The sequence below is a fragment of the Shewanella sp. 10B genome (assembly GCF_023475885.1).
Taxonomy (GTDB): domain Bacteria; phylum Pseudomonadota; class Gammaproteobacteria; order Enterobacterales; family Shewanellaceae; genus Shewanella; species Shewanella mangrovisoli.
Genome location: NZ_JAMDJO010000001.1, coordinates 1 through 57,671, shown reverse-complemented (window position 1 = coordinate 57,671; position 57,671 = coordinate 1). Strand labels below are relative to the sequence as shown.

The 57,671-nt window shown below is 45.4% G+C and carries 48 protein-coding genes and 1 rRNA gene; 16 read left to right on the top strand and 33 right to left on the bottom strand.

Annotated elements, in window-relative coordinates; all coding sequences use genetic code 11:
- Positions 1-18: 18 nt before the first annotated feature.
- The 3 genes from M0415_RS00245 to M0415_RS00235 all read right to left on the bottom strand — a co-directional run bounded on the left by M0415_RS00245 (position 19) and on the right by M0415_RS00235 (position 4,992).
- Positions 19-708 (bottom strand): SapC family protein, encoded by a 690-nt coding sequence (locus M0415_RS00245; RefSeq protein WP_249556032.1) that lies wholly within the window; start codon positions 706-708, stop codon positions 19-21.
- A gap of 36 nt (positions 709-744) precedes the next feature.
- The gene (locus M0415_RS00240) at positions 745-2,268 is read right to left on the bottom strand and encodes a tryptophan halogenase family protein (RefSeq protein WP_249556033.1); all 1,524 of its coding nucleotides are present in this window, start codon (positions 2,266-2,268) and stop codon (positions 745-747) included.
- 96 nt (positions 2,269-2,364) lie between these two features.
- On the bottom strand, positions 2,365-4,992 hold the full coding sequence (locus M0415_RS00235) for a TonB-dependent receptor (RefSeq protein WP_220058182.1): 2,628 nt from the start codon (positions 4,990-4,992) through the stop codon (positions 2,365-2,367).
- Positions 4,993-5,418: 426 nt separating this feature from the next.
- Here M0415_RS00235 and M0415_RS00230 point away from each other — a divergent pair, with 426 nt between their 5' ends.
- A complete protein-coding gene (locus M0415_RS00230; protein WP_086903855.1) occupies positions 5,419-6,435 on the top strand; it encodes a LacI family DNA-binding transcriptional regulator in 1,017 nt (338 codons plus the stop codon).
- 69 nt (positions 6,436-6,504) lie between these two features.
- On the opposite strand, the gene M0415_RS00225 is transcribed toward M0415_RS00230, so the two are convergent.
- Together M0415_RS00225 and glnB are read right to left on the bottom strand one after the other, a co-directional pair.
- Complete coding sequence (locus M0415_RS00225; RefSeq protein WP_249556034.1) at positions 6,505-7,794, bottom strand: NAD(P)/FAD-dependent oxidoreductase; 1,290 nt, start codon at positions 7,792-7,794, stop codon at positions 6,505-6,507.
- A gap of 192 nt (positions 7,795-7,986) precedes the next feature.
- The gene (gene glnB / locus M0415_RS00220) at positions 7,987-8,325 is read right to left on the bottom strand and encodes a nitrogen regulatory protein P-II (protein ID WP_011073353.1); all 339 of its coding nucleotides are present in this window, start codon (positions 8,323-8,325) and stop codon (positions 7,987-7,989) included.
- Between the two features lie 237 nt (positions 8,326-8,562).
- Here glnB and M0415_RS00215 point away from each other — a divergent pair, with 237 nt between their 5' ends.
- Positions 8,563-9,075 carry a GspH/FimT family pseudopilin gene (locus M0415_RS00215; RefSeq protein WP_249556035.1) on the top strand — a complete coding sequence of 171 codons (513 nt, stop codon included), beginning with the start codon at positions 8,563-8,565 and terminating at the stop codon, positions 9,073-9,075.
- A gap of 154 nt (positions 9,076-9,229) precedes the next feature.
- Entirely contained in the window at positions 9,230-9,712 is a 483-nt protein-coding gene (locus tag M0415_RS00210) for a GspH/FimT family pseudopilin (protein ID WP_249556036.1), read from the top strand.
- Between the two features lie 28 nt (positions 9,713-9,740).
- Here the strand turns inward: M0415_RS00210 and M0415_RS00205 are convergent, their stop codons facing one another.
- From M0415_RS00205 to murJ, 12 genes are all read right to left on the bottom strand, one after another.
- On the bottom strand, positions 9,741-10,037 hold the full coding sequence (locus M0415_RS00205) for a TapY2 family type IVa secretion system protein (RefSeq protein ID WP_249556037.1): 297 nt from the start codon (positions 10,035-10,037) through the stop codon (positions 9,741-9,743).
- Complete coding sequence (locus M0415_RS00200) at positions 10,034-10,432, bottom strand: type IV pilin protein (RefSeq protein WP_249556038.1); 399 nt, start codon at positions 10,430-10,432, stop codon at positions 10,034-10,036. Before M0415_RS00200 ends, M0415_RS00205 begins: the two co-directional genes overlap by 4 nt.
- 8 nt (positions 10,433-10,440) lie before the next feature.
- Positions 10,441-14,061 (bottom strand): pilus assembly protein, encoded by a 3,621-nt coding sequence (locus tag M0415_RS00195; protein ID WP_249556039.1) that lies wholly within the window; start codon positions 14,059-14,061, stop codon positions 10,441-10,443.
- Positions 14,058-14,534, bottom strand: a complete 477-nt coding sequence (locus M0415_RS00190) for a pilus assembly PilX family protein (RefSeq protein WP_220056295.1) — start codon at positions 14,532-14,534, stop codon at positions 14,058-14,060. The genes M0415_RS00195 and M0415_RS00190 overlap by 4 nt, the downstream gene beginning before the upstream one ends.
- A gap of 4 nt (positions 14,535-14,538) precedes the next feature.
- Positions 14,539-15,537, bottom strand: coding sequence for a PilW family protein (locus tag M0415_RS00185; protein ID WP_220056296.1), 999 nt, complete (start codon positions 15,535-15,537; stop codon positions 14,539-14,541).
- Positions 15,538-16,113 (bottom strand): type IV pilus modification protein PilV, encoded by a 576-nt coding sequence (pilV, locus tag M0415_RS00180; protein ID WP_249556040.1) that lies wholly within the window; start codon positions 16,111-16,113, stop codon positions 15,538-15,540.
- 192 nt (positions 16,114-16,305) lie between these two features.
- Positions 16,306-17,262 carry a 4-hydroxy-3-methylbut-2-enyl diphosphate reductase gene (ispH, locus tag M0415_RS00175; RefSeq protein WP_088210425.1) on the bottom strand — a complete coding sequence of 319 codons (957 nt, stop codon included), beginning with the start codon at positions 17,260-17,262 and terminating at the stop codon, positions 16,306-16,308.
- A gap of 1 nt (position 17,263) precedes the next feature.
- Entirely contained in the window at positions 17,264-17,686 is a 423-nt protein-coding gene (fkpB, locus tag M0415_RS00170; RefSeq protein WP_249556041.1) for an FKBP-type peptidyl-prolyl cis-trans isomerase, read from the bottom strand.
- Positions 17,686-18,198 (bottom strand): signal peptidase II, encoded by a 513-nt coding sequence (gene lspA / locus M0415_RS00165; protein ID WP_011623704.1) that lies wholly within the window; start codon positions 18,196-18,198, stop codon positions 17,686-17,688. Before lspA ends, fkpB begins: the two co-directional genes overlap by 1 nt.
- A 9-nt stretch (positions 18,199-18,207) precedes the next feature.
- The gene (gene ileS, locus M0415_RS00160; protein WP_249556042.1) at positions 18,208-21,030 is read right to left on the bottom strand and encodes an isoleucine--tRNA ligase; all 2,823 of its coding nucleotides are present in this window, start codon (positions 21,028-21,030) and stop codon (positions 18,208-18,210) included.
- A 32-nt stretch (positions 21,031-21,062) separates the two neighbouring features.
- A complete protein-coding gene (gene ribF / locus M0415_RS00155) occupies positions 21,063-21,998 on the bottom strand; it encodes a bifunctional riboflavin kinase/FAD synthetase (protein ID WP_249556043.1) in 936 nt (311 codons plus the stop codon).
- A 65-nt stretch (positions 21,999-22,063) separates the two neighbouring features.
- Positions 22,064-23,623: a murein biosynthesis integral membrane protein MurJ gene (murJ, locus tag M0415_RS00150; RefSeq protein ID WP_249556044.1), complete on the bottom strand. Its 1,560-nt coding sequence runs from the start codon at positions 23,621-23,623 to the stop codon at positions 22,064-22,066.
- A 252-nt stretch (positions 23,624-23,875) separates the two neighbouring features.
- On the opposite strand from murJ, the gene rpsT reads away from it, so the two are divergent.
- Complete coding sequence (gene rpsT / locus M0415_RS00145) at positions 23,876-24,142, top strand: 30S ribosomal protein S20 (protein WP_011623708.1); 267 nt, start codon at positions 23,876-23,878, stop codon at positions 24,140-24,142.
- Positions 24,143-24,202: 60 nt separating this feature from the next.
- Here rpsT and M0415_RS00140 read toward each other — a convergent pair whose 3' ends face one another.
- Positions 24,203-24,499, bottom strand: a complete 297-nt coding sequence (locus tag M0415_RS00140; protein WP_006084975.1) for an ArsR/SmtB family transcription factor — start codon at positions 24,497-24,499, stop codon at positions 24,203-24,205.
- Between the two features lie 135 nt (positions 24,500-24,634).
- Between M0415_RS00140 and M0415_RS00135 the strand changes: the two genes are divergently transcribed.
- The gene (locus tag M0415_RS00135; RefSeq protein ID WP_249556045.1) at positions 24,635-26,041 is read left to right on the top strand and encodes a M28 family metallopeptidase; all 1,407 of its coding nucleotides are present in this window, start codon (positions 24,635-24,637) and stop codon (positions 26,039-26,041) included.
- Between the two features lie 72 nt (positions 26,042-26,113).
- Here the strand turns inward: M0415_RS00135 and yaaA are convergent, their stop codons facing one another.
- Positions 26,114-26,887 (bottom strand): peroxide stress protein YaaA, encoded by a 774-nt coding sequence (gene yaaA, locus M0415_RS00130; protein ID WP_086903843.1) that lies wholly within the window; start codon positions 26,885-26,887, stop codon positions 26,114-26,116.
- Positions 26,888-26,995: 108 nt separating this feature from the next.
- Entirely contained in the window at positions 26,996-28,462 is a 1,467-nt protein-coding gene (locus M0415_RS00125) for an alanine/glycine:cation symporter family protein (protein ID WP_086903842.1), read from the bottom strand.
- Positions 28,463-28,892: 430 nt separating this feature from the next.
- Between M0415_RS00125 and M0415_RS00120 the strand changes: the two genes are divergently transcribed.
- From M0415_RS00120 to M0415_RS00100, 5 genes are all read left to right on the top strand, one after another.
- On the top strand, positions 28,893-31,259 hold the full coding sequence (locus M0415_RS00120; protein WP_086903841.1) for a phosphoketolase family protein: 2,367 nt from the start codon (positions 28,893-28,895) through the stop codon (positions 31,257-31,259).
- Positions 31,260-31,498: 239 nt separating this feature from the next.
- Positions 31,499-32,617 carry an OmpA family protein gene (locus M0415_RS00115; protein WP_249556046.1) on the top strand — a complete coding sequence of 373 codons (1,119 nt, stop codon included), beginning with the start codon at positions 31,499-31,501 and terminating at the stop codon, positions 32,615-32,617.
- Between the two features lie 248 nt (positions 32,618-32,865).
- Entirely contained in the window at positions 32,866-33,822 is a 957-nt protein-coding gene (tal, locus tag M0415_RS00110; protein ID WP_039978392.1) for a transaldolase, read from the top strand.
- A gap of 20 nt (positions 33,823-33,842) precedes the next feature.
- Positions 33,843-35,480: a glucose-6-phosphate isomerase gene (gene pgi / locus M0415_RS00105; protein WP_249556047.1), complete on the top strand. Its 1,638-nt coding sequence runs from the start codon at positions 33,843-33,845 to the stop codon at positions 35,478-35,480.
- 216 nt (positions 35,481-35,696) lie between these two features.
- Positions 35,697-35,882 (top strand): DUF3545 family protein, encoded by a 186-nt coding sequence (locus tag M0415_RS00100; RefSeq protein WP_007650190.1) that lies wholly within the window; start codon positions 35,697-35,699, stop codon positions 35,880-35,882.
- A gap of 67 nt (positions 35,883-35,949) precedes the next feature.
- Here M0415_RS00100 and M0415_RS00095 read toward each other — a convergent pair whose 3' ends face one another.
- From M0415_RS00095 to M0415_RS00080, 4 genes are all read right to left on the bottom strand, one after another.
- A complete protein-coding gene (locus M0415_RS00095) occupies positions 35,950-36,486 on the bottom strand; it encodes a hemerythrin domain-containing protein (RefSeq protein WP_249556048.1) in 537 nt (178 codons plus the stop codon).
- 222 nt (positions 36,487-36,708) lie between these two features.
- Positions 36,709-37,434 carry a flotillin family protein gene (locus M0415_RS00090; protein ID WP_249556049.1) on the bottom strand — a complete coding sequence of 242 codons (726 nt, stop codon included), beginning with the start codon at positions 37,432-37,434 and terminating at the stop codon, positions 36,709-36,711.
- A complete protein-coding gene (locus M0415_RS00085; protein WP_086903836.1) occupies positions 37,427-38,029 on the bottom strand; it encodes a sigma-70 family RNA polymerase sigma factor in 603 nt (200 codons plus the stop codon). Before M0415_RS00085 ends, M0415_RS00090 begins: the two co-directional genes overlap by 8 nt.
- 44 nt (positions 38,030-38,073) lie before the next feature.
- Entirely contained in the window at positions 38,074-39,969 is a 1,896-nt protein-coding gene (locus M0415_RS00080; RefSeq protein WP_249556050.1) for a vWA domain-containing protein, read from the bottom strand.
- A 225-nt stretch (positions 39,970-40,194) separates the two neighbouring features.
- On the opposite strand from M0415_RS00080, the gene dauA reads away from it, so the two are divergent.
- The 4 genes from dauA to M0415_RS00060 all read left to right on the top strand — a co-directional run bounded on the left by dauA (position 40,195) and on the right by M0415_RS00060 (position 45,213).
- Positions 40,195-41,967, top strand: a complete 1,773-nt coding sequence (gene dauA / locus M0415_RS00075; RefSeq protein WP_249556051.1) for a C4-dicarboxylic acid transporter DauA — start codon at positions 40,195-40,197, stop codon at positions 41,965-41,967.
- A 242-nt stretch (positions 41,968-42,209) separates the two neighbouring features.
- On the top strand, positions 42,210-42,701 hold the full coding sequence (gene purE, locus M0415_RS00070) for a 5-(carboxyamino)imidazole ribonucleotide mutase (protein WP_011626975.1): 492 nt from the start codon (positions 42,210-42,212) through the stop codon (positions 42,699-42,701).
- Positions 42,701-43,798 (top strand): 5-(carboxyamino)imidazole ribonucleotide synthase, encoded by a 1,098-nt coding sequence (purK, locus tag M0415_RS00065; protein WP_249556052.1) that lies wholly within the window; start codon positions 42,701-42,703, stop codon positions 43,796-43,798. The genes purE and purK overlap by 1 nt, the downstream gene beginning before the upstream one ends.
- A 152-nt stretch (positions 43,799-43,950) precedes the next feature.
- Positions 43,951-45,213, top strand: a complete 1,263-nt coding sequence (locus tag M0415_RS00060) for a sensor domain-containing diguanylate cyclase (protein WP_249556053.1) — start codon at positions 43,951-43,953, stop codon at positions 45,211-45,213.
- A 48-nt stretch (positions 45,214-45,261) separates the two neighbouring features.
- Here M0415_RS00060 and M0415_RS00055 read toward each other — a convergent pair whose 3' ends face one another.
- The 5 genes from M0415_RS00055 to M0415_RS00035 all read right to left on the bottom strand — a co-directional run bounded on the left by M0415_RS00055 (position 45,262) and on the right by M0415_RS00035 (position 51,746).
- Positions 45,262-45,879: a transglycosylase SLT domain-containing protein gene (locus M0415_RS00055; RefSeq protein WP_086903831.1), complete on the bottom strand. Its 618-nt coding sequence runs from the start codon at positions 45,877-45,879 to the stop codon at positions 45,262-45,264.
- A 156-nt stretch (positions 45,880-46,035) separates the two neighbouring features.
- Positions 46,036-46,497: a hypothetical protein gene (locus M0415_RS00050; RefSeq protein WP_086903830.1), complete on the bottom strand. Its 462-nt coding sequence runs from the start codon at positions 46,495-46,497 to the stop codon at positions 46,036-46,038.
- Complete coding sequence (gene gshA / locus M0415_RS00045) at positions 46,497-48,146, bottom strand: glutamate--cysteine ligase (protein ID WP_249556054.1); 1,650 nt, start codon at positions 48,144-48,146, stop codon at positions 46,497-46,499. The genes M0415_RS00050 and gshA overlap by 1 nt, the downstream gene beginning before the upstream one ends.
- Before the next feature lie 183 nt (positions 48,147-48,329).
- Positions 48,330-51,179, bottom strand: a complete 2,850-nt coding sequence (locus M0415_RS00040) for a M16 family metallopeptidase (protein WP_249556055.1) — start codon at positions 51,177-51,179, stop codon at positions 48,330-48,332.
- Between the two features lie 141 nt (positions 51,180-51,320).
- The gene (locus tag M0415_RS00035) at positions 51,321-51,746 is read right to left on the bottom strand and encodes a YqaA family protein (protein ID WP_086903827.1); all 426 of its coding nucleotides are present in this window, start codon (positions 51,744-51,746) and stop codon (positions 51,321-51,323) included.
- A gap of 287 nt (positions 51,747-52,033) precedes the next feature.
- On the opposite strand from M0415_RS00035, the gene M0415_RS00030 reads away from it, so the two are divergent.
- Together M0415_RS00030 and M0415_RS00025 are read left to right on the top strand one after the other, a co-directional pair.
- Positions 52,034-53,287 (top strand): dicarboxylate/amino acid:cation symporter, encoded by a 1,254-nt coding sequence (locus M0415_RS00030; protein WP_249556056.1) that lies wholly within the window; start codon positions 52,034-52,036, stop codon positions 53,285-53,287.
- 156 nt (positions 53,288-53,443) lie between these two features.
- Positions 53,444-53,611: a hypothetical protein gene (locus M0415_RS00025; RefSeq protein ID WP_011623730.1), complete on the top strand. Its 168-nt coding sequence runs from the start codon at positions 53,444-53,446 to the stop codon at positions 53,609-53,611.
- Positions 53,612-53,660: 49 nt separating this feature from the next.
- On the opposite strand, the gene M0415_RS00020 is transcribed toward M0415_RS00025, so the two are convergent.
- The 4 genes from M0415_RS00020 to rrf form a co-directional block, all read right to left on the bottom strand.
- Positions 53,661-54,791 carry a sodium ion-translocating decarboxylase subunit beta gene (locus M0415_RS00020; protein ID WP_023267795.1) on the bottom strand — a complete coding sequence of 377 codons (1,131 nt, stop codon included), beginning with the start codon at positions 54,789-54,791 and terminating at the stop codon, positions 53,661-53,663.
- A gap of 8 nt (positions 54,792-54,799) precedes the next feature.
- The gene (gene oadA, locus M0415_RS00015) at positions 54,800-56,635 is read right to left on the bottom strand and encodes a sodium-extruding oxaloacetate decarboxylase subunit alpha (RefSeq protein WP_086903824.1); all 1,836 of its coding nucleotides are present in this window, start codon (positions 56,633-56,635) and stop codon (positions 54,800-54,802) included.
- 11 nt (positions 56,636-56,646) lie between these two features.
- Complete coding sequence (locus M0415_RS00010; protein WP_249556617.1) at positions 56,647-56,859, bottom strand: OadG family protein; 213 nt, start codon at positions 56,857-56,859, stop codon at positions 56,647-56,649.
- A 649-nt stretch (positions 56,860-57,508) separates the two neighbouring features.
- Positions 57,509-57,624 (bottom strand): 5S ribosomal RNA (gene rrf / locus M0415_RS00005).
- Between the last annotated feature and the right edge of the window lie 47 nt (positions 57,625-57,671).

Genomic DNA, 57,671 nt, shown 5'->3' with positions numbered 1-57,671 from the left:
AATTGAAAGCTCGCTATCTTATCTATCCATTACTAAATCAATTAAACTTAATGAACAAAGATGCGCATAAATGGCCGAATAGAAGCCCCGTTTCGCAAAATTCAATAAAGTCGCATCATCAAGCTGTTGCAGCTTAGGCTCATCAATCGTATAGATACCGTCGATATTCGTTTTTGTGCCATCGAGCGCCGTAACTGTAAGTGTTCTTGGTTGTAATAACTCGTGCTCCAACAATACTTTGATAAAGTACTTGGTCATATCTTGATAGCTAGCCTGTAACCCCGCGAGTTCGAGTTTCTTGGACAAGTAGTCCGTTTTCTCTCCTGTCTCAGTAAATAACCGGTGAGTTTCATTTTCAGCCACGGATGAATTATTAATGTCGATGCCTAAGATAATCTTTTCCTCATCGACATGGGTCATGCCTAATGGATACAACTGGACTTGAATAGGTAAGTATCGTGATTGCCATTGCCCATTTTTTAGCAGCTTATTGGTATTCGGTTTTAGCGCGGTAATCGCTATAGAGACAAACTCGCCAGTTTGGTTATTCTTTGTAAAAACAATAGGAAAGCTTGTCGCAGCCGACATAAACTCTTGCACTTGCAGTGGTAGCATATGCACAGTTTCAAAGTAGCTGTAATCGACCTTATCACCAATAGCCAAATTCTTATGACTCGAGTCATTTAAAGGTACAAATTGTGTTTTCATTATATTTTTCCTTTTTACCCATTAAATTTAAAACGATTAAATAGATTGCAAACCATAGGTACAGATTTTATCGAGCAATTCCCTATGCTCAGGCAAACCATCTAGCATCTGTTGTTTTATCTTCGACATTTTGTTCATATACATGTCCAAAGAGGCCGGTGTTGCCGATGAGCCGCCACGCAAATTAGTCTGATATTTCATGCCATAAAGCACGTATAAATAATTGTCTAAGTTAAACACTTCAAACTTAGATGGAAAATCTTCAGCAATAGGACTATAGGATTTCCATAGTTCGAGTCGTTGCTTTAATCCTTCGGGAATAGTCTCCGAAGCCTGATTATCGAGCCAAAATGATGAGTCAGTTCTATTCGATAAACAGTAATGCAGTTTGGCAAATTCTACGACCCGCTCCCATGCGTAGCCCACGGCATCATTAAACCGCTTTGCTAAATAATCAACATCATCTGTATGTATAGGGAAACGTTCTGCCAGAAAACGCGCGGAGAAATCCGTTAATAATATGGATGTCGCTTCAATCGGCTCTAAAAAGCCTTGAGCTAACCCTAAAGCTACACAGTTTTTTACCCAGAACTGTTGACGATGGCCCACTGTCATTGGAATTTTACGATGGGGAACATCGGCAAGTTTGCCACCGAGATAATGGTCAAACTTTCGCTCAGCCTCAGACTGCGTCATATGAGCGGACGAATAGACAAATCCCGTGCCTCGGCGCTGGGTCAATGCAATATCCCAAATCCAACCCGCTTGATGGGCCGTCGCTTGAGTATAAGGAGGGATGATATCCGTAGTTTGCGTTGGGATTTGCGCGACTAACGCAGTATCAATAAACAGTTGATGCGCTTTACTGATAAATGGCACTTTTAATGCCTTAGCTAATAAAACAGATTCAAAGCCACTGCAATCAATATAAAAATCGAAAGAGAGAGTCCCTTGCTCAGTCAGCAAAGATGAAATTGCACCATCATCGCCTAAACGAACATCCTGCACCGTGGCAAAAATGTGCTCAACGTTGAATTTCTCAATCGCGTTTTTCGCCAGTAATTTAGCAAACTTCGCCGCATTAAGATGATAGGCATAGCCTAACACCCCGGCATATTCAGGTGTAGTGATCAGCTTTGGCGCTTTTGCGGCCTCACAAACAAGATGCTGGGGAGAAACATAATCAGCAAAATCGCCTTGTTTCTCGGCCAACCAAGCAGAAACAGTATCTATGCCTTGTAAATTAATGATATCAAATAGATGGTGGTAGAAATTATCCTTACCATGTCGCGCTTTATCTAACCAATTTACAAATTTAATTGACTGCTTAAACGTCACATCGCATGAGCGAATTAACTCTGATTCACTGATCCCAAAACTCTGTAGTGATTTCCGAATAGACGGCACAGTACCTTCACCAACGCCGATGATAGGAATATCAGGAGATTCAATCAGCGTGATAGATAGCTCAGAGCGCCCCTGCAACACTCGCCCTAAATGATTCGCCGCTAACCAACCTGAAGTCCCGCCCCCTATGATGGCTATTTTTCTGATTGTCATAACGCGCCTCTAAAATTGCGTAAGCTGAGTTTATTGTTGGTGTTTTTGATAATAAAAAGCCTAGCGATTGCTAGGCTTTTTCGTCACTGAATTGAATTAGAAGCGCAGTGCTACACCAAGTTTGTAGCGAGCCTCACCATCGAAGCTCCACACTGGGTAGTTATCTTTAAACTCACTGATAACGCCTTCAGCATCAACAGGTGATACACCTTTCTGAATGCTATCTTCTTCAAGTAAGTTAACCACTTCAAATGTCACAGATAAGTAATCAGTTACATCGTAGTTAGCACTTAAATCTAGCGTGCCGTAAGCTTGGTGCTCGCGGTTACCATAGAAGCCTGGTAATTCACGCATCATGTACTCAGAACGCCAGTTATAAGCTACACGAGCAGAGAAATCATCAATTTCATAGTAACCCACTAAGTTAACGGTATGCTTAGATGAGTCAGAGAACACACCTACACGGTCCGCATAGTTTTCAGCTGGAGATGAAGCATCTGCAAAGGTGTAGTTAGCTGAGTAACCAAAACCATTGTCAAATGAGTCTTGCAACTGCAACTCAATACCATCGATAGAGCCACCGTTAGCATTGTAGTTTTCACTGACGGTCCAGCAGTCGTAGATACCAGCACCACAAGAACTGCCACCTTGAGCAACTAAGTTAGGATCATCAATCCCAATTTGTTGGTTCAGCTTTTCTCTAGTAGAAATGAAGGAGTTAACATCTTTAATGAAGTAAGTAACAGCAAATAAGCCTTCACCGCTGAAGTACCATTCTAAGCTCAGATCCGCCTGAGAGGCTTTGAACGGCTGCAGATTCACGCTACCAGTCACTTTCTTCTCGTTACCAGGCGTACCATCGTTGAAACCTGGTAACTTAGACGTGGCGAAGAGATCTGCATAGTTAGGACGAGAAATAACTTGCGCAGCTGATGCTCTTAAAATTAAGTCACTTGCCAAGTCAAACGCAATGTTCATGCTTGGTAAGACATCGTGATAGCTTGCTTTATCAGTACTTAAATCATCAGCATAAGTACCAGTTTGGCTAAACGCGTAGTAGTCAGACTCAACATCGGTAGAGATATATCTTAAACCGAAGTTACCGCGTACGCCTTCACCAGCAAAAGTAGCCATAGTGTACAGGGCTAAATTTTTCTCTTGCAGAGTACCGTAACCAGACTTATCTAAAGTAAAGCCATCGATCGCGCCATAAGCATCTCTGATCATATTGTCAAATATTGGCTTAGGTAAGGTAAAACCTGCGCCAGATGACATAGTGCCAGAGTAATATTCTGAGGCATCTTTTGCGACGATATTAGATGATTGTGCAGCTTCCGTCGTTTGGGTTACGTCGTGGTCCGCATAGCTAATACCTGATTTAATTGAGGTAATAACGCCAAATTCAACCGGAACTGTAATATCGAAGGTCGCAAATGATTCTTCGTCTGTGTTAGGTTGTTTTTTCAGTGCCCAACCAGCCGTTTCTAATTGACCGTTGAAGTCACCAGCATCAAATGAGTTGTTTGCAATGTTGATGTCAATAACATCACCAGTTGCATCGTAAGTCCCTGCGAAATCTTCTGGTTTACCAATTGATTGACCGTAGTTAGAAGTAAGATCGGTACCACCTTCAGCTTTAGTTTTACCGATACGGCCTTCTAATTTGAAGTTATCTGCCTGATACGCGAAATCTAAATCCACAGTATCTGATGACATACTTGCTTTACGAGCCCATGTTTGTGCCCAAGCAAATCCGCCGTTACCAGTGTGTTCAACTAAAGTACATACGCCTGCAGCATTTTTCTTAAGACAAGTATTCTCACCTTGCTGGGTTGGGAATAAGAAAATTGATGTGTTAGCGTTGTTAGCATCGAGCTGTAAGCTCATTAAATTCAGACCGAATTCGAGATTATCAGTTGGTCTGTATTGGAACGCGGCATTTAAAGCAGTGCGCTCACGGTCTTGCTGGAAAGTCGTGGGAACAATTTCCCCCCAACCTAACAGAGTTTCAATACCGTTACGTTGATATTGTGTTTGATCCAAAGAACCAGCCACTAGGAAACCAAACTTCTCATCTTCCGTTTTCCAGCTGTACAAACCTGAAGTTTGTGGATCAATTTCTTCTGAAACGGTTCCGTAATCCCCTTTCGCACTCAGGAATACTGAGTTTGCTTCTAAATCTAAAGGTTTACGAGTTTTAACAATTACTGTACCGCCGATACCACCTTCAGCGATATCTGCTTGAGATGATTTGTAAACTTGAATACCACCAACCATTTCTGGAGGCAGTAAACTGTAGTTAAAGCTACGGTCGATCGCTTGCTGGTCAAACCAACCAGTAGAAGCAACTGAATGGCCGTTCAGTAAGGTGCTCGTTAATTGGCTTGAAGCGCCACGGATAGAAACTTGCTGTCCTTGACCAAACTGACGGTTTACTGCAACGCCAGGAATACGACCTAAAGACTCCCCTACGTCACCATCAGGGAATTTACCGATATCTTCAGCAGTCACAGCATCAACGACTGAGTCAGAAAAACGTTTGTCGTTAACAGAAGCTTTCATCGAAGCTCTCATACCGCGAACTTCAATTTTCTCAATGTTTTCTGGCACTGCCGCAGCGGCTGCTTCAGCCTCTGCAGCAACAGCTCCGATTGAAACAGCGCTGCCGAGTAGGATAGCAATGTTTGTAGCTAGTACACTTTTCTTAAAGGATGATGGTCGCATCTCGTTTCCCTTCCATAACTTTATTATCGTTTTAGTATTCATAACCATTCCGATGGAATGACAACGCTGTCATGTCTAGTGCAAACATTACACAATAATTAACAGCCTTGCCACAACAAAATAACTCTGGACGAAAAAAAATGTCATAAAGCGAAGTATTGAGAAGAGAAAAATCAATATAATCAAGTAAAAATAATCACTTAGATATTTTGATGTAAAATTACAACTTATAACCGAGTGTTAACAGTTGAAAAATGCCTCAGTTTGTAACAATTCAGCATTGCTATACGCGGTAAATGCTCGCACTATAAGAAGCATAATAAAAAGTAAGCTGACAACGCTGTCGGCTTGTAAATTGCACCTAAAGGATTTAGGTTCATCAATTAGCTAGCCCTTCGCACATTTGAATAAAGAGTTTGTAGATCAATGAAAGTCACTATCAACGACGTCGCTAAATATGCTGGAGTGTCAATCAAGACAGTTTCCCGCGTAACCAATAACGAACCTTCGGTAAAACAAGCCACGGTTGATAAAGTGAACGAGGCCATCAAGGCATTAAACTACCAACCCAATCTCGCAGCCAGAAACCTTGCTGGCACAAAATCCTATGCCATTGGTTTTATTTATGATAACCCCAACGCTTATTACATTATTGATATGCAAAACGGGATTTTGTCGGCCTGTAAAGATAAAGGCTATGAGCTGGTTATTCATCCTTGTAACGCCAAGTCTGACACCATTTGCGATGAGCTGACTCAACTCGTGAAACATTCGCGACTGGCTGGTTTAGTGTTAACCCCACCTCTTTCTGAAGATCCTAAAGTCCTTAAAGCCTTAAGTGATATTGATGCCAACTATGTGCGAATTATTGCCGGTGAAGGTGATAAAGAGCAGGATGGACTGACGATTTTAGTCAATGACAAATTTGGTGCGGTTGAAATTACTCAACATCTAATCGACTTAGGCCATAAAGAAATTGCCTTTTTAAGCGGCGATCTACACCATGAGTCCACCAAAGAGCGGTTACTTGGTTATAAACAAGCATTAACAAAAAATCGCCTGCTTCTGAATGAAGATTACATAATTGAAGGAAAATACTCATTTGAGTCGGGCGTTGAAGGCGCTAACACTCTGATCAAACAAAAGAACCGTCCAACAGCAATTGTTGCCTGTAACGACGAAATTGCAGCAGGGGCACTTTTTGCTGCTCGTTTAGCAGGGCTAGATATCCCGGGCGATCTATCCATTGTCGGCTTCGAAGACAGTCCATTCTCACGCCAAACCTGGCCGAAACTGACAACAGTGCATCAACCTAACGCTGAAATTGCCCAAGTGGCAACAGAATTGTTAATCGCGAAACGCCGCGAACAAGATGCCAAGTTTGCAAAAACATTTACGCCAGAGCCTGTGATCCGAGACTCTTCAGCCTCTCCTAAACATTAATCTCCAGCCCAGTAAGACCAAAACAAAACAGAGAGCCTTGGCTCTCTGTTTTGTTTTTCAATTAATGAGTTAATGCAATTTCAGCTTTGGCCTTTGCCATTTCAGTAGTTTTTGCGCAATGCGATAAATAATCGCGGAGAACCAGCCATATAGGCTCGCTAAGTGTCTTTGGTATAACGAGATATACATGATCCTTGCGATATGTCCTTCCACGAAGAAAGTCCCTGAACGCAAATTCCCCATTAGATTACCAACTGCAGAAAAACGACTTAAAGACACCAGAGAACCATAGTCTTTATACACAAAAGGTTTTTCCGCCTTCCCTTGTAAACGATTCACAATATTCTCATACAGGGTATCCGCCATTTGTGCTGCCGCTTGAGCGCGCGGTGGCACAGGTTGACCGGACTCCTGTATTAATAGAGCGCAATCCCCAAGCGCATAAATATCTTGATCACCTTTTACTCGCATACAAGCATCAACTTCCACTTGATTGCGCGGCGTAATCGGCAACTTAGAAAAGTTTTGAAACGCTTTTGGCCCTTTTACACCAGCCGCCCACACTTTAAGCCCCGCTTCGATAACATCACCATCCTGTGTAATAAAGCCATCGCGGGTGACTTCTTTAACCTGCACCCCGATATGCAAACGGATGCCAATTTTATCCAATACCGCTTGGGCTCTTGCGCTCACACGTTCGGGTAATTGCGGGAGAATTTTTGGTGATGCTTCAATAAGATGCACATCTAGATGATGCTTAGAGATATTGAGGTAGCCATACTCTTTCACCGATTCAATGACATGGTGAAGCTCTGCGGCTAATTCGACACCTGTGGCGCCAGCACCAACAATACCTATGCTGACTTTCTCTTGTGTTTCATTGAGTTGCAGTAATGCATCTAATAATTTTTGATGGAATAAGTTAGCGTTATCTAAACTATCAAGGAAAATACAATGTTTCTCAGCACCTAGGGTATTAAAGCTATTAGAGACCCCACCTAAGGCCAGCACTAAGTAATCGTATTCAATTTGACGGGGCTCAAGCAGCAATTCACCCGAGTCACTATAAACCGCAGCAAGTTGGATTGTTTTGGCATCGGGCTCACATTGCTCAATTTCACCACGAATATATCGATAACCATTCTTAAGGCCATGATCTCGATACAATAATCCCTCTATTGACTGGTCAATAACCCCGACTGCGACTTCGTGTAATTTTGGCTTCCAAATATGGATTGGGCTTTTATCAATTAAGCAAACATCGACGACATCACTACCGCCCATCTTGCGGCCTAATTTAGAGGCTAGCGCTAAACCTGCCGCCCCACCACCTACTATCACGATTCGTTTCGTAGCCAAAATAACAACCTCAACAAGCCTATTTAAGTGGCTAAGTTATACCATGGAACAGATAAGAGATAACTACTTTAGTCTAACTAAACAGGCTATTTTGCATTAAAGATATTTCAGGAACAGAAAGACTTAGTCCCATCATTCATAAATTTTAAGCAACAAAAAGGGGCCTAATGGCCCCCTCTTGAAACGGATAAATCACACCGCTTCTTCGTTTTCTTCACCAGTTCGAATGCGGATAACACGTTCCACATCAGTCACAAAAATTTTGCCATCGCCGATCTTACCCGTGCGTGCTGTTTCTACAATAACATCAATCGCTTGATCGACTAAATCATCTTGAATGACGAGTTCAATTTTAACTTTAGGCAAAAAGTCGACCATATACTCAGCGCCGCGGTAAAGCTCAGTATGCCCTTTTTGACGGCCAAAACCTTTTACCTCAAGCACTGTCATCCCGGTGATACCTATCTCAGCAAGTGACTCGCGTACATCATCCAATTTAAAAGGCTTAATAATCGCTTCAACTTTTTTCATCAAACATTCCTCGGCACTTGCTGACAGATAATCAAATAGAATGCCATTAGCTTACACGGGGTTAGGCGATTATTGAAGTATAGGCAGCGCTTTCCTCATAAAACACAGTTTCTATAAAACAATTCTTAGTCCGTAAAAATCTAAAAGGCTCATTGGTACCCTTCTATACTTAAACAGCTGCAGTTTTGCTTCAAAGGCTCGTAGGATGCGAGCGACATTTATAACAAAGGATCTGTTATGAAAACTCTACCACATGGTTTTAGCTTGATTGAACTCATCACTACGGTATCCATTTCTACCATTCTGTTATCGATTGGTGCTCCCTCGTTAAGCGATTTCAACACGAGATTTAGAGCTGATAGTAATATCAAAGTCATCCAGCAAACACTTATGCTAGCCCGAAATCATGCCATTTCCTTCAACCGAAAAGTGACAGTCTGCGCCTTAAGCAACAATCAGTGCATATCTAACTGGCAGCTTGGTTTGACGGTATTTATCGATGTTAACAGCAATAGTCAACTCGATAGCAATGAAACGACTATTTTTACCACTAACGCTTTTAATGCAAGAGATACAGTTATCTACAATCGAACCTTAATTCGTTTTCAACCAGATGGTCTTGCCTCTGGTACTAATGGAACATTGAAGTATTGTCCATCAAGTCCCACGAGCCCTTACTCGCGAGGGATTGTGGTAAATCAAGCTGGCAGGGCAAGACTATCGACTGATTCCAATATCCGCTGCGGATAAATGACGCGTATTGATTGAAGGCATTATCGACTAACAACATAAAAGGATTAAGACTACCTTTTAGAAACTAAACAGCACAAAGGATACAACTTAGATACTGAAATCCCGCCTATTCTCGCTTATACTTTAGTTTGTATAAGTGAGGGTTGAGTGCATGCTAAATAAATTGCTTGGTTTCACACTAATTGAACTGATGGTTACGATTGCTGTGGCCGCAATATTATTATCCATCGGTGTACCATCTTTAATATCCGTCTATGAAGGTGTGCGCGTTAATAATAATATCGCCAAAATTCATGACATTATGGTTTTTGCCAGAAATCAAGCGGTCAGTTATGGCGCAACAATTAAAGTTTGTGCATCAAACGGAAGTGCATGTGGTACGAATTGGGGAAATGGGATTAAAGTTATCAGCCCTGATAATAAAGATATTCGTGTTATTGACGCATTCAATACAAATGACAGTGTAAAAAGCAATTCGGCGAGTTTTACCTTTAGCTCTGAAGGCATGTTATCAGCAAACAGTGCTGTAGAAATCATCTACTGCCCAGGCGGCTCCGCGACAAACTCCAAGAGTGTAAACATAAGCTCTAGTGGGCTAATCTCCTACGGAGCAGAGGGTAAAAGCTGTTCGTAAGCCAGAAGATATGTCCGCACACATAAGCTTATCTCAAGGTTAGCTCATCAATTTTTTTACTGTTTTCATTAGTGAACTCTTGGCTAAGCTCAACACACTCGACTACCTCTTTAATAAAGAATTTCTTTTTATCTCCACCTACTTTTTGCTTACTAGGAAGACTAGCCATATTCAAATTGACATCTTTAATCCTCCATCGATAAAACAGTACTTTATCACCATTTGTCGTTGTGACATGGCATTTGTAATCCTGCATAACAGTAGGTTCCGCAGCAAACACAAATGTAGGCAAAGCTAATGCTAAAGCAATACAATATCTTATCATTTCCAACACTCCGCAGAAGGCCCCTTTACACCAGCAGATGTCATCGTAATAGACGCACACGTTGAGTCTCGACTAGCCTGCGAACCTTGTGCAGTCGCAGTGATAGTGAATGAACTGGTACCACTTGACGCTAAGCTATAACGCCCATGCTCTGTAACAAAAGGACTAGCGGCTAACCCCAGCTTGGTCATATCAGTCGCATAGGCTCGGTTATCCAAATAATACTGCTCTTGAAGATTCGCAACCTTCATCACCGCCGCAACACCTTCAGACCGCCCACTCTTAACCACGTAATCAATGTATGAGGGATAGGCTATCGAAGCCAAAATCCCCACAATAACAACAGCGATCATTACTTCAATTAACGTGAACCCTTGCAGTCTATTCTTTTTCATTAATGTTCTTACTCATCAATATGATAATAAATTTTGTTGGTGCTTAAGCAGGCCCCTAAATTTACCGTTCCTGTGCAATTCAGACCCGTAGCATCGCACGTGCCGCTACCAATAATTAACACCGCAGATGTTTCACAATCAGGATCTAGGACTGGTTTAGGAGGAAGGTCCGGATCCGGTTCACACGTCTCTGCACTTGGATCACATATTGGTTTATCTTCAGGCGGAGGTGGGGTAATAATTTTCGGAGGTTGAGGTATACAATCTTGGCATACATCAATGTATTCAGCAGAATATCGTCCACCTTTATGTAAATCTAAAGTGTACAAGCGTCCATTTGATGTTATTAAACAACTTGTGCCTGATGATCCGCTAGATTGAGCGGGAATAAAAGATGTAAAGTAAACCTTACCTTTAATTATCGCAGAAGGAGATAAACTTTTTTCACCTAATAATGAAAAGTCGTAATACCAACCACGCTTGGTACCAAACTCAATATTTTCTGCTTGAGTATTCGGAGCTGCTGACGTTACATTATAAAGATTTGTTAATGTTAACGGTGATGGAATAGTCTCACCACTCCCTCCAAATGTTTTAGTAACAACATTCCTATCCTGTAACACAAAAAACATATCGCTTACTGCGCTGCCAAGTGGTGCAGCTCGATTGCCTGAGCCTAAAGTAACTGCATCATAAGGTACATTCTGATGAGTAACAGTTGTAGTAGTACCAGTATCTGTGGTTGTAGTCACTTCTGTAAGATTAGTAAAAGATGTTTGTGCTACGACAGGCTCATAGAAAAAACGTCTATCATCCGAACTTAAGCTCCCACCTAATGATGCAAACTTAAACCCACTCCATTCACTAGGGTTAGCAGAAGGCATGTCCATCCGCCACACGTTACCACCTAGATCTGCAGCATATAATCGATCTGTTACCCCATCACCGTTGCTATCGAGAGTAGCAATAGAACCTGGAATACTATCCTCAATACCTGGCAAACTAGTCGTTCCACTAGCGCCAAAACTATGGATTAAAGCTCCGGATGTAGCATTTACGATGTATACATTACGCCCGTCTGAATTAGTTCCTGTCGAAGCGTCATAGCCTAAATTATATCCACCACCAAAAATAACAACCGGTACATCAACCCCAGGAACTTTAGTTACTACAGGTGTAGACCAAGTTTGCCCCATGTCTGTAAATCCAGAAGTCTCATTGGATATTTTCCACATAAGTATAGGTTCATCAGGGCTTGTTACATCAAAGGCATAATAAGAATGCCCCCCTCGTCTCATTCCAATAAATAACCATGCTTTGGTGATAGAACCTGAAGCAGAACGCTCTAAATACGCAACTGGCGAGCCGTCAATACCATATACACTATGGCCATTGGCATAACTATTTGCTCTAAGAGTCGTTGTGTTGGGTAATAATTCATAGGGTAAAAATGCCCAACTTTCACTGATGGTACTACCTGAATCCCTAAAAGAATGAAGTACCCCATGATTGGTTCCTACAAAAATTCTAACATTCGAGCCATCACCGCCAAAATCAATTGCTAGCGGCTGAGAATGCATTGGGTCCCCCATGATATCGCCTCTAGTTCCTGAATAATCATCTGAAGTAAGTGCTCCAGTATCATCACGGTCGACATTATTTCCTTTTATCCATTCAAATGCATTTGTCAGTTGTGCTTGCACTTCAGTTGGATCGGTCGGCAAACCTAGATAGCTAGCTAATAGGGTATCACCTCCAGCATGTAAAGAAGCGTTACTCAGTGTAAGATTTGTAATTCCACCATCGCTCTGAATATTACTTAATAACTTCCTCGTATTCGGAGTAATTGCCCTTGCAGCACCTCCTTCCTGTACATTATTGCCGTCAGGAGCAGTCGAGCAATCACTCCAAAAACTACAGGCGGTATCCACTATTCCTCCTGTACGACTAATAGCTGGAGCATTATTTGCGTCAATGAGAGTGCCAGCTGAATTGATTTTAAGCTTTTTCAAGTTTCCCGCCCATTTAGGGCCTTGAGATGGACGAAATAACGCGTAATAAGCAGAATCAAGTGTTCGTGTTGGATCCGCATTACTAAATGCAACCCCTGGTGCTGAAAATCGCTGTCCCACATTAGTTATGGTGTCTACTATATTAGCGATTGCTGCCTGTAAATTAATTGTATTATCGGCACTAAAATACTGACCATGCCCACGTGCTGCTGTTTCGATTAAAAGAGGCTCAGCCTCAGAATCATCACCTAAACTAAAGCCAATAGTATGAGTTATTACCCGTTGATATTTCTCTGTATTAGGCAATAAATCATTCTCATACATATAACTCGCTAACGCAGGCAAATAACTTGACTTCGCTGGAGTACTACCTTGTGCAGCTTTGTATTGATAGCGAGAATAATTACCAGCTGGTACACCATTTGCTGTTAAGGATGTGATATATGAATTGGCGCTTTCATCTAAAACTGGGGCGCCGTCAGTAATGTAAATAACAAAGGCAACATCACTACAGACATCCATTGGAGAAATATAATTACCTGAATTTTCAATAGTCAAATCATACGGAGGATTATTTTTGGTGTAGTGTATCCCACCACTATTATAGTTCTCATCCGAATGCCCAAAGGTAATAGGGCCACCGCTAAAATATCGATATGCTTCAAACATTGTTTCGCATAATGGAGTATTAGTTTGTGCGGAAAGATTTGTCACTGTACTAATTAAATTATCTTTTTCAGCCGAGGTACGGCTTCGAATTCCAGCAATAATTCGGCCACCATCTCTGTTTCCTTCATTAGGATAATTCATATTAAACACTGCCATACCAAAATCAACAGAGCCTATTGAGCTAATTACCCCACTTATTGCATCTTTAGCCATTTCTAAACGCGATTGTGGTTCATCATCAGCAGGTAGTCGACCCTCTTTGTATAAGGTGTACCATCTGAGGTAATTATCGGTATAAAGAGTGACCAACTCTCCAGAATTAAACCCCATTGCTTTAGCATTTGCTAACGTACCTCCGAAGGGCACATAATTATTCCCAGATTTAACACTGTTTTGGGGATAACCAGTTGCGTAACCTGTCACACTGCTATTATTAGAAGTATTTTCAGCCTCTATATCCTCCCAACAATCAACTGGATTATTTTTCTCAGCACCACTGTTTTCCTTAATTTGTTGCCAAGTTCCCTTGTCCTGCCCAGTTGTTTTATATTCCCTAATATACCCAGTAAAACGTCCGTAGGTATTAAGCGCAGCTGTAGCAGCGGCACAACCATTAATCAATTCATTAAATCGACGAGATTCGGACGGACTATCAGGAACAGGTAAAGAACTTTCATCCATTCCAGTCCCAATAGTGAAATAGATCATTCGTCCAGAATATGAATGGGAACTTCCCACTGGCGGATATTCTGTATTGGGGTTATATCCACCGGGTGCTCCTTCTACAATAGTGTCCATACTGCCAGAGTTATCAAATATAATTAATACCTTACTCCGGCCTTGGTTTGGCGGGGGAAGCAAATAAAGATCTGTGTCATCAGTCCAACCTTGACTAGGTATACCTAACATTGAAAATAAAAGTATACAAATGAGTTTATTAATCTTCATATCCCGCTCCCGTTAAGCACTTCTTGCTCAACACCTGTAACGACCGTTATTTGTCCCAAATTGTCGCGACCAAAATCTACCTGACTAGCTATCTCAACTCGGCGACATTTGAATAAATCGGTACCGCTAGCGTCACCCCTTCGTTGGCACGACACATTCTTTGGTTGAACAACCAAAGCACCAGAACCATCATCCACAAGTGGTAGCGGTGTTAACACTTGATGTCCACCTGAATAATTATTACCTGTATCAATCGCGGTCATAGTGGCTAAAAATGCTTTAGTCTTTGCATCCAAAACTGCAGCTATGCCGCCATCAGCTAACGCTTTTGCTTCTATCCTCTCTGAACCGGCCCCAGACATACGCAGTGATTGTGTAGAATTAACAGCCAGAGCAACACCAATGAGAGTCATAAGTATCAATACGATAAGAGCAAAAAATAACACCACTCCTTTTTGTTTGCTGAATGTCATTCTATCAACTCCGAATTAATACAGGGTTTTCTAAAACAACTGTAGTCGACATAACTTTACGCCTAAAATGATCACTGGGTTTCGCTATTTCTTTATCACCTAATTGATAAGTTGTCTCGTTAGTGTAGGTCATATCCTCTTGTATTGAGCGAACTAGTACATAGATCTTCAATGCCACTAAACGTTGAAATAACTCATTATCCCACATCATATTTGTCACATCTTCCGCAGGTAAAAAACTATCGGGAACATCATCACCGTCGTTGTCAAATCCATATGAAACTCGAATATTCTCAATACCCTCGACTAGCTGCTCTTCATTATTCATTCCATTACCAGTCGTAAGCGTTCTACGTCTTAAAATAGGAATGCCATCTGCATCATCTCGAATATAATAAATATGATGTTGATACTCCCAAAACCTTGCATTATCAAGTATGGGGACTGCACCACCACCATTAAAAAAAACCACTTGGCTCGAAGTAGCTGCAGCATAATAACTAGAAGAAGAAAGTGCCGCAGGAAGTAAATTAGGCCCAATAAAGCGCTTGATTTGTAAAACATCCGTATTAGATTTTACCGAATTGAGGCAGGAGAACGACGGGCCACTAACCCCTTCTTCATAACCCCATAAACGACGAAAATGGGCAGGTTGATTATTAGGAAGTGATGCGTTGTTGACACCTCCGCCACTACAATCATTATTAACAACCGTTCCTGGTGAAATAAACGCATTAGCTCCAAGAACAAAATCCGTTCCCGTCATATCCCCCATAAAAGCTAACTGGCTTAAATCCCTCTCCATAATGGCTAATGCAATACGTCCATTTTCCTGCAACTGGTTAAATTGACTCGTTGTAGTGACATTTGATGACGACATACTGAACATGGTGAATACACCCGCTGTTAAAAATAGTCCTATTACCATAGCGACCATCAATTCAACGAGCGACATACCTGCTTGTCTAGTCAAAACAACAAATTTTGTTGCACTAAAAATCATCTAAATCACCGTTTGAATAGTAAACACACGTCGTCTGTTACTCGAGGTGCCACACTCGATGCTTCCTATATTATCGCTAGTTTCACTAATTCCACGCCATGTCATTGTTACTGAAACTGAATTGCCATTAACTTTTATGCATGCTGTAGGCGTATCCAATCCCCCCACATTTTGAGTACCAACAATTTCATTCTCCCCAGAAAATGCGGAGCGCCACTCATATAAATCCCAAGCAACCAATTGAGCTGGGGTGCATAGAGTCCCACCTTCACACGCTGGCGATACAGGCGTAATAGCAGTTTGAGAGCCAACGTAATCACCATCATAGCTAGCAAGCTGCGTTCGATTTAGCTTCATGCGGTTAATAATATCATTGGCGTAATAGGAGGCTTGTGTTTGCTGAAAAGATTCAAAGCTGCCGCGTTTGGCTACAATGTGTAAATTAAAAATACCGATCAAGCCAATGACTAGAATCACCAATGCGACAAGCACTTCAATTAAAGAGAAGCCCCGTTGAATTCTGTTATGCGTCAATCGTTCGAATTTAGTCATATTTTTGACAAGCTTTTCAGCCATTTACCCTTTTAAATCTTAATCTTACGATAAAAACATTGCTAGCAGTTAATAATAGATGAGTAAAATGTAAGTAGCCAGTAACAATAGCATATAAGCGTTAATTCCATTATGCCTTGTTTGTATTTGGTGAGTTTTGATAATAAAAAAGAGGCCATTGGCCTCTTTTTTATTCATCACATTGATTTGAATGAACTAGCGTAATTCCGCAGGTACGGCAAAGACGGTATCTTCTTTACGCCCTTCAACTTCGGTGACGACACTCGGTGCTAATTTTGCAATCGCTTGAACTACTTGTTGAACCAACACTTCTGGCGCCGATGCGCCAGCGGTCACTGCAACTTTTGTCACATTTTCGAACCAAGATGAATCGATATCATCAGCGGTATCAACCAGATAAGATTGAGTTCCGGTTTTTAATGCCAATTCACGCAAGCGGTTAGAGTTAGAACTGTTTTTCGAACCAACCACAATTAACAGATCCACATCGGCCGATAAGTTACGCACTGCATCCTGACGGTTTTGCGTCGCGTAACAAATATCATCCTTACGCGGGCCTTCAATGGACGGGAAGCGCTTTAATAAGGCGCTGATGATATCGAGAGTATCATCCACCGAAAGCGTCGTTTGAGTCACGAAGCAGAGGTTATTAGGATCGCGAACTTCTAAAGTCTCGACATCTGCAGGGGACTCAATCAGATAAACACCACCATTGGGGTTATCATATTGTCCCATGGTGCCTTCAACTTCAGGATGCCCCGCATGGCCAATCAAAATACATTCAATCCCCTTGCGACTGGCGCGGGTGACCTGCAAATGCACTTTGGTGACTAACGGACAAGTCGCATCGAATACTCGCAAACCACGAGCCTTAGCCTCTGCACGTACCGCCTGAGAAACCCCATGCGCACTGAAGATAACAATATTGTTATCCGGTACTTGGTCTAACTCTTCAACGAAAACGGCACCGCGGTCCTTCAGATTTTGCACCACATAGCGGTTATGCACGACTTCGTGACGAACATAAATTGGCGGCGAAAATAACTCGAGCGCGCGCTCAACAATACTAATGGCTCTGTCCACACCAGCACAAAAGCCGCGAGGATTGGCCAGCATAATATTTAAACTTGGGCTGGTAGGATCTAATTTCATCTTACAGTACCTTCACCACGTCGAGTTCAAATGTGACTTTTCGTCCCGCAAGAGGGTGGTTGAGATCGACCGTAATCGAATCGCCCGCAACCTCACGCACAATTCCGGGGATCTCACTTCCGCCAGGACCGGCGAAACTCACGATAACACCCACTTCTAGCTCCATATCGGCTGGAAAACGGGTTCTATCCATATAGTGAATCGCATCGGGATTTGACTCACCAAAGGCATCGACGGCTTCAAGCGTAAAGTTGTGCTTATCGCCTTCATTTAAGGAGGCAAGCTGCGCTTCAAATGCAGGGCTTAAAGTACCATCACCGATATTTAAACGTGCAGGCTTACCCGAGGCTTTAGTGCTATCGGCGGTCGAACCATCTTCAAGCACAATATTCATATGGCACAATAACGAACGTGTCACAGTCACTACTTCACCTCTTCGGTTTTATCTTGTTCGGATTTGCTGTTAAAAAACGAATCCCAAATGATCAGCACTGCGCCGATAAAGATCGCGGAATCAGCGATATTAAAGGCAGGATAATGGCTCTTACCCCAATAAAAATCGATAAAATCCACCACAAAACCATGCATCAATCGATCGATTAAGTTACCTAGGGCGCCACCAATCACTAAGGTGTAAGCCAAATTTAACTTCCACAGGGATGCCGATTGCTTGCGCAACCACACAGTCAACAAGGTACTGAAACCAACGGCCACTAGGGTAAATAACCAACGTTGCCAACCGCCCGCTTCACTTAAAAAGCTAAATGCGGCACCATAGTTACGCACATAGGTGAAATTAAAAAAAGGTAATAACTTCACCGATTCGAACAAATCAAAATTGGCTAAGACCCATTGTTTGGATAGTTGATCGGCCAAAAACACCAATACAACTACCCAATACCAACGTAAGCCACTGTCTTTCCAAGTTAATGGCATACAGATCCTTTACGCAAACAGACGAACTTCGCCGTCACCTTCAATATTGGTTACGCAGCGATGGCACAGCGTTGGATGAGCCTCAATCGTGCCCACTTCTTCCCTGTGGTGCCAACAACGTTCGCATTTTTCAGCGGTTGTCGCACCGACCACTAACTTCAATGACGCCAGTTCGGTTTCAACGGCATCGCTTGTCGCATCCGCCAATGGCATTACTTTGGCTTCTGAGGTCAACAGGACGAAGCGCAGCTCATCACCAATGTGCGTTAACTGTTCAGTTAAAGCCGCATCAGCAAACAGTGTGACTTCTGCTTCTAAGGAGCCACCAATACGTTTATCGCGGCGCGCTTGCTCAATGACCTTGTTGACTTCGTTACGCACAGTCAGCAGATTTTCCCAGTACGCATCGCTGAGATCTGTATCTAAAGTAATAGATTGCAGTCCTTGATACCATTCTTGGGTAAACACGTAAGCATCACGCTGACCTGGCAGTAATTGCCACACTTCATCGGCAGTAAAGCTCAGGATTGGCGCAATCCAACGCACCATGGCCTCAGCAATGTGGAACAGTGCCGACTGACAGCTACGGCGGGCATGGCCCTCTTGCTTCGCGGTGTACTGACGATCTTTGATGATGTCTAAGTAGAAACTACCTAGCTCAACAGAGCAGAACTGCATCAGCTTTTGCGTCACAATATGGAAGTTATATTGCTCGTAAGCTTCGATAATTTCTTGCTGCAGAGCTGCCGCGCGGCGCACTGCCCAGCGGTCTAACGCCACCATATCTTCTACAGCCACTAAATCCTTAGCAGGATCGAAACCATTAAGGTTCGCCAGTAAGAAACGAGCGGTGTTACGAATACGGCGATAAGCATCGGCGCTACGGTTTAAGATTTCATCCGATACCGTCATTTCACCGCTGTAGTCGGTTGCAGCAACCCAAAGACGCAGAATGTCTGCACCTAACTTGTTAGTGACTTGCTGCGGCGCAATAACGTTACCGATAGATTTCGACATCTTGCGACCTTTACCATCAACGGTAAAGCCGTGGGTCAGCACTTGCTTGTAAGGTGCTTTGCCAGTCATGGCGGTAGAAATCATCAGTGATGACATAAACCAGCCGCGGTGTTGGTCGCTACCTTCGAGGTACAAATCGACGCCATGACCATGAAACTCTGGACGCGCCCCAACCACAGAAGCAAAGGTTGAACCTGAGTCATACCATACGTCTAAGGTATCGGTCACTTTGCGGTATTGTTCGGCTTCTTCGCCCAGTAATTCGGCAGCATCGAGATCCCACCAAGCTTGAATGCCTTCCTGCTCAATGCGGTTGGCTACACGCGCCATTAACGACACGCTGTCAGGGTGCAGCTCTTCGGTTTCGCGGTGTACGAATAATGTAATTGGCACGCCCCAAGTACGTTGACGAGAGATACACCAATCAGGGCGATTCTCAACCATCTTTTCGATACGGCTTTGACCCCAGTCAGGGATCCACTGAGTCTGCTCAATTTCGCTTAATGCTTGCTTGCGCAGGTTTTGGTTATCCATTGAGATAAACCATTGCGGCGTAGCACGGAAGATAATAGGCGTTTTATGGCGCCAGCAGTGTGGATAGCTGTGACGGTATGCAACATGGTGTAATAGCGCGCCTTTTTCTTTCAGCAGTGCAACCACATTGTCGTTTGCTTTAAATACATGTTGACCGGCAAAGAACTCAGTATCTGGTTTGTAAACACCGTTATCACCAACTGGGTTTGCCACTTCTAAACCGTATTTTTGACCTACCACGAAGTCGTCTTGACCATGGCCAGGTGCCGTGTGAACCACACCCGTCCCCGCGTCAGTCGTCACGTGGTCGCCTAAAATCGCAGGAACGTCAAAGGCTAAGAATGGATGCTTAAAGCGAACCAGCTCAAGTGCTGCGCCTTTAACTTTACCTAACACGCTGTGGCTCTCGGCGCCGTAACGCGTCATACAGGCTTCAACTAACACATCGGCCAGAATAACCGCGTGAGTCGCACCCTCTTTCACAAATTCAACCAAGCTGTAATCCAGCTCTGGGCTGATAGATAACGCGCGGTTAGCAGGCAGCGTCCAAGGTGTGGTCGTCCAAATCACCATAGCCACAGCATGTGAGTAATCGCTTACACCAAACTGATCGGCAACAGCTTTGCTATCTGTCGCAGTAAAGGCCACATCGATAGCGGGAGAGGTTTTATCCTCGTATTCCACTTCGGCTTCAGCCAATGCAGAACCACAGTCTGTACACCAATGAACTGGTTTAACACCTTTATGTAAGTGACCATTTTCAATCACTTTTGATAGAGAGCGTACGATATTGGCTTCGGTAGCAAAGTCCATCGTTAAATAAGGCTTTTGCCAATCGCCCAGCACGCCTAAACGAATAAAGTCAGCACGTTGACCTTCGACTTGCTCAGCCGCATATTTACGGCATTCTTCACGGAATTCGGCCGCAGAAATTTTTTGACCAGGCTTACCGACTTTTTGCTCAACTTTCAGTTCAATGGGCAGACCGTGGCAATCCCAACCAGGCACATAAGGCGCGTCAAAACCAGACATGGTTTTTGACTTAACAATAATGTCCTTAAGAATTTTGTTTACTGAGTGACCAATATGAATGCTGCCGTTCGCATACGGTGGGCCGTCATGCAAAATAAAAGGTGTGCGGCCAATTCGGCTATCACGGATCTGCTGATACAGACCGTCTTTCGTCCAGCGCTCTAACATCTCTGGCTCGCGATTTGCCAAATTACCACGCATCGGAAACTCAGTTTCCGGCAAATTCAAAGTAAATTTATAGTCGCTCATTGATCCTATACCGTTAATTAAACTGATAAATATCAGCCTGCATCGTTACCAAATAAAGCTCTGGCCTCATTTGCATCATTCAAAATCTGTTGTTTTAGTGCATCCAATGAATCAAAGGGTTGTTCATCGCGAAGTTTTGCCACTAACTCAACCTCAACATGCTTGCCATAAATGTCACCTTCAAAATCAAAAAGATGCACCTCAAGCTGACAAACTTGACCATTTACGGTCGGGCGGAAGCCAATATTGGCAACCCCTTCATAAATATCGCTATCATCCCAATAGAGTTTCACCGCAAACACCCCGCGCACCGGCACAACATTGCGCTTGAGGGCGATATTAGCGGTAGGAAAACCTATGGTTCGGCCAATTTTTTGGCCATGGGCCACGCGGCCGCTTAAGGTAAAAGGATGACCGAGTAGGCGTCTTGCCTGCTCTAGGTTTCCTTTAGCCAATTGTTCTCTTACCGCGGTCGAACTCACTCGTTGCGAGCCCACCATAAAACTCTGGGTGCTTACTACGGTAAAGCCGTAACGGGCTCCCGCCTGCATCAGCATTTCAAAATTGCCTTTTCGGCCTTGACCGAAGCAAAAGTCATCGCCAACGACGAGGTATTTCACTCCGAGTTTACGCACCAGCAGTTCTTCGATGAAATGCTCCGCCGGTTGATCGGCAAAGGCACGGTTGAAGTTAACACACACTAACCGTTCAACGCCTAACTCATCGAGCAGGATGATTTTGTCCCGCAATAGGCTCAGACGCGCGGGCGCATTCTCCCCCCGGAATAACTCCTGTGGTTGAGGTTCAAATGTCATCACAGTCGGCGGTAGCGAGAGCTGTTTGGCCTTTTGCACCAGATTAGCAATCACCTGTGCATGGCCGCGATGCACGCCATCAAAATTACCTATCGTCAGCACACAGCCATGGTGAGATGACAAAATGTTATGTATACCGCGGATTAATTCCATAACTTTAGACAACTGCCAAGCGCAAATCGGCTGATTATATAACAGCTAACGATAAGAATCAGCAATCAAACTCCCCGTTTCATTGACCAAGGACGAATTCCTAACGCCAATAAGCCAAGTAAATACGTAATAGCGCCAACAGCAATCAAACCAATCAAAGCCTTAGCACGCCCAACTAACTGCCATTCCAACCATTGGGATTGCGTGGGTAAGAAATAGTACAAGACTACCACCATCAAGGCCGTTGAAACCACGGCTTTAAGGAAAAACACCATTGTTGGCTTAGAAATTCGGTAAACACCCGCTTTGTGTAGGCCGCGATATAAAAGGGTCGCATTCAGTAAAGCCGACATCGATGTCGCAATCGCTAAGCCGACATAACCAAAGGGAATCGCAAAGATCAAGTTAAAGCCCATGTTGGTAATCATGGCGATAATGCCGTAACGCACAGGAGTCTTTGTGTCTTGGCGTGAGTAATATCCAGGCGCTAACACTTTGATAAGCATAAAACTGAGTAAACCACTGCCATAAGCCATCAAGCTGTAGGATGCCATCTCGACGTCTTGGATAGAGAAGGCGCCGCGCATAAACAGCACCATCAACATGGGCTGGGCGAGCACAATCAACCCCATCATGGCGGGTAATCCTAATAAAAGAATCGCCTTAATGCCCCAATCCATGGTTTTACCAAAGCCATCCCCTTCGGCATTCACATGATTACGCGATAAAGCAGGTAAAATCACGGTGCCAATGGCGATACCGAATAAACCGAGTGGAAATTCTAATAAGCGGTCTGAATAGTAAAGCCAGCTGATGGAGCCCGTCATTAGGAAGCTGGCAATGAAGGTATCGAATAATAGATTGATTTGTGAGACTGACACACCAAACAGCGCTGGGATCATCAAGGTTCTGATCTTCACCACACCAGGATGCTTCCAACCCCATGACGGTTTAACTAAGGCCTTTTCTCTAAGTAAGAAGGGAATCTGGAATAAAAACTGAATTAAACCGCCACAGAACACCCCCCATGCCAAGGTAATTTCAGGCTGAGAAGACGTCGGCGCAAAAAACATTGCAGCCGCAATAATAGCCACGTTTAAGAATACAGGGGTAAAGGCTGATACGGCAAAACGCCCACGAGTATTTAGGATGGACCCAGCTAACGCGGTAAAGGTGATAAACCATAAATACGGAAAGGTGATTTTAAGCACAACGGTTGCCAGCTCAAACTTGGCGCCATCGGGCTCATTGTTAAGCCAAGCCACAAACCAGCCGCCACCAAATAAGGCCGACAATACGGGGGATGCGATGACACCGACAAGCGTCACAATGGTCACCAACAGCCCTAAAGTTCCCGCCACTTTACTGAGTAACTCTCGAGTCTCGTCCGAAGTATGTTTTTCTTGATATTCGGTCAGGACGGGAACAAATGCTTGAGCAAAAGCACCCTCAGCAAATAATCGGCGTAAAAAGTTAGGAATTTTATTAGCGAAGAAAAAAACGTCGGCGCTTGTCCCTGCCCCCATTAAATTGGCAACAACTACATCTCGAACCAAACCTAAAACACGAGAAATCAACGTCATAGCACTAACAATCATGCCAGATTTCAATAATTTTTTACTCAAACGTCCCCCAGACCTACATCGAATGGATTAGGTGATTCATCTCAAAAAATCGACTCAGGCTCTGTCACACTGCGGCAATAGCTGTTAGAATTGCGCCACATATTACACGAGTTGGGTTGAAGATAGCCAAGGCGGGTTGAATTAATTTATCTTTATGATGATTATTCAATCATAGTCATTGACAAAGTGACTAAATGCAGGCATATTCCTCGGCCTTTAAAAGTATCAAATCCAGTTTTTAGGAGTTGCACCTTGGCTAATAGCAAGTCTGCAAAGAAGCGCGCGCTTCAATCTGAAAAGCGTCGTCAGCACAACGCCAGCCGTCGCTCAATGTTACGTACATACGTTAAAAAAGTAATCGCTGCTATCAAAGCTGGCGATCACAAAACAGCAACTGAAGCTTTCGCTGCTGCACAACCAATCGTTGACCGTATGGCGACTAAAGGCCTTATTCACAAGAATAAAGCTGCCCGTCATAAGGCTCGTTTGAACGCTAAGATCAAAGCACTGGCTGCTTAATTTTCTTAGTGAATAAAAAAAACCGGCAATTGCCGGTTTTTTTATATCTGATGATTACCATTAATGACAATAAATATTGTTCAGTAAATGGATCATCTCACGCACTTCATCACTCTTAAGCGAATAAAATACGGTTTGCGCTTCTTTGCGTGTGGTTACTAAATTATCTTTGCGTAACCAAGCAAGGTGTTGTGATAGTGCCGATTGACTTAAGCCTAATTTTTTATTCATTTCGCCAACGCACATTTCACCTTCGTTCAATAAATAACAAAGGATAAATAAACGGCGTTCGTTTGCGAGTGCTTTTAATAGCACTACGGCATGGTCGGCTCGCTCCTGCATCAATTCAATATTCATTACGCACTTTTTCTCCTAAAACTAACCCCTGCGCTAATATAGCGTTGCCTTACAGATATAGTCGGGACATAAAGCACACTTTTTGCTAGATTGTTTTCAAAAATGGGACATGCTTAATAAAAATAAAGGAAACCTATGAAATCCTACCAAACAACATTGATAACTGGTCTATTTATTGGCGGTTTGAGCGCTTGTCAAACCCACGTAGAAACACCCGAGAAAAACGATATTCCCGCGCAATTACAGCAAACCGCATTAGCTTCATCCTTGGGATATGACATCGTCGAATCCCTTACGGTTGAAGTTGGACCGCGCCTTGCTGGTAGTCCAAAAGACATTATTGCCGTGAACTGGGCAATGAATAAGTTAACCAGTCTCGGGTTTGATAAGGTCTATAAAGAGCCTGTACAGGTTCCTATTTGGGAACGTGGAGAAGCCAAAGCCAAGATTATCTCGCCGGTAGAACAGCCCTTAGTGATCACGGCCCTCGGTGGTAGTGTTGCAACACCAGTAGAAGGCATTAAGGCTAAAATTGCACGTTTTGATAGCCTTGCGGCACTACAAGCGGCAAATCCTGAAGATGTAAAAGGCAAGATTGCCTTTATCGATCAAAAAACTGAACGTCACATCACGGGTGAAGGTTATGGCAAAAGTGTCGGCGGCCGCTCAAAAGGCGCAGTCGCGGCGGCACAAAAGGGAGCCGTTGCAATCGTCATTCGCTCCATTGGCACCGACCATGACCGCATGGCACACACTGGCGTGATGCGTTATCAAGATGGTGTGGCTAAAATCCCTGCAGCTGCGATGTCAAATCCCGATGCCGATTTAATCGATGCCCTGTTAAAACGCGATCCGAATGCGGTGCTCGAGCTGCATATGTCACCGAAGGATTTAGGTACGAATACCTCTTATAACGTGATTGCAGAAGTCACTGGCAGTAGTAAACCCAATGAAATCGTGCTGATTGGCGCCCATTTAGATTCTTGGGATGAGGGGACGGGTGCGATTGATGATGGCGCTGGCGTTGCGATTGTGACTGCAGCGGCGAAACATATTCAAGATCTTCCGCAAAAGCCTGCGCGTACTGTACGAGTGGTACTTTATGCTGCCGAAGAAATTGGCTTAGTGGGAGGTAAGGCTTATGCTGAAGCACATAAAGCCGAGCTACCTCTGCATTACATTGCTGCCGAATCGGATTTTGGCGCTGGCCCAATTTATCAAATCGACACTAAGGTAAATGATAGTGTTTTTGCACAAGTCCAAGAGAGCATAAAACCAATGACATATAATGGTGTTGCCCTTGGTAATAATCAAGCCTCTGGTGGCCCTGATGTTTCCATGTTGCCCGCATTAGGCGTGCCTGTTGCGTCATTAAGACAGGATGGCCACGATTACTTCGATTATCACCATACCCCTAACGATACCTTAGATAAAATCGATCCTAAGGCGCTCGCGCAAAATGTGGCGGCATATGCACAATTTGCCTATATCATGGCGAACTCGAATTTAGTGTTAACACCGATTAGTACTGAGTCGAAATAATCTTCCGCCAGCACATCCTTCGTAAATAAAAAGAGCAGCCTAGGCTGCTCTTTTTATTTAACGCATTATGAGTTACTGCGCTTCACGCAAGAATGTTGGCTCATTCGGTTTACTCAATTCTTCACTGTAGTAATAACCTGCCACATCAAACGCCTTTAATTCCTCAATCGAACTCACTTGCTGGTCAATGATATATCTTGCCATCATTCCCCTTGCCTTTTTAGCAAAAAAACTGATGACTTTATATTGGCCATTTTTAAAATCTTTAAAGACAGGGGTGATTAATTGACCTGCTAATTGTTTTGGTTTTATCGCCTTGAAATATTCATTGGATGCGAGGTTGATAATGATGTCATCCCCCTGCGCAGCGACCGCATTATTGACCGCTTCGGTGAGTGTATTACCCCAAAAATCGTAGAGATTCTTACCTTTAGGATTGGCAAGCGCCGTCCCCATTTCTAAGCGGTAAGGTAAAATCAAATCCAAGGGGCGCAGTAAACCGTAGAGCCCAGATAAAATACGCAACTGTGACTGGCTGCGTTCGAGCTGTTCGGGTGTCAACGTATCAGCATCAAACCCCGTGTAAACATCGCCTCTAAAAGCAAAAATCGCCTGCTTAGCATTATCAATGCTGTAATCGGGTGCCCACTCCCCAAAACGCGCGGCATTTAAACCTGCGATGTTATCGCTCACCTTCATTAATGTTGCTATGTCACTGGGGGTTAACCGTTGGCAGACTTGAATAAGCTCTTGGCTATAAGCTAAAAAATCGGGCCGAGTGTGGGTTTGAGTCAAGGGAGGTTGCTCAAAATCTAGGGTTTTCGCCGGTGAAACCAAAATCAACATTAACACGCTCCAACAAATAAAATACGCCACTATGATACTGAACAAGCATAAAAAAACCACGTACGGATGACGTGGTTTTTCCGATAGCGCTAATCAGTGAACTTGAGTTTAGCGACTAAGCGCAGATTCTGTACGCGTTTTCGCCTGCTCGTTGGCACTATTATCCTGCCAAATACCGTCATCGAGTTGTTCCATCAATTCGGGGAACTTACTGCGATCGAACTCAGGCATTTTGCCACTCTTCAATTGTTCACAGTAATCGTTGATAACCCGTATTGCCAAACCAGATAACAGCAGCAATGCAATGATATTGACCGTGGCCATCAGTCCCATAGACACGTCCGCTAAGTTCCACACTAAGCTGATTTTGGCTACAGCACCAAACATCACCATGCCTAATACACACAGACGAAATAGTGGTAACGCCTTAGTGCTGTTACCCGTTAAAAACATCACATTGGTTTCGGCGTAGGAATAGTTAGCAATGATAGAGGTAAAGCAGAATAGGAAAATGGCTATCGCAATAAAGGCGCCACCCCAATCTCCTACGTGGTTTGACATCGCATTGATGGTGAGACGAATACCATCTTCGCTAGAACCGATATCGCCTGAAAGCAAAATAATCGCCGCGGTTGCTGTACAGATAACGATGGTATCGACAAACACTCCCATCATCTGCACAAAACCTTGGGATGCAGGATGATTAGGATTAGGTGAGGCACTCGCCGCCACGTTTGCCGCACTGCCCATCCCTGCCTCGTTTGAGAACAAACCACGGGCGATTCCCGCTTGCATGGCCTGAGCGACCGTATAAGCAACACCACCTGCGGCGGCTTCTTGCCAACCGAAAGCACTCTTTACGATCAAGCTGATGATGGCTGGCAGTTGCTCTAAATTGAACAGCACGATAATAAAGGCGATCAGAATATAAGCCAGTGCCATAATAGGCACGATAAACTCAGACACTCGCGCAACTTTACGTAAGCCACCGACAATCACAAAACCACTGGCTAACACTAAGCCGATACCCACATAGGTCGGGTTGAAGCCAAACACCCGCTCCATTGCACCCGTAATGGTATTGGCTTGCACCGCGTTAAACACCAAACCAAAGGCGATGATCAGGAAGAAAGCGAACAACACCCCCATCCATCTTTGACCAAGTCCCTTCTCCATATAATAAGAAGGACCGCCGCGAAACTGACCGTTGGTGTCTCGTACCTTATATACTTGTGCAAGCGTCGACTCCACCATAGCCGTCGCCATACCCAACATGGCGATAAGCCACATCCAGAACACAGCGCCAGGTCCAGCTGCGCCAATCGCCACAGCAACACCGGCCATGTTTCCGGCGCCAACCCGAGCAGCCATACTGGTACAGAATACTTGGAATGAAGACAGACCACTTTCACAACCTTGGCGGCTCATGGTCATGACTTTTAGAGAGTGCTTGAAGTGTGTAAGTTGAATAAATACAAGTCGTAAGGTGAAATAAAGCCCCGCACCCACCAATCCGTAAACGAGCAATTTGCCCCAGAGCAGTGCGTTCAAAAAGTTTACAATCGTTTCTAACATATTATTTTACTTCTTCCCGTAGCAAATGCCCGCCTCCACCTATACTTAGCGAGGTGCAACATTTGTGGTGAATGAATCCTTCCAAATAAAGGTAAGAATATCGGTAGATTTATTCTTTCAAATTATCCTTCCGTGAATTTACAACATCACGGCTACCGAATTCAACGCAGCAAAATAGCACAGTATTCGAAATTACTCATGTGATCAAGCCTAGGTTTGCATCGTTAAATAGCTACAACCTCACACTCGTAAAGCTTAGATAAGTCACTGTTAATATTAAATTAACAATTTAACAAACTTAATCCACATGCGTTAACGACGAACACAAGTTTTAAAATTTGGATGCAGGGCACATTTTTGTAAGAAAATTACAAATATAGTAATCCCAACACAACACAGTTCAATTCCGTCTGCTCTAGTGAGGCTTAATATGACGACTACACATGAGATAAATGCTCTTAAAAAATATGTAAGAGCCACTAACTTCCTCGCCACCTCTCAGATTTACCTAAAGCAAAACGTATTACATAAGCGCCCACTTGCGCATTCGGACATTAAACCTCGCCTGTTAGGGCACTGGGGGACTTGTCCGGGGATTAACTTCGTTTATGCCAACGTCAACCGACTCATTGTAAAACATAATCGTCCTTTTATTTACTTAGTCGGCCCAGGCCATGGTTTCCCCGCAGTACAAGCTAACCTATTCATCGAAGGCTCACTCAGCCACTTTTATCCAGAAACCATTCCTTATAATGAAACCGGTATCGAAGATATCTGTAAGAAGTTTTCTGCAGCCTATGGTTACCCTTCTCACGCAAACCCAGAAGCACCCGGTCAAATCCTTGAAGGGGGCGAATTAGGTTACTCGTTAGCTGTAGGTTGGGGCGCGGTATTAGACAACCCAGATCTTATCGCAACCGTATTAGTGGGCGACGGTGAATCAGAAACCGGTCCTCTTGCAGCCTCCTGGTATGCGAACCGTTTAGTCTCCCCTGCCACCAACGGCGCAGTGTTACCAATCGTGCATATCAACGGCTATAAGATTTCAGGCCCAACCCGTATGGGACGCATGAGCCATGAAGAGCTAGATCTTGAATTCCGTGGTCTTGGTTATCACCCAATTATTGTCGACAGCGAAGCGGAAGAAGATATCTACGTCCAAATGACAACCGCGATGGATACTGCTTATAGCATGATTAACGATATCCAAACCCGCGCACGTAAGGGTGAAGATATTGTCAAACCTCGCTGGCCAGTGATCTTAATGCGCACCGCCAAAGGCTGGACAGGTGTAAGCGAATATAATGGTACAAAATTAGAAGGTAACTGCGAATCGCACCAAGTTATCGTCAACAAATGTGCGACCGATAAAGGCCACCTCAGCGCATTGGATAGCTGGTTGGCTAGCTATCAGTTCCAAGAGCTTTACCAAATCAATGCCCAGGGTGAACTGATTTTTGATGCGGATATTAGCTCCTTGATCCCACCAAAACATTTAGCTTGTGGTCGCCAACATCTCACTTATGGTGGTGAAGTCGTTAGAGCGTTATCCAATCCAGATCTCGAAAAACTCAGCTACGGCCCAGAAGTACCACGCGGACACCGTGGTTACTCTATGCTGAAAATGGGTCAATGGATGCGTGATGCATTCAAACTGAACCGTGACCAACGCAACTTACGTATCTTTAGCCCAGACGAAACCTATTCAAACCAACTGCAAGCAGTATTTGAAGAAACCGACCGTGCATGGCAATGGCCAATTGAAAGCTGGGACGAGGATATGACTCGTGATGGCCGCGTGCTCGAGTTACTCTCTGAGAACTTGCTATTTGGTATGTTACATGGCTACACAGTAACGGGTCGCCACGGCATGTTCCCAACCTATGAGTCTTTCTCACAGGTCGTATCTTCAATGGCCGACCAATACTGTAAATATGTTTACGCCAGCCAAGGGGTGCATTTCCGTAAACCTTTACCGGCGTGCAACGTAGTACTTTCTTCATTATTAGAGCGTCAGGATCACAACGGTTACTCACATCAAAACCCATCGTTCCTCGGTGCGATGTTAGAAAAACATCCAAAGATTATCTCTGCTTATTTACCTGCTGATGCAAACAGCACCTTAGTTTATACCGAACGCGCTTTTGCGGATCGTGACAAACTAAACATCCTAGTTGCCGGTAAAAAAGAACTACCACAATGGTTGAGCTTAGAAGAAGCACGTAAACAAGCGAAAGACGGTGTGATGGTGTGGGATTTTGCTTCAGATGAAAATCCAGATATCGTGCTTGCTGGTTGTGGTGATTATGTCACTCAAGAATGTATGGCCTCTTTAGTGATTATTCGTGAACTGTTACCAAGGGTCAGAATTCGTTTTGTCAGCGTGACCGAATTAAGCAGTGATGGCTTAGGTAGCCGTAAATTTAAAGAAAAACCATGGATGATGGATGAAATATTTACCCAAGATAAAGGTGTAGTATTTAACTATCACGGTTATCCAAATACGATCAAAAAGTTAATTTTTGACTACAAAGGAAGTCGCCGTTTCAGAATTAAAGGTTATGAGGAAGAAGGTTCAACAACAACACCATTTGATATGGGTGTTCGCAATGGCACTTCTCGCTATCACCTTGTTATTGATATGGCTTATAAACTATTCCAACAAGGCGTCATTGATGAAACTAAGCACGTTTCAATCACGACCGATATGCTGCAACGACTGGTTGATCATCGCAACTATATTAAGGCAAACGGTGTTGATCCTGTTGAAATTGAAAATTGGGTTTGGACCCGTTAATCTCAAATTTAATTAACAAATTGAATACAATTAAAAGGCATCCTTCGGGATGCCTTTTTAACATCAATCAAAAGTAACAATATTCTATTCGATAAAAAAACTTCAGAGTAAGCACTGGAAAAATTTAACAAATGCAGTGATAATTAATCGCTGGCTACAATACCAAAGGATCCCCACACTAAGTGCTAGCAATGTTTTGCATAAAACCTGCAAAGCATATTGGTGGAGAATCATAAACAATGGACTTAGAGAAAATGATGAAGAATACATTAAAAGTAGTTTTGCTTACATCAATGCTTCCACTTGCTGCCAGTGCATCTCAAGAGCTAACACCTTGGTATGTTGGTGCAGGTTTAGGCGTTAATAACTATGAACACATTGCAACTGACAACGGCGATGACAACCCATACGCATGGGACATCTTCGCAGGCTATATGTTTAATGACTACTTTGGTGCTGAAATCGGCTATCGTGATCTAGGTAGTGCAGATTGGACCTATGCAGGCATTGGCAATGATGCAGATGTAAAAGGTGCAACTCTTGGCTTAGTTGGTGTATGGCCACTAGGTAACCGTTGGAGCCTATCTGCTGAAGCTGGCGCAATGTACTACACCCTAGAAAACAACCAACGTTCTGTTACCGGTTCTAGTTCTTACAGCGAAAACGACTTCGCACCTTACTTCGGTGCGGGTGTTGGCTATAACTTCACTGATAACCTGAAGTTACAAGCTAAATACCGTCGCTATGAAAACTTAGATGATAACGCTGGCGCTAACGCTATCGTTCCAGTAAATGCAGACAGCAACTACTGGGGCTTAGAATTAAGCTACCGTTTCGGTTCTCCAGCGGCTCCAGTAGCTGCAGCTGTTGTTGCAGCTACTCCAGTTGATTCTGACAACGATGGTGTTTACGACGATAAAGATCAGTGCCCAGCAACTCCAGCAACTCACAAAGTTGACTCTGTTGGCTGTACTATCTACGAAAACATTAAGAAGCAAGAAGATGTAGGTTCTATCCAGTTTGCTAACGATTCTGCAGTAGTGAAGAAAGAGTACTACAAAGACATCGAAAGACTGGCTAACTACATGAACAAGAACCCAGAATTCACAGTTGAAATTGCGGGTCACGCTTCTAACGTAGGTAAACCAGAATACAACATGGTTCTGTCTGACAAGCGTGCTGACGCTGTTGCTAAGATCCTTGTTGAAAAATATGGCATCAGCCAAAGCCGTGTAACTTCTAACGGTTACGGTATCACTAAGCCATTAGTGGCTGGTGACTCTAAAGAAGCTCATGCAGCTAACCGCCGTATCGAAGCTATCGTGACAACTACTGAAAAACAACCTGTTCTGAAGTAATTGCACTCTTAAGAATAAAAAAGTCGCTGCTTGCAGCGACTTTTTATTTTTATAACATCTACACTATGCAATCTGATGATGCTTAGCTAATCGTTGTTATGCAATCACAGCTTTTCGCGCTAATACGATATAGTTTTACCATTTTTGTAATTTTTTTACATTGATGGTTGGAAAAGTTGGCAAAATCGCTTCTAATAGTCATCAGTTCATTTCTGAGTTTAGACCGCTATCTGAGAAGGATGTTTTTCATGGCAAATACATTAGAGCAACTCAAGTCATACACTACGATTGTGGCCGATACTGGCGATATTGAAGCGATCAAACGCTATCAGCCAGAAGACGCAACGACCAACCCATCACTCATCTTAAAAGCGGCTCAAATCCCCGAGTATAGCGCTCTAATTGACAATGCTATCGCATGGGCTAAATTACAAAGTGCTGATATTGAGCAACAGATTGATGATGCCAGCGACAAACTTGCCGTGAACATTGGCGTGGAAATTCTGAAACTGGTTCCAGGCCGTATTTCAACTGAAGTCGATGCCCGCTTATCCTTCGATAAAGAAAAATCCATTGCCAAAGCGCATAAGCTAGTGCGTCTGTACCAAGAAGCGGGCGTGGATAAATCTCGCATTCTGATCAAATTAGCCTCAACTTGGGAAGGCATTTGTGCCGCCAAAGAGTTAGAGCAAGAAGGCATCAACTGTAACTTAACTCTACTATTTAGCTTCGCTCAAGCACGTGCCTGTGCTGAAGCCGGCGTGTACTTAATTTCTCCATTCGTTGGCCGCATCCTCGACTGGTACAAAAAAGATACAGGTAAAGACTATGATGCAGTAAATGACCCAGGTGTCGTTTCTGTGACTGAAATTTACAACTACTACAAACAGCATGGCTATAACACGGTCGTCATGGGCGCAAGTTTCCGTAATATCGGTGAAATCATCGAATTAGCGGGTTGCGACCGCCTGACTATTGGCCCTTCATTACTCGAAGAGCTGGCAAACTCTCAAGTTGCTATTCAACCTAAACTGCTTCCTGCCAGCACCACGGTTGCAGCGGGTGAGCCTTTAACCGAAGCGCAATTCCGCTGGGACTTCAACCAAGACCCTATGGCGGTCGACAAGTTAGCAGAAGGTATCCGTAACTTCGCCATCGACCAAGGCAAACTCGAAGTCATGCTCAAGGCAAAACTGGCAAACTAAGTATCTTCGGAGACGATTCGATGACTATCTTGACCCAAAGCACAACTTGGCAAGCGTTAGCCGCGCATAGCCAGCAGATCCCGCATATGCGGGAACTCTTTGCAGGCGATCCTGCACGCTTTAGCAATATGTCGCTTTCTACCTGTGGCTTATTTTTAGATTATTCAAAAAATAGAGCGACACCAGAGACACTCAACTTGCTGCTGACACTGGCGCAAGAGGCAAAGCTTGACGCTAAAATCAAGGCGATGTTTGCTGGTGATATTATTAACACCACCGAAAAACGTGCCGTGCTGCATACCGCACTGCGCAGCACCGCCGAGCAAACCATTATTGCCGAAGGTCAAGATATCGTTCCTGAAGTACAGCAAACGCTGAACAAAATGCAGCAATTTGTCACTTCAGTTACCTCAGGACAATGGAAAGGTTTCACTGGCAAAACCATTACCGATATCGTCAGTATCGGTATCGGTGGTTCGTTCCTTGGCCCTAAAATTGTTTCCCAAGCATTACGCCCATATTGGATGACAGGCCTCAATTGCCATTTTGTTGCCAACGTCGATGGCACCTCGATCAGTGAAAAACTTAAGCTGCTCGATCCAGAAACCACCCTGTTTATCATGTCGTCTAAGTCTTTTGGTACACAAGAGACACTGACCAACACCTTAACGGCCAAGGCGTGGTTCTTAGCCAAAGGTGGTTCACAGTCAGATGTGGCGAAGCACTTCGTTGCCGTGACCTCTAACGTGGCAAAAGCGACTGACTTTGGTATCGATGCAGACAATATCTTCCCGATGTGGGATTGGGTTGGTGGTCGTTATTCACTTTGGTCAGCTATTGGCTTACCCATCGCTTTACTTATCGGCATGGATAACTTCCGCTCCCTATTAAAGGGCGCGCACCAAATGGATACCCATTTTGCCAATGCGCCTCTGGCCGAAAATATGCCCGTCATCATGGGCTTATTCTCGCTGTGGTATGGCAATTTCTTTAATGCCCAGAGCCATGTGGTACTGACCTACGATCATTACCTACGTGGACTTCCCGCTTACTTCCAACAACTCGATATGGAAAGTAATGGTAAGTCAGTCACGCTCAACGGTACTCATGTGGATTACAGCACGGGTCCTGTGATTTGGGGCGGCGAAGGCACAAATGGTCAGCACGCTTACCACCAGCTGCTGCATCAAGGTACCGCATTAATCCCTGCCGATTTCATTATGCCGCTGCAAAGCCATAATCCTATCGGAGAGCACCATGATCAGTTAGCCTCTAACTGCTTCGGACAAACCCAAGCACTCATGCAAGGCCGAACCTTGGATGAAGCGCTGGCCGAATTGAGCAAGAGCAGCTTAAGTGATGAAGAGAAGTTACTTATCGCCAAACACAAAGTCATGCCAGGCAATAAGCCAAGCAACACTCTGTTAATGGATAAGCTGACTCCTGAAACCTTAGGCGCACTGATTGCGCTCTATGAGCACAGAACCTTTGTCCAAGGCGCTATTTGGGACATCAACTCCTTCGACCAATGGGGTGTTGAACTCGGGAAAAGCTTAGGTAATGACGTCCTCGCCCGCATCGGCGCTGAGCAAGACGCCACCGCCTTAGACGCCTCAAGCAATGGGTTAATTAACCTATATCGACAGGGTAAAATCTGATCGAACAAAAAGCCAGCAATTGCTGGCTTTTTTATTCTATCTTATTAATAAACCTAAAATATTCACTCACAACTTCCTCTAGCGCTCTCGCGAAGATCAATAACATATCATTCAAACTTCATTTCAAGTTAACACAAATGAAACATAATTCTTGCACCCTGTTTTGAAAATATGTTATTTAATCGCTGACAAAACATACAACAACAGGAGGTTACCATGGATCGTTTAGATTATGGTTGTGCGCTAGATGAAGTCGTAGAAAGACCCGATCGCTCGCGAGGCTCCAATAAAAAGCGTAAGTGGCGAGAAATTGAAGCGTTAAAGGACAAACATCGTTTACTCAAGGAACTTCAAGAGATTGATAACAACTTTGATTACGATATAGACGCTATCCAGTTGTAACCCATTGTTTGATAAACAGCATATAAAGAAAAAGCGCCAATGGCGCTTTTTCTGTTTCTACACTCATCTACTCAGCTGTCCTGAGGTAAGAACGCAGCTCATCAAAGGCTTGTTGCTCACGGTCGAGGAATAACGGATCATCGATTAACGAAGCTTGGCATTGCTGCTCAATAAGGTGCCAATCCTTATCGGTTAAGGTTTTAGCCAGCAGAGGGAAAATATCCCGCTCTTCCATCTGCATATGCTTTTCTTGCAGCTCCACATATTCGGCAAAATCAGCGACTAATTTATCCCTCGCGACCACTATGTCACTCAGGATCAAATTCAAGGTATTCATTAATGCCGAGGAGGCTGCGGTTACCACTTGGTGCTCGGCGCTAAGCTTATCGATTTCATCATTTGCCTTATTTGCCAAATAATAAGCATAGATAATGTCTTCAACAGGATGATGGCTACGCTCAGCATATCCTTGCATATACTCTACTATGTCCCGAACCACGATAAAATTAATCGCCTCGCCTTCAGCTAATTTCATCTGCTTGTTTTTCAAGACATTCAATAAAACTGCTATATGTTTATGATCATGCATGAGTCTTTTAAGCATATCGCCTCCTGAAATTGGGCTCTGACTATTGATACTAGTCAAGTCGTCTATCGATCTCCAATATAACAGGCGAATTCCTGTTCACTTTATGACCATGATCAAGTAATTAACACGAGAGTCTGTAAAAAAGGCAATATTAATAGGCAAAACATCTTTATGTCACAATAGTGAGCATGGACAGTGAGTTAGGACAACTATCTCTAACCCACTGCAACTTGATGATTATGGATTTAATTCACTAAGCTGTTGTTGCAATTCTTTAAATTTGGCAATTATCTTAGCATCAACCGACACAGGCTCAGTTTCGCTTTTTGCCAACTCAGGGTATTGCTTCAGCAGCGTTTGCGCTAAGGCAGATGCCTCCTGGCTTTGTTTGGCTTCAATCAAGGCTTGTAAGCGTGTTAAAGACGCCATCAAAGCCTCATCACGAGGTATTACAGCTTGATCTGGCTGCGGCAGTGCCCGCGCAATTTGTGGTGCTGCACGAGACTCAGCTTGCTGATTTTCCTGCGCAGACATCTTAGCCTGTGCCCTCATAGCTTCCCTTTGCCGATTTTGTGTGGCGGCCTCTTCCACTTTGGCTTGATGCGCCATCTCGGCTTGCTGCGCAGCGTTATCTAACTGAGTTTGAGCGGGCATTGGCGCACTCATAGTCAAAGCGGCAGGCGCGACTAACTCCTCTTCAAAATAGCCTCGGTTAAGGGTCACTAAACCAACGACAAGCATTAAGGAGGCGGCGCTCGATAACGCCCATGGGAAACGGCGCCAAATAGGCGTTGCTGCTGGCTTTAACTGGTTAACGTTGATGTCAGCCAAATGGGCCTGTGATAGGCGCAAAATATCTTGATCGAGCCTCTCGGGTGGCATTTCAAGTGCTTGTTTGTGATACCAAGCCGAGACTTCCTGACGTAGTGCCTCTTCTTCCGATGACAGAATGGAATTACTCATGACCAACCTCCTGCCATTTAGCATTGACACAATCTTTTAAGCTTTGATACGCGTAGCGAATGCGGCTCTTAGTCGCCTCGAGTGTCACCCCGGCAATATCGCTGATCACTGCGGCGGTAAAGCCCATTTCGATATTGAGAATAAAGGCCTCTTTCTGCACTTGGGGTAACAGAGCTATACAGGTTTTCAGCAACAGACTCTTTTGCGTTTCCTGCCAATGCACATCGGGTTGTTCCTGCTCCGCTCCCACAAAAGTATCTAGCCCTTCCTCGTTATCGTGGCTGACTAGATCTACTGGCTTAACCGCTCTGACATGGTCAATCAACAGATTATGGGCAATCCGATAGAGCCAAGTATTAAACTTAGCGCTCGGCTCATAGTTTGCGGCGGCACGGATCACCCGTCCCCAGGTTTCTTGATATAAATCTTCGGCTAACTGTTTGTCACCGAGTTGGCGTACAAAGTAACGGTACAAAGCGCCTTTGTGTTTAAGATAAAGCTGCTCAAACGCTTTGCCATCGCCCTTGGCATAGCGCAGCATTAACTGTTCATCGGTATGCTCATGGGCATGCATTTGCGGTATCGCTAGGGCCATGGCAGCTCCCTAATGGTTAACTAACTGAAACATAATAATTTGACTCATTGCTGATGCGGTTTGTCCTCGGGCGGGAAAGGTTTATCTCCGGCATCAAAGGATTTTTTGATTGGCGCTCGCTGTGTTTGTGCGAGTGCCGCAGCGGTATCGACAAGTTGCATAAATTCATGTCGATAGCCGCTGGTATCTTCCCCCAGCGCAGAACGTGTAAGCGCACTAAGCTTATTATAATCAAATTGATGCAAATAGTGGCTCTGATTCAGCAACTGTCCTAATCCTGCCACCGCAGCGGCAAAACGAAAATCATCACTCGCCTGCGCTAATGATTTTACCCTTTGGTCTGCTCGAATCGGATAACTCAGTAGCTGGCTTTGAGTCGCATCCGGTAGCTGATAACGTAATTTAAGGTAGGCGATTTCGTCGCGGCTATATTTTTCATTGCCCGTTTTGGGATTATAGCCATAGCGAAGTTTATCATTGGCCAAATTGCCCGCATCCACATAACGCAACTCGTAAAGTGCTGTGACTGTATGCCCTGCGCCAATTTCACCGGCATCCACCTTATCGTTATTAAAATCCTCCCGCGCGAGAGCGCGGTTCTCATAGCCAATCAAGCGATACTCGGCCACAAGAGCGGGATTAAACTCGACCTGCACTTTCACTTCTTTCGCTATGGTGAGTAAGGTTGCACTTAACTGTTCCACCAGCACTTTTCTCGCCTCATTGAGAGAATCAATATAGGCGTATTGCCCATTGCCCTTATCGGCTAATTGCTCCATCAAATGGTCATTGTAGTCGCCCATACCAAAGCCGAGTGTCGTGAGCCCAATGCCCTGTTGTTTCTGCATGCTAACTAAATCGATTAACTCATCGAGGTTGGTCGTGCCGACATTAAAGTCACCGTCGGTCGCGAGAATGACTCGATTGATACCGCCTTCAACAAAATGTTTCTGCGCTAATTGATAGGCGAGCTGAATCCCCTGTGCCCCATTGGTTGAACCGCCGGCACTGAGCTGCTCTAACGCATAGTTAAGGGTTTGAGTATCGTTACCAGCTGCGCCATCTAACACTACGCCAACGGCGCCGGCATAGACGACAATCGAAACCTTATCCTGAGCATCCAGTTGCTGAGTCAGCATTTTCAAGGCAGTTTTCAGCAGAGGTAACTTATCGGGCGATGCCATCGACCCAGACACATCCAGCAGAAACACTAAGTTACTGGCACCCAGTTCAGCCTTACTCTGTTCATATCCCTTCAAACCGATGCGAAGTAACATCATGTCATCGTTATAGGGTGATGGCGCAAGCTCAGTCGTGACACTAAAGGGCGCATCATTTTTTCCTGGCAGTGGATAGTCATAGGAAAAATAATTCAGCATTTCCTCAACTCGCAGAGTGTCCTTCTGTGGTAATCGCCCTTCCTTCAACATTCGCCTTAAGGTCGTGTAACTACCAGTATCGACATCGATAGCAAAGGTGGAGACCGGGATTTCCCCCGCAACCATGATGCCGTTTTGCACTTGTTTCTCGAAGCGATTGCGCTCGGGTGCCACAGCCTCCGGCCAATCGCCATTTAACGTGGGCGCAGCACTGATACTGGCAGCAGGTTGCGACATATAGGCTCGATGCTCAGCACTCATTATCCGCAGTTTTGCTGACGAGGCTTGTTCATGCATGGCGATTGCGGCCTCTCTTTGCCTATTGGCCTGACGCTCGGCACTTTCATTAAGCTCTACACTTTCATCAAGCTCTGCACTTTGTTTAAGCGCCGCCTGTTGCTCGGCGGCAAGTTTTGCTTGAGCGGCTAATTCAGCAGGGTTTTGCTGTTCCGCAGTTTTATCACTGCAAGCACTCAAACCAAGCAAAATAGCGAGTGTTAATCCCGAAACAACAAAACTTAAATGCGCTTTATGGCGAAAGACTGAAGATGGATATCTCATGATAGTGACCTAATCAAAGTGTTCTCAATGGTGGATATCTCTATAAACGCAGCTTCGGCACAAAAGGGTTATTTGATGAGAGAAATTGTCACATCCGTTTTACCAAGCACAGTATTTATCAAAAACAAAGACATTTAACCGTCTTTTGCAACTATGATCACACAAGGACATTTTTCTGGACTCTAAAATAGAGCCTTGTAACAAGCCGCGTTTATGGACCCACACGTGTCACACTCTGCTCATTTGTTTTCATTAAGAATTGCCCACGCCCTTAGCGAGGCGTGCGTAAAAGATAAGTATTCGGTTAAACGTTTTGGACAAGATCTGCTGGCGGGACTGACCGTCGGGATTATTGCCATTCCGTTGGCGATGGCACTGGCGATTGCCAGCGGTGTTGCCCCACAATATGGCCTATATACCGCCATTGTCGGTGGTTTTATCATAGCGATGACGGGCGGCTCCCGTTATAGCGTGTCAGGGCCAACGGCCGCCTTCGTCGTATTACTCTATCCCATCGCCCAGCAATTTGGTTTAGCGGGGCTGCTCATTGCGACTGTGATGTCAGGCATGATGTTAGTCGCCATGGCGATGTTAAGGCTCGGCAGATTGATCCTCTACATCCCAGAATCCGTCACCTTAGGCTTTACTGCAGGGATTGGGGTAGTGATTGCAACCTTGCAGCTAAAAGACTTCTTTGGCCTGCATATAGAGCACATGCCGGAGCAATATTTTGCCAAAATCATGGCTTTAGGTCAGGCATTACCCAACCTTCACTTGCCGAGCTTATTAGTCGCCGCGGCCACCTTAGCCACTATGTTACTCTGGCCTAAATTGAAGATCCCAGTACCAGCCCATCTGCCCGCAATTGCCTTAGGCAGTATTCTTGCCCTAGTGTTAAATGCCATGGGCGCCGATATTGAAACCATAGGAACACGCTTTCATTATCAATTAAGCGACGGCAGTGTCGGCACAGGTATTCCCGCTGTACTCCCCCACTTTGAATGGCCTTGGTTACAAACGGGCGCAAACGGTCAAACCTTTGAATTTAATCTTGCCACCTTTCAAGCCTTACTGCCCGCCGCCTTTGCGATTGCCATGTTAGGTGCGATTGAATCGCTGCTGTGTGCCGTAGTGCTCGATGGCATGACAGGAAAACGCCACAGCGCAAACAGTGAGCTCCTCGGCCAAGGTATAGGTAACATCATTACCCCGTTCTTTGGCGGTATCCCAGCAACGGCGGCCATTGCGCGCAGCGCGGCAAACGTTAAGGCGGGAGCCCAGAGCCCAATAGCATCGATGATCCACGCCATAGTGGTCTTGGTGGGTTTAGTCGCGCTCGCGGGAGTATTAGCCTACTTACCCATGTCAGCCATGGCCGCATTATTATTGGTGGTGGCTTGGAATATGAGTGAAGCCCCCAAAGCGGTGCATTTACTGAAAACGGCGCCCACCAGCGATATTTTGGTGTTTCTAACCTGTTTTTCACTCACAGTCATTTTCGATATGGTGATCGCCATCAGCGTGGGGATTATCTTAGCCGCGCTACTGTTTATGAAAGAAATTGCTGAGATGACCAAGCTCTATGATATCAGCACCAATAAGCGCTATGTCGATCAACCCCTCCCCGCTGACTGGGCGGTGATAAAAATTAACGGCCCATTGTTTTTTGCCGCGGCAGATCGAATTTTTGCCGAGATAGCGAGCCTTACTCAAGACAAACAAGTCATCGTCCTTTACTTAGATGGGGTATCCATCCTCGATGCGGGGGGTCTTGCGGCACTCAATAAGCTCATAGATAAATGTAAACTTAACCACACTAAGCTGATCATTGCCGATTTGCAGTTCCAACCCATTCGCACCCTAGCGAGAGCTAAAGTGCAACCGATTGAAGGCGTACTGAAGTTTTATCCCACTCTGCGTGAAGCCTTGGCAGAAGCGCCTGTGCCAGAACAGATTATCGAATCAAGTACGACTGTCACTCAGTCACCCTCAAGTTAACCCTTCTTATACCTGTCCCCTGAAACCTTTAATGGTCTCAGGGGATTTAAGCCCATTCAGCGAACACTTTATCCACGCTAAAAGCGCTATTTTTACGCGCAAAAACGTCAGAAATCAGGCTTTACATGCTATTATTCTGCGCCATGATGCTCCCGGCTCTGATAGGGGTTGCGGACATCGACTGTACCCAGACCTAATACAAGGTCGAAATATAATTAAAATTAGTGAGTTAAGGAGTTATCATGCAAGCCCTTGTTGCTGTTGTTATGGGTTCTAAGAGTGATTGGCCCACAATGGAAGCCGCCGCTGAGATCATGGATAAACTACAAGTGCCTTACCATGTTGAAGTCGTATCTGCCCATAGAACGCCAGATAAACTGATGGAGTTTGCAGCCGGTGCCGCTGACCGTGGTTTTAAAATTATTATAGGTGGTGCGGGCGGTGCTGCTCACTTACCCGGTATGATTGCCTCAAAAACTCGCTTACCCGTATTAGGTGTACCAGTACAAAGCAAAGCGCTGTCGGGTATGGATAGCTTACTGTCTATCGTACAGATGCCAAAAGGCATTGCCGTAGGCACACTGGCCATCGGAACCGCTGGAGCCTTTAACGCCGGACTACTCGCCTGTCAAATCTTAGCCAATAACGATGCCGAACTTGCCGCACGTTTAGAAGCCTTTAGGGAAGAACAAACCCGCGCAGTGCTGGACAATCCCGATCCGAGGGAAGCCTAATGACTCAAGCAAGCGCAAAACCTAAGATTTGGGTATTAGGTAATGGCCAACTTGGCGCCATGCTGACTCACGCGGGCGAACCTCTGGCTATCGATGTTCGCGCCGTCGATATCATGACGCCAACCGATGAAATCCTGCCGCTGGCACCTCACGATATCATCACAGCCGAACGCGAGCAGTGGCCCGAATCCGCCTTAAGCTTACAACTCAGCACCCATCCGCATTTTGTTAACGGCCCAGTATTTAGCCGTTTGGCCGATCGTTACAGCCAAAAAAGCTTACTCGATCAGATCCAAGTCCCAACGGCGCCTTGGACACTTGTCGATGATAAAACCGACGTCGAAAATCTATATCAAGCCTTTGGCCCTCGAGTGCTAATGAAGCGCCGCACAGGTGGTTACGACGGTAAGGGTCAACATTGGCTAAAACAAGCCGAAGCGGGAGAGATACCCCAAGATTGGCGTAACTTGGCCATTGCCGAACAAGCAATCAACTTCGATGAAGAAGTCTCCTTAGTCGGCGTACGTACCCGTGAAGGTCAATGTGTGTTTTATCCATTAACACTCAACCTGCACCAAGACGGTATTTTGATGGCCTCAATTTCGCCACTGACTCGTCTGAACCACCTGCAAGCGCAAGCGGAAGGCATGCTCAGCGCCATTATGCATGAGCTGGAATATGTCGGCGTGATGGCGATGGAGTGTTTCCGTGTTGGCGATAATCTGCTGGTTAACGAGTTAGCCCCGCGGGTACACAACTCAGGCCATTGGACCCAAGCAGGCACCCATATGGATCAATTCCAACTGCATTTAAGAGCCCTGTGCGGTATTGCGATTCCGCAGCCACAGGTGAACTTTCAATGCGTGATGGTCAATTTGATTGGTATCGAAAACGACCCCCGCTGGCTAAGCCTGCCCAATGCCGAGCTGTATTGGTACAACAAAGAGGTTCGTCCTGGCCGCAAAGTCGGACACTTAAACCTTTCTGTGCCGAATACAGCCGTGTTAAAAGACAGTATTAGCGCGCTGCAAACTTGGATGCCAAGCCAATACCAAGCGCCACTCGCGTGGATTTTAGCTGAGTTCGCTAAAGCCTAACCGAGCCGCAGACCACTGATAAGGGAGCAATTTTGTTCCCTTATCAGTCATTTTTTTATCTTCGTTATATACTTATCCATACTCAGCGTGAATGAGTTAGTGATGTAGTGATTAAAGCAGACTAACCGGAGCACGAACAAAGGAACTGCCGAGTGAAATTAAGGGATAATTTTAAACGTAAAACCATAGACCGCCTGGACTATCGCTATCATCTATTGCTGCTGATAGTGCCAATAGTATTATTCGTCTTACTGTTTGTGTTTAATGCTCCCACCGAAGGCTGGACTATCCTGCCGCTGCTGTTTGTCTGTCTTATCTATGTGATTGCCTACAGCCTTATTTACTACCTGCACCAAGGGCGCTTAACCCGTCTATGGCAACACTTAGAGCAAGTGGTGAGCATTAACGATGCTATTTATGAACTTGCCCATCTGTCGAGCCAGTATAAAAATGAACATGCGTTTCTCGATGCACTGCTGAATAAAGCCGTTTGCATCATTAACGGAGCCGAAATGGGTAGCATCATCAAAGTCAACGAAGAGACCCATAAACTGCATTTCGAATCCGTTGTTGGGCTCGATCTTAACATGCTCAAGCAATTGAATTTTTCCCTCGAGCAGTCCTTCGAATATCGACTCACTAAGGGCAAATGCGATCGCGTGGTAGTAGTGGATGATATGAAGAACATCAATGCCGCCAGCACGCTCACCGGCGAAGAGCAGCACATCTTGCTCACCGCTGCTAAGCAACCGATACGTTCTACACTCTCAAGCCCAATACGCATCGATGGCAAACTCTATGGCATGCTCAATCTCGACAGCAGTAGTGTCGGTGCCTTTAGTGATTACGACCGCAATCTGGTCTCTATTCTCACCCATGAAGCCAGCAATGCGATTGCCCTGTATCAAAAGTCACTGCAAATCACCAAATTGGCGAATTTCGACAATCTGACCGGACTGTATAACCGTAAAAACTTCGAAGATGCTCTGCAACATTGGCAACCTAAGGCTCATCTAGGCAGCTTTTTGGTGATTATCGATATGGATAATCTCAAGACCATTAATGATCAGCATGGGCATCAGGCCGGCGATATGGCCATCAAACAAGTAGCCAAGACTATTCTCGGCTTTTGGCATAATAAAGGCATTATCTCGCGCTTCGGGGGGGATGAGTTTGTCGCTCTCTGCCATGGTCCATTAGAGCTGCTTGAAAGCGATTTGGATGCTATGCGCGTCAAGTTACACCAAGAGTCATCCTTAAATCTTAACTTCAGCGTGGGTATAGCCACATACGACAATGATTGGGCAAAATCATTTAAACTGGCAGACCAAGCCATGTATGAGCAAAAACGCGGTAAGAAGAAAGCAGTAAAAGCACTCGAAGCGATTGCGGCCAATAACCAATTGGCGCAGTAGTGACATTAGGAGCTTATCAACTATAAGCTCCTAAACACATGAATGTTACTAGCCGAAGAATAAGCGCCACAACCAAGAAGAATCTAGATCCTCCTGACAGGTTTTATACTGGGCCGCATAGCGCTTAGCCCTGTCATCCACCTTAGCCGCGACTTTAACCAGCCACGCCTTAGACTTATAAGTCCCACGGCGATAACCTCCCCAGCCTTCGTGATAGTTGAGGTATTGCGCCCTCGCATCCCACTTGGAAACGCCATTGATTTTATTGGTCTTGTAAATAAACCAGCCCATAAAATCCATGGCATCATCAAAATTACTCCGCGAAGACCAGCTGTTTCCCGTCTCGCGAACATAATCATCCCAGGTCATGGTTTTGGCCTGCGCATAGCCATAGGCATCACTGGCTCGACCGATGGGAATAAACCCTAAGAAGTACTCCATGGGTGGCGCGGCATTATGCTTGAAGGAGCTTTCTTGATACATCATCGCCAGCGGCACATGCACAGGCACGCCCCATTTATCACGGGTGTCCTTAGCGGCTTCATACCATGAACGATGCTCTTGAAAAATATCGCAAAGGTTATCGGGAGATTTAGGCGGAGAAGTGGCGCAGCCAGAGAGTAAACCTATGGATGCACATAGCAGAGTTGTCGAAAGCCATTTCATTCAGCGCTTGTTCTCCCAAGAAATAAAACTGGCTCATCATCGCACAGTCACAGGGTGAGGCAAAGCGCCAATCCTGTTTTTGGCGCTAAGATCACCTTAGCGCCTATTATCAGGCCAAACTCATTAACAGAAATGACAATCCATTGTTAAATCGGACTATTTTGTTTCAGGGCTGAGATCAAACTGGCATTCATGGTTTTCTTGTTGCCACACACCAGGCTCCCAGTAGTTGGTATCTTTACCCATATAGCGCTTATCCGTATGGAATAAGGCGCCAATATGGTAACGCTGATGTCCTTCCACCATTAACTTGAAGGTTTTAGGAGTACGCGCACTGAGGGAAACCCCAAGGGAAGGATCATCAATCAGCTCGGCGACAGTGAACTCATATTCCCCCGGCGCCAACTGATAGTTAGGTTTAGACACCACGGGCTTACCATTGAGATGAGTCACCACTACGCGATACCAATGGGTGCTGGCATCGGGCTGTAAATACCCGGACACAGTGCCGCAACTTAAGTCATCTTCAGGCGAAGAGGCACAACCAGACAACAATGCCGTGAGTCCGAGTAGACTGGCGGCCAGTGTAAGTTTGTGCCCAGTTAAATAGTGACTCATTAGGATGAAGTCCCGAAATAGTCAGTCAGATAATCATCAAAGGATACCGCACTTTGCGCCGCTTCGATGTCCGCTTGCTTGTTAAGCGATGCTTGCGCCTCGACTTGATAATCGCTGATAACTTCGGCTGATAAGGGGTAATCCATAAAGTATTGGTGATACTGCTGCGCCAGTGACATCACCCATTGTCCATGGTCTTGGCCGTTAGTGATTAATTGTTGGATGACCTGCCCTGACAAGGTCTTTTGTGGGTCATTCACGGCTTCGCGCCAATGGGCTAAGGCCGCTTGGTAATCCTGTTTATCACCATCGAGTAATTTGGCCAATGCATCCAAATGCTCAAACAGATCCAAAAGCCACGTTTGCAGTGAGCGTGTACCTGTCTCGGTTAATAACTCGAGCCCAGGCTTACGGCCTTCAAGCACGACAGATTTTAAGTTAGCACTTAAACGGGCTTCTTCTGCCGCATCGGACTTAGGCGATTCGGTTAGTAAGCAATAGAGTAAGAACAAGTCGAGGAAACGCACTTGGTTCTCTTCAATCCCAATCGGGCTGAAGGGGTTTACATCTAATGCACGCACCTCAATATATTCAACCCCCGCACGGGCAAGGGCTTCTGAGGGTTTCTCACCGCTTTTGGTGACGCGCTTCGCACGGATTGGCGAGTAAAATTCGTTTTCAATTTGCAGCACATTGGCATTGAGCTGGCGATATTCACCATCCACCTTCACGCCGATATTGGCAAAGTTGGCCGAAGGCATCTTAATCGCGGCTCTCACCCCAGCCAGATACTCGGGCAGGGAGTTATAGCTGATGTTGAGATCTTCCTGCTCTTTATTGGTGTAACCCAGGTCGCTCATTCGCAGCGAAGTCGCATAGGGTAAATACAAGGTGCCGCGACCCGATTTTTCAAAGCGTAAATCGGTCTTCTGCCCCTTGATAAACGAGCTACACAGCGCAGGTGATGCCCCAAACAGATAAGGTAATACCCAGACTAAACGGCGGTAATTGCGAATGAGGCCAAAGTAAGATTTGGAGATAAAATCCCCAAAGCTCACGCTTTTATCACTCAGCTCATAGAGGCTTTGCCACAGCTCCTGCGATACCGAGAAGTTAAAATGCACCCCAGAGATAATCTGCATCAGGGCGCCATAACGGTAGGTTAAACCCTTGCGATACAAGGTTTTCATCTTACCTGTGTTCGAAGTGCCATAACGGGCGACTGGAATATTCTGCTCATCCTTCACATAACATGGCATGCTCACGGGCCACAGACGCTGACCATGCAAATGACGCACGCTAAAGGCATGGGTCTCGGTCAATCCTTGCAATAGGGGGCCAACTTGATTGTTTACTGGCGTGATAAATTCAAGCAGTGCTTCACTGTAATCTGTCGTAATACGCGAATGCGTTAATGCAGAGCCAAGCTCTAATGGATGACCATCTAACGCAAGGTAGCCTGACTCGTCGATACGCAGCGCTTCACGCTCAATTCCACGTAACATGCCAAGGAGTGCGGCACGCCCTTGAGCGTCCGAGAAATGTTGTACTAATTCATTGAATGGCTTCAATTTGCGCTTCTCTGATTGGTGATTCGCTATCGCGACAAGGTTAACAGTCAGACCTTTATTTTGAGGCTTATCTTTCAAAATACGCCTCAAAATAAATCTAAACCTGTCCGTGGAGCAAGCCTAATTACATTCTTCTGCGATAAAACGCAGACGGTGACAGCTAATGCTGTCACCGTCTTACTCGTTAATACTTTAGACTGACAGCGAGGTTGTGCTGCACAATTAGCTTGTCTGCAATTTATATTGGGTCGAAAAGCTAATTTACAATACTAAAGTTTCAATTGGATAGCCTAAAGTTGCTAAATCCGCTTCAATTTTCGCCTTATCTCCCACCACTAAGATGATCATTTTCGAGATATCTAGCTCGGAAGCCGCGAGGGCATTGAGTTCATCTTTTGTTACAGTATTTATAATTTTGTCCTGCTCGGTAGTAAAATCTTGGCTCAGCTGGTAACGCTGGATCATCCGCATAAAGCCGGCCTTCTGATAAGGCGTCTCATAATCCAATGCTTGCCCTTGGGAAACCGAGTTACGCATAAAGCCGAGCTCAGTATCTGTCATCCCATTCTGCTGATACGCTTTGATCTCTTTGATAAATTCATTTACCGCCTTGGCTGTAACATCGGTGCGCACATCACTCGAGGCCACAAAGTCACCGACTTCGATGCCACCGGTAAATGAACTACGAGCCCCATAGGTATACCCCTTGTTCTCACGTAAGTTGAGGTTAATACGGCTATTGAAGGCGCCACCAAGCGGATAGTTCATCAGGTAAGATTTAAAATAATTACCTGTTGCATCATAGGGTAAGGCACGTTTCGCAATGTTAATCACCGACTGAGCGGCGCCAGGTTTATCGATAAGATAGATAGTCCCGCCCTTCAGAGCTGGGAATGACTTGAGTGGCGGCAACCTACTCGCCTCCCCTTGCCATTGACTCAATCCCGCGAGCTTAGGTAGCAATGCACTTTCAGGGAGATTCGCTACCGTAATGATCTTAGCGTTTGCACCACGGTACTGCTCAGCGTAAAACGCCTTCACATCCGCAAGTGTCAGCGCGGCAACGGAATCTAAGGTCCCTGCATCGCTGACGCCTTGAGCGTTATTCTTACCATAGAGCAAGCTATACAGCGCAGAGTTAGCGACATAGCCGGGGTCTGACTGCATATGCTGAATTTGCTGCAATTGTTGTTGCTTCACCCGCGCAAAGTCGGCATCGTTAAACGCAGGCTGGAACAGCTTTTCTTCTAAAATGGCTAAGGTTTCATCCAAGTGCTCGGTGAGCGCCGACACCTTAATGGTGCTTTGGGATTCGGAGGCACTAAAGTCCACCGTACTGCCGAGCATCTCAAGCGCCTGCGACAATTGCTCGGTTGAGCGCTTTTGCGTCGACTCATTCAGCATCTCAGCGGTTAAGCTTGCTAGGCCCGCCTTTTCAACGGGCACTAATCTGTGCCCGCCGTTAAGATAAATCACTAACTCCACAGTCGGGGTTTCACTGCTTTGAGTGCCCATCACTTCGATGCCATTGGCTAACTTAGTGGTCCAAATCGTCGGGACTTTAAGCACGGGCGCCGCGCCAGAGGCTGGCATTTGGGAGCGGTCGAAACTTGACACTAACTTGGCAGCGGGTAAATCGCCCTCTACAGCCGTATTCGCCACGGGCAAGGTTTGAGGGGTGAAGTTATCCGGATGAGCGACTAAAGCCGTCATTCCCTGCGGCACCACACTCATCACCACCATGGGCTTGTCTTTGATGTACTTTTTAAATACCCGCATCACATCGTCTTTGGTCACATTGGCGTAGCGCGCAAGGTCTACTGCAATCTTATTCGGCTCACCAAACATGTTTTGATTCAAGGCAAGCATAGACACTTTGCCCTTTACGCTCTGCAGGCCAAAAATGGTATCGGCCTCAAACTGCACTTTCACTTTTTGCAGGTCATCGTCGGTGACGCCGCGCTGCTCAAACTCATTAATCGAGTCGAGAATACGCTGTTTAAGTTCGGCTAGGGTCGCACCTTTTTGCGGATTGGCTAAGGCATAAATCGACATCTGACAGGCTAACTCTTGGCAGGGTTGGCTCACACTTGCCTGTACAGCATAACCGTCCTTAACCAAGTTTTTGTAAACGAGTGAGGTTTTACCGCCACCGAGGATATTGGCTAATAAGTCCAGCGCGGCTTCATCGGGATGGCTGGCATACACAGTCGGAAAGCCGATGCGGATCAGCGGTAAATGCACGTTATCTTCCATCGAGATATAGCGCGTCTTATCGAGCGTAACTAAGGTCTTAGGCTCTGGCTGAACCTCGGGGCCACGGGGAATTTCGCCAAAGTATTTGTTTACCCAGGCTAAGGCTTGTAGTTCATCAAAATCGCCGCCAATGGTCAGAGTGGCGTTATTCGGGCCGTACCAACGCTGGAAAAAGTGTTTCACATCATCCACTGTGGCGCGGTTAAGATCCTCTGGCCAACCGATCACAGGCCAAGAATAGGGATGACCAACCGGGAACATCGCCTGATTAAAGCGCTCGCTCATTCTGCCATAGGGTTGATTATCAATGCGTTGAGCGCGCTCGTTTTTCACTGTCTCGCGCTGCACTTCAAACTTTTCGCTGGTCAGCGCCGGCAACAAAAAGCCCATACGGTCAGACTCGAGCCACAGCATTTTTTCGAGCTGGTTGCTAGGGACTGTCTCAAAGTAGTTGGTTCTGTCGGTATTGGTTGAGCCATTCAGCGTGCCCCCCGCCTCGGTCACCACCTCAAAATGTTGCTCATCGGCGACGTGCTCAGAGCCCTGGAACATCATATGTTCGAATAAATGGGCGAAGCCTGAACGGCCAGCAAGCTCTCTGGCCGAGCCAACGTGATAAGTCACATCGACATGCACTAAGGGATCGGAATGATCTTGATGCAAAATAACCGTTAGACCATTGGCAAGCTGATATTTTTTAAAGGGAATACCGACTTCAGAGTCCTTCAGTTGCACATTTTCAATTAACTTTACACCCACGGGTAATTGAGTTGAGGTTTGAGTGGCACAACCTGCAAGAGCGGCGGAGATCGCAACCGCTAATATCCATTTTTTCAAGGTATTCCCCTTATACATCAATAGGCTAAAAAATTAGCCCCTGTAGAATGCTCGGTATCAATAATGAGTTCAGACTCATTAAGCCCTGCAAAGTTCCAAGTAATACAAGGACTTCCTTTGCAGTCTTATCATCCTTTAACCGAACAACACGTTTAAAAACTAACTAAACCAATGCAATGTGACGGCCGCCACGATAAGGTAACGCAGGGTTTTGCCGATCAAAATAATCACTAATGCGGGAAGCACCCTAAGCTTTAACCACCCCGCCAATAAACATAATAGATCGCCAATCACTGGCGCCCACGACAACAATAACGACCAAACACCGTAACGCTCAATAAGGGCTAAGGCTTTGGCATGTTTTCCTTCACTTAGGGCCTCGGGGGACTTTGCAAACCGGCCGATGCGCCCTAGATAAAAACTCGTCATCGCCCCTAAGGTATTGCCCACACTGGCCACCACCACTAATGCGGCCCAAGCTTGCGGCGCTTTATTCAGCAATGCAATCAGTAAAACTTCTGATCCTCCCGGTAACAAGGTTGCGGCTAAAAAAGCCCCAGAAAACATCATGCTTAATTCAGACATAAAAGCTTACTCTATGAAATTACTGCTCTTTCACACTATCAAACAGTGAACTACCACAGCGTTAAAAGGATGTAGCGACTAACCATTTCACAACAAACTCATTTATCACAATAAGTTATAAGAAAATCGGTTTGTTATAACCCTACCACAGCCGATACAATGCTTTTAATGGCAAAAAATGTCCTGTACCTGACTCGTCGCTTGGTATAAGTTCATTCACTTCAAGTGGATACTCATACTAGCATCTCAGGTCCATGGGCTTGTAATGATATATTTTTGGAAAACGCATGATCCTTCAAACCATTAGCCGCATTCCTTTTTGGCAAAAAGTCCTCGCAGGCTTTATTTTAGGTGCGCTCGTTGGCGTACTGTTAGGCGAAACCGCTACCGTGCTTAAACCCCTTGGTGATTTGTTTATCAGCGCCATTAAGATGCTGGTTGCGCCACTGGTCTTTTGTGCGATTGTAGTCAGTATCACCTCGCTCGGCTCTCAAACAAATCTCAAACGCTTAAGTCTTAAGACCTTAGGCATGTTCATGCTGACAGGCACTGTCGCCTCACTGATTGGTTTAGCGGTTGGCTCGCTTATCGATATGGGCGGCACAATGCAACTGGCCACCACGGAAGTGCGTGAGCGCAATATTCCAGGCTTTGCGCAGGTGCTGCTCGATATGATCCCAGTCAATCCCTTTGCCTCACTGGCGGATGGAAAAGTACTACAGATCATTGTATTTGCTGCATTAGTCGGGATCGCCATCAACAAGGTTGGCGAGAAAGCCGAACCACTAAAACGCACCATAGAAGCGGGTGCCGAGGTCATGTTCCAACTGACACGCATGGTGCTTAAACTCACCCCAATTGGCGTATTTGGTTTAATGGCTTGGGTGGTCGGTGAATATGGTTTATCGACCCTATTACCTCTAGGCAAATTTATTGCCGCCATCTATATTGCCGCCCTTATCCATATGATTTTTGTCTACGGCGGACTGGTTAAATTTGCCGCGGGCTTAAGCCCTGTACAATTTTTCCGTAAGGCTATGCCAGCGCAATTAGTGGCTTTTAGTACCTCTTCAAGTTTCGGCACCCTACCAGCAAGTACCAGAGCGGTTGAAACCATGGGTGTTTCAAAGCGTTATAGCGCCTTCGTTATGCCACTCGGCGCCACCATGAACATGGATGGTTGTGGTGGTATCTACCCTGCAATTGCCGCGATTTTTATCGCTCAAATTTACGGCATTCCACTCGATACCTTAGATTATGTGATGATTGCCGTCACAGCCACTGTTGCCTCAGTCGGTACCGCAGGCGTGCCAGGCAGCGCTATGGTGATGTTAACCGTTACCTTAGGTGTGATTGGTTTGCCCCTAGAAGGTATCGCCTTTATTGCCGCCATCGACCGTATTATCGATATGATCCGCACCGCGACCAACGTCACAGGCGACATGATGACCGCCGTGGTGATTGGCAAATCTGAAAATGAGCTTGATGTTGAGCAGTTCTACAGCAACGAGACTCAAACGGCTGCGGTTGCCGATAATTAATCACGATAAATCATTAAGAGTTATCCACTAAAAAAGACCGCTTCGATGCGGTCTTTTTTATTATCCGTATTTCATTTATTGCGAATAAAACGTCCATGACTTTCGGCTAAGCAAGCTGTTAAACTCTTCACTTATTGACTAAAAGTAGAATGAAGCATGACTAAACTATTTTTATTCCCACTTATCCTTTGCTTGCTGTGGATACTGTTTTTAAAAGCCAACGGTTTACCGCTGGCTCAAGGAAAACGTGGCTTTATCTACATCATCGCCATCAGCGGCACGGTGATTTTGCTGCTTATGCTGCTCCTATGGTTAACGGCTTAAAAGCCTATTGGCTCACAATAGGCTTTGCTCTAGCCTCCCAACTCGCAGCCTAGCCAAGCACAGCCAGTAAAATCCCCGCCGCCACCGCAGAGCCTAATACCCCTGCAACGTTTGGCCCCATGGCGTGCATCAGCAAAAAGTTATGGTGATTAGCCTCTAACCCCACCTTATTCACCACCCTTGCCGCCATTGGCACTGCCGATACGCCCGCCGCGCCAATTAACGGGTTGACCTTACCGCCGGTTAATTTACACATCAGTTTTGCCATCAGCACCCCTGCTGCGGTACCAATCCCGAATGCCAACGCGCCCAGAACCAAGATCCCCAAGGTTTCGACGCGCAAGAATTGCTCCGCAGAAAGTTTAGAACCGACGGCCAAACCTAAGAAAATGGTGACGATATTAATCAGCTCGTTTTGCGCCGTTTTCGATAATCTATCTACCACACCCGACTCACGCATTAGGTTGCCAAGGCAAAACATGCCAACCAGAGGAGTCGCTGCGGGTAAAAATAGAATCGTTAAGCCCAATACCATCAGCGGGAAAATGATCTTCTCCTTTTTACTCACCTCCCTGAGCTGCTCCATCTTTATCTCACGCTCGGCTTGTGTGGTAAGTAAGCGCATGATGGGCGGCTGAATAATCGGCACCAACGCCATATAGGAATAGGCTGCCACGGCAATCGCTCCCAACAGTTCAGGCGCGAGCTTAGAGGCAAGGAAAATCGCCGTAGGTCCATCCGCGCCGCCAATAATGGCAATGGCTGCGGCGTCCTGCATGGTAAATTCAAAGCCTGGCACCAGATTCAGCGCTATCGCCCCAATTAAGGTTGCAAAAATCCCAAACTGCGCCGCTGCGCCGAGTAGCAAGGTCTTTGGATTGGCAATCAGTGCACTAAAATCTGTTAGCGCTCCGACCCCCATAAAGATCAGCAGTGGAAACACCCCGGTTTCAATCCCAACATGGTAGGCGTAATACAGCATACCGCCCTCATCGGTAAAACCCGCGTTGGGAATATTTGCCAGTACGGCGCCAAAACCAATGGGTAACAGCAGTAGAGGCTCAAAGCCACGCACTATCGCAAGGTATAACAGCAAGGCGCCTACAGCCATCATGAGTGCTTGCCCTGCAGTAAAATGGGCTATGCCCGTTTCGGCCCAGAAAGCCAGTAAACCATCCATAACGACTCCTAGGCTAAGGCCAATAATTGAGAACCCACTGCAACCGAATCCCCTTCTTTCACAAAGAGATGAGTAATAATGCCATCCCCCTGTGCGCGGATTTCGGTCTCCATTTTCATGGCCTCTAGGATGATAACGACATCGCCAGCACACACCTTGTCACCAATACCGACATGCACTTTGAAGATATTGCCCGATAGGGGCGCACTCATCTTAAGTTTCACTTCACTGGTTTGAGGTACTGACGCAGCACTCGACTGAGAAGGATTAGCTTGACCAAGCTGCAGTGCTGCTTGCCCTTGAGCTTGGATTTGACTGATTTCGCCACCCTCGGCGACTTCAACCACATAAGTTTGCCCCTCAACCGTGACGGTATAGGTTTCGGCCTCTCGCGGCGTAGCAGGTGATACTGGCGCAAGTTCAGGTTTTGGCTCAAAGGCGGTTGGATCGTGACGGTGCTTTAAAAACTGTAAGCCAATCTGCGGGAAGAGCGCGTAGATGAGTAAATCATCGTCCAGAGACTTTTCATTACTCTCAGAGACGAGACTAATACCCTGCTCCTGCGCCTTTGATAATAACTCCGCACGCAGTTTGTCCAACTCTGGTGCGAGTAAATCCGCAGGACGGCAGGTTATCGCCGCCGCGCCGTTTAGCACTCTGGCCTGCAACTCGGGATTAACCGGGGCTGGAGTGGCGCCATATTCGCCCCTTAACACGCCTTCAGTCTCTTTCGTCAACGATTGATATCTTTGCCCCATCAGTACGTTGATAACCGCCTGTGAGCCAACAATTTGCGAGGTTGGGGTAACCAAAGGCAGAAAACCTAAATCCTGACGTACCCTAGGGATCTCCTCCAGCACAGCATCGAGCTTATCAGCCGCGCCTTGTTCTTTGAGCTGACTCTCCATATTCGTCAACATGCCACCGGGTACTTGGGCACGAAGAATGCGCGAATCAATGCCCTTTAACGCCCCTTCAAACTTGGCGTACTTTTTCCGCACCTCACGGAAATAGGCGGCAATCTCTTCAAGCAAGGCAAGGTCATAGTGAGTTTCACGCTCAGTCTCAGCTACCATGGCAACCACAGTTTCAGTTGCCGTATGGCCATAGGTTTGGCTCATGGATGAAATCGCGGTATCAAGCACATCGATTCCCGCCTCTATCGCCTTTTGATAGGTTGCGGTACTCAGGCCTGTGGTGGCGTGGCAATGCAATGAGAGCATGAGTTGAGTTTGTGATTTTAAGCGACTGATAAGCTCAAAGGCTTCCATCGGCTTGAGTAGACCCGCCATATCTTTAATGCACAGCGAATGGCAGCCCATGTCCTCAAGACGCTTTGCCATATCGACCCATGTATTAACCGTATGAACGGGGCTGGTCGTATAAGAAATTGTGCCCTGCACGTGCCCACCGACATCACGCACCGCCTTTACCGCCATCTCAAGGTTACGCACATCATTCATCGCATCAAAGATACGGAACACATCGACCCCATTGGCATGGGCACGTTCGACAAAACGTGTCACTAAATCATCGGCATAATGGCGATAACCCAAAAGGTTTTGTCCGCGCAGTAACATTTGCTGAGGCGTATTAGGCATTAACTTTTTCAGCTCACGGATCCTATCCCAAGGATCTTCCCCCAAATAACGAATGCAGGCATCGAAGGTCGCTCCGCCCCAAGACTCGAGCGACCAAAAACCAACTTTATCAAGCAGAGGTGCAATCGGAAGCATGTCATCGATGCGTAAACGCGTCGCTAAAATAGACTGATGTGCATCCCTCAAGACGACATCGGTTAACTGTAATGGCTTAGACGCCACAATCGAATTTACTCGGTTCATATGGCGCTCCATTATCTAGCCTGAGAACGATACTGCTGGACGGCTAAGCTGATCGCAGCCACCAATTTAGGATCTAAGGTGTTTGCAGTTCCGGTCGAGCCCGCATTATTAACCTTTACCGGCTCTGCTGCTTTGGGCTCTTCACGGCACCACTTAGCAACCAGATGTACACCTAATATCAATACACTTAAAAATAAATAGACCAGCCCCATGCCCAATAACATGATGCCAACAGCATCTAAAAGCTGTTGTGTTAGCTCCCCTTTCACGTCAGTACCTCCTCCAGCTTCTCAACCCGCATCAAGTGTTAAATTTACAACTACACAACATCTCCATTGATAGCAAACTCAATCGCCGAATGTAAATTGGTAAGACCAATTTACATAAGATCAGCAACAAGTGTCTGAGGGATCCTTAGTGAACGAGCGATAAAATGAATATTCGTTAATGAAACAGTAAAGCAGAGACTTTTGTTGAGGAGTGAGAACGGGATAAAGATACGAGGCAAGATGCAACTAAAGGCAAAATGAACTGACAACAAGGTTCTAAATCTTCCTTAAACAAGCATACAAAGAGTACGTGCTTTGAATTTAACGATTGGTCCTATAAGGACAAAAATCAAAGGAACCTCAATACGGTACGCTGCAGTATTTGGACTAAGATGCCATTTAAAGAAATGATGCTAAAGGCTGGAGAATGAAGAAAACGGAGTAATAAGTCGCTCTCTATTAACATTGCATATGAGGCGATAAATTAAAAAGTCAGTAATTAAAGAAGTATTCTGAGGAATAGAATGTTGAAATTGAAAATGCCAAATGCAAAAAAGCCAGCTTATTCAGCTGGCTTTCTGCTCTCTTATCGAGAAAATTAGGCGCTTGGCGATGACCTACTCTCACATGGGGAGACCCCACACTACCATCGGCGCGATTGCGTTTCACTTCTGAGTTCGGGATGGGATCAGGTGGGACCACAATGCTATTGTCACCAAGCAAATTTGTTATTCACTACCTGTCTTATTGTCGCAGGCAGTAAATGA

Bases quoted from the DNA above. Each gene is read 5' to 3' on its own strand.
- M0415_RS00010 (WP_249556617.1), bottom strand. From the start codon at position 56,859: ATGTTATTGGGCATGGGGCTGGTCTATTTATTTTTAAGTGTATTGATA.
- M0415_RS00125 (WP_086903842.1), bottom strand. From the start codon at position 28,462: ATGTTAGAAACGATTGTAAACTTTTTGAACGCACTGCTCTGGGGCAAA.
- M0415_RS00185 (WP_220056296.1), bottom strand. From the start codon at position 15,537: ATGATTTTTAGTGCAACAAAATTTGTTGTTTTGACTAGACAAGCAGGT.
- M0415_RS00095 (WP_249556048.1), bottom strand. From the start codon at position 36,486: ATGCTTAAAAGACTCATGCATGATCATAAACATATAGCAGTTTTATTG.
- M0415_RS00230 (WP_086903855.1), top strand. From the start codon at position 5,419: ATGAAAGTCACTATCAACGACGTCGCTAAATATGCTGGAGTGTCAATC.
- M0415_RS00035 (WP_086903827.1), bottom strand. From the start codon at position 51,746: ATGTCTGAATTAAGCATGATGTTTTCTGGGGCTTTTTTAGCCGCAACC.
- M0415_RS00030 (WP_249556056.1), top strand. From the start codon at position 52,034: ATGATCCTTCAAACCATTAGCCGCATTCCTTTTTGGCAAAAAGTCCTC.
- lspA (WP_011623704.1), bottom strand. From the start codon at position 18,198: ATGCCATTAACTTGGAAAGACAGTGGCTTACGTTGGTATTGGGTAGTT.
- ileS (WP_249556042.1), bottom strand. From the start codon at position 21,030: ATGAGCGACTATAAATTTACTTTGAATTTGCCGGAAACTGAGTTTCCG.
- M0415_RS00140 (WP_006084975.1), bottom strand. From the start codon at position 24,499: ATGAATATTGAATTGATGCAGGAGCGAGCCGACCATGCCGTAGTGCTA.
- M0415_RS00195 (WP_249556039.1), bottom strand. From the start codon at position 14,061: ATGAAGATTAATAAACTCATTTGTATACTTTTATTTTCAATGTTAGGT.
- M0415_RS00210 (WP_249556036.1), top strand. From the start codon at position 9,230: ATGCTAAATAAATTGCTTGGTTTCACACTAATTGAACTGATGGTTACG.
- M0415_RS00025 (WP_011623730.1), top strand. From the start codon at position 53,444: ATGACTAAACTATTTTTATTCCCACTTATCCTTTGCTTGCTGTGGATA.
- glnB (WP_011073353.1), bottom strand. From the start codon at position 8,325: ATGAAAAAAGTTGAAGCGATTATTAAGCCTTTTAAATTGGATGATGTA.
- M0415_RS00190 (WP_220056295.1), bottom strand. From the start codon at position 14,534: ATGACATTCAGCAAACAAAAAGGAGTGGTGTTATTTTTTGCTCTTATC.
- M0415_RS00115 (WP_249556046.1), top strand. From the start codon at position 31,499: ATGGACTTAGAGAAAATGATGAAGAATACATTAAAAGTAGTTTTGCTT.
- M0415_RS00120 (WP_086903841.1), top strand. From the start codon at position 28,893: ATGACGACTACACATGAGATAAATGCTCTTAAAAAATATGTAAGAGCC.
- M0415_RS00100 (WP_007650190.1), top strand. From the start codon at position 35,697: ATGGATCGTTTAGATTATGGTTGTGCGCTAGATGAAGTCGTAGAAAGA.
- M0415_RS00200 (WP_249556038.1), bottom strand. From the start codon at position 10,432: ATGAAAAAGAATAGACTGCAAGGGTTCACGTTAATTGAAGTAATGATC.
- yaaA (WP_086903843.1), bottom strand. From the start codon at position 26,887: ATGTTGATTTTGGTTTCACCGGCGAAAACCCTAGATTTTGAGCAACCT.
- M0415_RS00055 (WP_086903831.1), bottom strand. From the start codon at position 45,879: ATGAAATGGCTTTCGACAACTCTGCTATGTGCATCCATAGGTTTACTC.
- oadA (WP_086903824.1), bottom strand. From the start codon at position 56,635: ATGAACCGAGTAAATTCGATTGTGGCGTCTAAGCCATTACAGTTAACC.
- ispH (WP_088210425.1), bottom strand. From the start codon at position 17,262: ATGAAATTAGATCCTACCAGCCCAAGTTTAAATATTATGCTGGCCAAT.
- pgi (WP_249556047.1), top strand. From the start codon at position 33,843: ATGACTATCTTGACCCAAAGCACAACTTGGCAAGCGTTAGCCGCGCAT.
- M0415_RS00135 (WP_249556045.1), top strand. From the start codon at position 24,635: ATGAAATCCTACCAAACAACATTGATAACTGGTCTATTTATTGGCGGT.
- purE (WP_011626975.1), top strand. From the start codon at position 42,210: ATGCAAGCCCTTGTTGCTGTTGTTATGGGTTCTAAGAGTGATTGGCCC.
- M0415_RS00090 (WP_249556049.1), bottom strand. From the start codon at position 37,434: ATGAGTAATTCCATTCTGTCATCGGAAGAAGAGGCACTACGTCAGGAA.
- M0415_RS00205 (WP_249556037.1), bottom strand. From the start codon at position 10,037: ATGATAAGATATTGTATTGCTTTAGCATTAGCTTTGCCTACATTTGTG.
- M0415_RS00240 (WP_249556033.1), bottom strand. From the start codon at position 2,268: ATGACAATCAGAAAAATAGCCATCATAGGGGGCGGGACTTCAGGTTGG.
- M0415_RS00050 (WP_086903830.1), bottom strand. From the start codon at position 46,497: ATGAGTCACTATTTAACTGGGCACAAACTTACACTGGCCGCCAGTCTA.
- M0415_RS00020 (WP_023267795.1), bottom strand. From the start codon at position 54,791: ATGGATGGTTTACTGGCTTTCTGGGCCGAAACGGGCATAGCCCATTTT.
- M0415_RS00235 (WP_220058182.1), bottom strand. From the start codon at position 4,992: ATGCGACCATCATCCTTTAAGAAAAGTGTACTAGCTACAAACATTGCT.
- M0415_RS00085 (WP_086903836.1), bottom strand. From the start codon at position 38,029: ATGGCCCTAGCGATACCGCAAATGCATGCCCATGAGCATACCGATGAA.
- tal (WP_039978392.1), top strand. From the start codon at position 32,866: ATGGCAAATACATTAGAGCAACTCAAGTCATACACTACGATTGTGGCC.
- M0415_RS00040 (WP_249556055.1), bottom strand. From the start codon at position 51,179: ATGTATAAGGGGAATACCTTGAAAAAATGGATATTAGCGGTTGCGATC.
- pilV (WP_249556040.1), bottom strand. From the start codon at position 16,113: ATGGCTGAAAAGCTTGTCAAAAATATGACTAAATTCGAACGATTGACG.
- purK (WP_249556052.1), top strand. From the start codon at position 42,701: ATGACTCAAGCAAGCGCAAAACCTAAGATTTGGGTATTAGGTAATGGC.
- M0415_RS00245 (WP_249556032.1), bottom strand. From the start codon at position 708: ATGAAAACACAATTTGTACCTTTAAATGACTCGAGTCATAAGAATTTG.
- M0415_RS00215 (WP_249556035.1), top strand. From the start codon at position 8,563: ATGAAAACTCTACCACATGGTTTTAGCTTGATTGAACTCATCACTACG.
- M0415_RS00080 (WP_249556050.1), bottom strand. From the start codon at position 39,969: ATGAGATATCCATCTTCAGTCTTTCGCCATAAAGCGCATTTAAGTTTT.
- ribF (WP_249556043.1), bottom strand. From the start codon at position 21,998: ATGGAATTAATCCGCGGTATACATAACATTTTGTCATCTCACCATGGC.